At 69.5% G+C, this 57,499-nt stretch carries 49 protein-coding genes, 3 tRNA genes, 1 pseudogene and 1 riboswitch (1 of these 54 running past the window's edge); of the genes and pseudogenes, 27 read left to right on the top strand and 26 right to left on the bottom strand.

From position 1 onward, the window contains the following. Positions 1-6 precede the first annotated feature (6 nt). The 3 genes from HH310_RS18805 to HH310_RS18815 form a co-directional block, all read right to left on the bottom strand. On the bottom strand, positions 7-996 hold the full coding sequence (locus HH310_RS18805; RefSeq protein ID WP_169176878.1) for an ABC transporter permease: 990 nt from the start codon (positions 994-996) through the stop codon (positions 7-9). A gap of 71 nt (positions 997-1,067) precedes the next feature. Further along, a complete protein-coding gene (locus tag HH310_RS18810) occupies positions 1,068-2,828 on the bottom strand; it encodes an ABC transporter substrate-binding protein (RefSeq protein ID WP_312034194.1) in 1,761 nt (586 codons plus the stop codon). Between the two features lie 73 nt (positions 2,829-2,901). After that, on the bottom strand, positions 2,902-3,951 hold the full coding sequence (locus HH310_RS18815; RefSeq protein ID WP_169176880.1) for an ABC transporter permease: 1,050 nt from the start codon (positions 3,949-3,951) through the stop codon (positions 2,902-2,904). 638 nt (positions 3,952-4,589) lie between these two features. On the opposite strand from HH310_RS18815, the gene dinB reads away from it, so the two are divergent. Continuing rightward, the gene (gene dinB / locus HH310_RS18820) at positions 4,590-5,783 is read left to right on the top strand and encodes a DNA polymerase IV (protein ID WP_169176881.1); all 1,194 of its coding nucleotides are present in this window, start codon (positions 4,590-4,592) and stop codon (positions 5,781-5,783) included. On the opposite strand, the gene cobN is transcribed toward dinB, so the two are convergent. Then, on the bottom strand, positions 5,780-9,571 hold the full coding sequence (gene cobN / locus HH310_RS18825; RefSeq protein WP_169176882.1) for a cobaltochelatase subunit CobN: 3,792 nt from the start codon (positions 9,569-9,571) through the stop codon (positions 5,780-5,782). The two genes, dinB and cobN, sit on opposite strands and share 4 nt — an antisense overlap. 54 nt (positions 9,572-9,625) lie before the next feature. Then, a riboswitch (cobalamin riboswitch) is annotated at positions 9,626-9,699 on the bottom strand. Between the two features lie 128 nt (positions 9,700-9,827). On the opposite strand from cobN, the gene HH310_RS18830 reads away from it, so the two are divergent. The 4 genes from HH310_RS18830 to HH310_RS18845 all read left to right on the top strand — a co-directional run bounded on the left by HH310_RS18830 (position 9,828) and on the right by HH310_RS18845 (position 14,966). Further along, positions 9,828-11,093, top strand: a complete 1,266-nt coding sequence (locus tag HH310_RS18830; RefSeq protein WP_312034195.1) for a precorrin-3B synthase — start codon at positions 9,828-9,830, stop codon at positions 11,091-11,093. Next, entirely contained in the window at positions 11,090-11,710 is a 621-nt protein-coding gene (locus HH310_RS18835; protein WP_169176884.1) for a precorrin-8X methylmutase, read from the top strand. Before HH310_RS18830 ends, HH310_RS18835 begins: the two co-directional genes overlap by 4 nt. A gap of 7 nt (positions 11,711-11,717) precedes the next feature. Next, positions 11,718-13,232, top strand: a complete 1,515-nt coding sequence (locus HH310_RS18840) for a precorrin-2 C(20)-methyltransferase (protein ID WP_169176885.1) — start codon at positions 11,718-11,720, stop codon at positions 13,230-13,232. Between the two features lie 96 nt (positions 13,233-13,328). Further along, on the top strand, positions 13,329-14,966 hold the full coding sequence (locus HH310_RS18845; RefSeq protein ID WP_312034196.1) for a glycosyl hydrolase: 1,638 nt from the start codon (positions 13,329-13,331) through the stop codon (positions 14,964-14,966). On the opposite strand, the gene HH310_RS18850 is transcribed toward HH310_RS18845, so the two are convergent. From HH310_RS18850 to HH310_RS18880, 7 genes are all read right to left on the bottom strand, one after another. Beyond that, entirely contained in the window at positions 14,953-16,278 is a 1,326-nt protein-coding gene (locus HH310_RS18850; protein WP_169176886.1) for a glycosyltransferase family 4 protein, read from the bottom strand. The two genes, HH310_RS18845 and HH310_RS18850, sit on opposite strands and share 14 nt — an antisense overlap. Beyond that, positions 16,275-17,495, bottom strand: coding sequence for a sugar transporter (locus HH310_RS18855; RefSeq protein ID WP_312034198.1), 1,221 nt, complete (start codon positions 17,493-17,495; stop codon positions 16,275-16,277). Before HH310_RS18855 ends, HH310_RS18850 begins: the two co-directional genes overlap by 4 nt. Further along, positions 17,489-18,241: a hypothetical protein gene (locus HH310_RS18860; RefSeq protein WP_169176887.1), complete on the bottom strand. Its 753-nt coding sequence runs from the start codon at positions 18,239-18,241 to the stop codon at positions 17,489-17,491. Before HH310_RS18860 ends, HH310_RS18855 begins: the two co-directional genes overlap by 7 nt. Next, the gene (locus tag HH310_RS18865) at positions 18,238-20,100 is read right to left on the bottom strand and encodes a hypothetical protein (RefSeq protein ID WP_169176888.1); all 1,863 of its coding nucleotides are present in this window, start codon (positions 20,098-20,100) and stop codon (positions 18,238-18,240) included. The genes HH310_RS18860 and HH310_RS18865 overlap by 4 nt, the downstream gene beginning before the upstream one ends. Continuing rightward, on the bottom strand, positions 20,097-21,182 hold the full coding sequence (locus HH310_RS45395; protein WP_169176889.1) for a glycosyltransferase family 4 protein: 1,086 nt from the start codon (positions 21,180-21,182) through the stop codon (positions 20,097-20,099). Before HH310_RS45395 ends, HH310_RS18865 begins: the two co-directional genes overlap by 4 nt. Next, entirely contained in the window at positions 21,179-21,970 is a 792-nt protein-coding gene (locus HH310_RS18875; protein ID WP_169176890.1) for a glycosyltransferase family 2 protein, read from the bottom strand. The genes HH310_RS45395 and HH310_RS18875 overlap by 4 nt, the downstream gene beginning before the upstream one ends. Before the next feature lie 62 nt (positions 21,971-22,032). Beyond that, positions 22,033-22,809: an L-type lectin-domain containing protein gene (locus tag HH310_RS18880; RefSeq protein ID WP_169176891.1), complete on the bottom strand. Its 777-nt coding sequence runs from the start codon at positions 22,807-22,809 to the stop codon at positions 22,033-22,035. A gap of 169 nt (positions 22,810-22,978) precedes the next feature. Here HH310_RS18880 and HH310_RS18885 point away from each other — a divergent pair, with 169 nt between their 5' ends. From HH310_RS18885 to HH310_RS18900, 4 genes and pseudogenes are all read left to right on the top strand, one after another. After that, positions 22,979-23,755: a glycerophosphodiester phosphodiesterase gene (locus HH310_RS18885; protein WP_396027529.1), complete on the top strand. Its 777-nt coding sequence runs from the start codon at positions 22,979-22,981 to the stop codon at positions 23,753-23,755. A 519-nt stretch (positions 23,756-24,274) separates the two neighbouring features. Beyond that, positions 24,275-24,844: pseudogene (locus HH310_RS45815) on the top strand (hypothetical protein); the annotation flags it as partial. 891 nt (positions 24,845-25,735) lie between these two features. Then, positions 25,736-26,581, top strand: coding sequence for a siderophore-interacting protein (locus HH310_RS18895; protein ID WP_169176894.1), 846 nt, complete (start codon positions 25,736-25,738; stop codon positions 26,579-26,581). Positions 26,582-26,610: 29 nt separating this feature from the next. Next, positions 26,611-27,798, top strand: a complete 1,188-nt coding sequence (locus HH310_RS18900; protein ID WP_312034205.1) for an MFS transporter — start codon at positions 26,611-26,613, stop codon at positions 27,796-27,798. Here HH310_RS18900 and HH310_RS18905 read toward each other — a convergent pair. Then, on the bottom strand, positions 27,795-28,823 hold the full coding sequence (locus HH310_RS18905; RefSeq protein ID WP_169176895.1) for an alpha/beta fold hydrolase: 1,029 nt from the start codon (positions 28,821-28,823) through the stop codon (positions 27,795-27,797). The two genes, HH310_RS18900 and HH310_RS18905, sit on opposite strands and share 4 nt — an antisense overlap. Positions 28,824-28,892: 69 nt before the next feature. Here HH310_RS18905 and HH310_RS18910 point away from each other — a divergent pair, with 69 nt between their 5' ends. Continuing rightward, positions 28,893-29,876 carry a class I SAM-dependent methyltransferase gene (locus HH310_RS18910; RefSeq protein ID WP_248294140.1) on the top strand — a complete coding sequence of 328 codons (984 nt, stop codon included), beginning with the start codon at positions 28,893-28,895 and terminating at the stop codon, positions 29,874-29,876. A gap of 82 nt (positions 29,877-29,958) precedes the next feature. Beyond that, positions 29,959-30,777, top strand: coding sequence for a polysaccharide lyase family 7 protein (locus tag HH310_RS18915; protein WP_169176896.1), 819 nt, complete (start codon positions 29,959-29,961; stop codon positions 30,775-30,777). On the opposite strand, the gene HH310_RS18920 is transcribed toward HH310_RS18915, so the two are convergent. The 3 genes from HH310_RS18920 to HH310_RS18930 all read right to left on the bottom strand — a co-directional run bounded on the left by HH310_RS18920 (position 30,764) and on the right by HH310_RS18930 (position 33,542). Next, the gene (locus tag HH310_RS18920) at positions 30,764-31,585 is read right to left on the bottom strand and encodes an LLM class flavin-dependent oxidoreductase (RefSeq protein WP_169176897.1); all 822 of its coding nucleotides are present in this window, start codon (positions 31,583-31,585) and stop codon (positions 30,764-30,766) included. The two genes, HH310_RS18915 and HH310_RS18920, sit on opposite strands and share 14 nt — an antisense overlap. Positions 31,586-31,668: 83 nt before the next feature. Further along, positions 31,669-33,141, bottom strand: coding sequence for a multicopper oxidase family protein (locus tag HH310_RS18925; protein ID WP_169176898.1), 1,473 nt, complete (start codon positions 33,139-33,141; stop codon positions 31,669-31,671). Further along, a complete protein-coding gene (locus HH310_RS18930; RefSeq protein WP_169176899.1) occupies positions 33,138-33,542 on the bottom strand; it encodes a hypothetical protein in 405 nt (134 codons plus the stop codon). Before HH310_RS18930 ends, HH310_RS18925 begins: the two co-directional genes overlap by 4 nt. Positions 33,543-33,700: 158 nt before the next feature. Between HH310_RS18930 and HH310_RS18935 the strand changes: the two genes are divergently transcribed. From HH310_RS18935 to HH310_RS18950, 4 genes are all read left to right on the top strand, one after another. Beyond that, positions 33,701-34,822: a sensor histidine kinase gene (locus HH310_RS18935; protein WP_169176900.1), complete on the top strand. Its 1,122-nt coding sequence runs from the start codon at positions 33,701-33,703 to the stop codon at positions 34,820-34,822. Continuing rightward, positions 34,819-35,478, top strand: a complete 660-nt coding sequence (locus HH310_RS18940) for a response regulator transcription factor (RefSeq protein ID WP_169176901.1) — start codon at positions 34,819-34,821, stop codon at positions 35,476-35,478. Before HH310_RS18935 ends, HH310_RS18940 begins: the two co-directional genes overlap by 4 nt. Positions 35,479-35,725: 247 nt before the next feature. After that, positions 35,726-36,232 (top strand): CAP domain-containing protein, encoded by a 507-nt coding sequence (locus HH310_RS18945; RefSeq protein WP_169176902.1) that lies wholly within the window; start codon positions 35,726-35,728, stop codon positions 36,230-36,232. A gap of 225 nt (positions 36,233-36,457) precedes the next feature. Continuing rightward, positions 36,458-37,087: a response regulator transcription factor gene (locus tag HH310_RS18950; RefSeq protein WP_211192326.1), complete on the top strand. Its 630-nt coding sequence runs from the start codon at positions 36,458-36,460 to the stop codon at positions 37,085-37,087. A 73-nt stretch (positions 37,088-37,160) separates the two neighbouring features. Here the strand turns inward: HH310_RS18950 and eis are convergent, their stop codons facing one another. After that, a complete protein-coding gene (gene eis, locus HH310_RS18955) occupies positions 37,161-38,342 on the bottom strand; it encodes an enhanced intracellular survival protein Eis (RefSeq protein ID WP_169176903.1) in 1,182 nt (393 codons plus the stop codon). Positions 38,343-38,516: 174 nt separating this feature from the next. Here eis and HH310_RS18960 point away from each other — a divergent pair. The 3 genes from HH310_RS18960 (at position 38,517) to HH310_RS18970 (ending at position 38,790) form a co-directional block, all read left to right on the top strand. After that, positions 38,517-38,589 (top strand) — tRNA-Gly (locus tag HH310_RS18960). A gap of 39 nt (positions 38,590-38,628) precedes the next feature. Next, positions 38,629-38,699 (top strand) — tRNA-Cys (locus HH310_RS18965). Positions 38,700-38,718: 19 nt separating this feature from the next. After that, positions 38,719-38,790: transfer RNA gene (locus HH310_RS18970), tRNA-Val, on the top strand. A gap of 285 nt (positions 38,791-39,075) precedes the next feature. Here HH310_RS18970 and HH310_RS18975 read toward each other — a convergent pair. Next, positions 39,076-40,629, bottom strand: a complete 1,554-nt coding sequence (locus HH310_RS18975) for a helicase HerA-like domain-containing protein (protein ID WP_169176904.1) — start codon at positions 40,627-40,629, stop codon at positions 39,076-39,078. 108 nt (positions 40,630-40,737) lie between these two features. On the opposite strand from HH310_RS18975, the gene HH310_RS18980 reads away from it, so the two are divergent. The 4 genes from HH310_RS18980 to HH310_RS18995 all read left to right on the top strand — a co-directional run bounded on the left by HH310_RS18980 (position 40,738) and on the right by HH310_RS18995 (position 43,614). After that, a complete protein-coding gene (locus HH310_RS18980) occupies positions 40,738-40,911 on the top strand; it encodes a DUF1059 domain-containing protein (protein ID WP_169176905.1) in 174 nt (57 codons plus the stop codon). Positions 40,912-40,916: 5 nt separating this feature from the next. Continuing rightward, positions 40,917-42,029, top strand: a complete 1,113-nt coding sequence (locus tag HH310_RS18985; RefSeq protein WP_211192327.1) for an EAL domain-containing protein — start codon at positions 40,917-40,919, stop codon at positions 42,027-42,029. Between the two features lie 99 nt (positions 42,030-42,128). Beyond that, positions 42,129-42,404 carry a YggT family protein gene (locus HH310_RS18990; protein ID WP_169176906.1) on the top strand — a complete coding sequence of 92 codons (276 nt, stop codon included), beginning with the start codon at positions 42,129-42,131 and terminating at the stop codon, positions 42,402-42,404. A gap of 658 nt (positions 42,405-43,062) precedes the next feature. Further along, the gene (locus tag HH310_RS18995) at positions 43,063-43,614 is read left to right on the top strand and encodes a GNAT family N-acetyltransferase (RefSeq protein ID WP_169176907.1); all 552 of its coding nucleotides are present in this window, start codon (positions 43,063-43,065) and stop codon (positions 43,612-43,614) included. 14 nt (positions 43,615-43,628) lie between these two features. On the opposite strand, the gene HH310_RS19000 is transcribed toward HH310_RS18995, so the two are convergent. The 3 genes from HH310_RS19000 to HH310_RS19010 all read right to left on the bottom strand — a co-directional run bounded on the left by HH310_RS19000 (position 43,629) and on the right by HH310_RS19010 (position 46,492). Next, positions 43,629-44,243: a GNAT family N-acetyltransferase gene (locus tag HH310_RS19000; protein ID WP_169176908.1), complete on the bottom strand. Its 615-nt coding sequence runs from the start codon at positions 44,241-44,243 to the stop codon at positions 43,629-43,631. 15 nt (positions 44,244-44,258) lie between these two features. Next, the gene (locus HH310_RS19005; protein WP_248294141.1) at positions 44,259-45,791 is read right to left on the bottom strand and encodes an APC family permease; all 1,533 of its coding nucleotides are present in this window, start codon (positions 45,789-45,791) and stop codon (positions 44,259-44,261) included. A 62-nt stretch (positions 45,792-45,853) separates the two neighbouring features. Continuing rightward, positions 45,854-46,492 carry a GPP34 family phosphoprotein gene (locus HH310_RS19010; protein ID WP_312034207.1) on the bottom strand — a complete coding sequence of 213 codons (639 nt, stop codon included), beginning with the start codon at positions 46,490-46,492 and terminating at the stop codon, positions 45,854-45,856. A gap of 150 nt (positions 46,493-46,642) precedes the next feature. Here HH310_RS19010 and HH310_RS19015 point away from each other — a divergent pair, with 150 nt between their 5' ends. Further along, the gene (locus HH310_RS19015; RefSeq protein WP_211192328.1) at positions 46,643-47,536 is read left to right on the top strand and encodes a helix-turn-helix transcriptional regulator; all 894 of its coding nucleotides are present in this window, start codon (positions 46,643-46,645) and stop codon (positions 47,534-47,536) included. 40 nt (positions 47,537-47,576) lie between these two features. After that, complete coding sequence (locus HH310_RS19020) at positions 47,577-47,789, top strand: DUF397 domain-containing protein (protein ID WP_169176983.1); 213 nt, start codon at positions 47,577-47,579, stop codon at positions 47,787-47,789. Between the two features lie 169 nt (positions 47,790-47,958). On the opposite strand, the gene HH310_RS19025 is transcribed toward HH310_RS19020, so the two are convergent. The 3 genes from HH310_RS19025 to HH310_RS19035 are packed head-to-tail and all read right to left on the bottom strand — an operon-like array spanning position 47,959 to position 51,850. Next, positions 47,959-49,488 carry a hypothetical protein gene (locus tag HH310_RS19025; RefSeq protein WP_169176910.1) on the bottom strand — a complete coding sequence of 510 codons (1,530 nt, stop codon included), beginning with the start codon at positions 49,486-49,488 and terminating at the stop codon, positions 47,959-47,961. A gap of 2 nt (positions 49,489-49,490) precedes the next feature. Then, on the bottom strand, positions 49,491-50,135 hold the full coding sequence (locus HH310_RS19030) for a PilW family protein (RefSeq protein WP_169176911.1): 645 nt from the start codon (positions 50,133-50,135) through the stop codon (positions 49,491-49,493). Next, positions 50,135-51,850: a putative Ig domain-containing protein gene (locus HH310_RS19035; protein ID WP_169176912.1), complete on the bottom strand. Its 1,716-nt coding sequence runs from the start codon at positions 51,848-51,850 to the stop codon at positions 50,135-50,137. Before HH310_RS19035 ends, HH310_RS19030 begins: the two co-directional genes overlap by 1 nt. Positions 51,851-51,997: 147 nt before the next feature. On the opposite strand from HH310_RS19035, the gene HH310_RS19040 reads away from it, so the two are divergent. Further along, positions 51,998-52,522: a GNAT family N-acetyltransferase gene (locus HH310_RS19040; RefSeq protein ID WP_169176913.1), complete on the top strand. Its 525-nt coding sequence runs from the start codon at positions 51,998-52,000 to the stop codon at positions 52,520-52,522. Here the strand turns inward: HH310_RS19040 and murQ are convergent. Both murQ and HH310_RS19050 read right to left on the bottom strand, forming a co-directional pair. Further along, positions 52,475-53,452 (bottom strand): N-acetylmuramic acid 6-phosphate etherase, encoded by a 978-nt coding sequence (gene murQ, locus HH310_RS19045; protein WP_169176914.1) that lies wholly within the window; start codon positions 53,450-53,452, stop codon positions 52,475-52,477. The genes HH310_RS19040 and murQ overlap by 48 nt on opposite strands. Next, on the bottom strand, positions 53,449-54,378 hold the full coding sequence (locus tag HH310_RS19050) for a MurR/RpiR family transcriptional regulator (protein WP_169176915.1): 930 nt from the start codon (positions 54,376-54,378) through the stop codon (positions 53,449-53,451). Before HH310_RS19050 ends, murQ begins: the two co-directional genes overlap by 4 nt. Positions 54,379-54,457: 79 nt before the next feature. Here HH310_RS19050 and HH310_RS19055 point away from each other — a divergent pair, with 79 nt between their 5' ends. Next, the gene (locus HH310_RS19055; protein WP_211192329.1) at positions 54,458-55,438 is read left to right on the top strand and encodes an N-acetylglucosamine kinase; all 981 of its coding nucleotides are present in this window, start codon (positions 54,458-54,460) and stop codon (positions 55,436-55,438) included. Here the strand turns inward: HH310_RS19055 and HH310_RS19060 are convergent. Beyond that, the gene (locus HH310_RS19060; protein ID WP_312034208.1) at positions 55,417-56,673 is read right to left on the bottom strand and encodes a DUF1343 domain-containing protein; all 1,257 of its coding nucleotides are present in this window, start codon (positions 56,671-56,673) and stop codon (positions 55,417-55,419) included. The genes HH310_RS19055 and HH310_RS19060 overlap by 22 nt on opposite strands. A gap of 292 nt (positions 56,674-56,965) precedes the next feature. Here HH310_RS19060 and HH310_RS19065 point away from each other — a divergent pair, with 292 nt between their 5' ends. After that, positions 56,966-57,499, top strand: partial view of a serine hydrolase gene (locus tag HH310_RS19065; protein ID WP_169176916.1) — the start only. 1,101 nt of this gene lie beyond the right edge of the window; only the first 534 of its 1,635 coding nucleotides appear in the window; it begins with the start codon at positions 56,966-56,968; its stop codon lies beyond the right edge, outside the window.

The raw sequence follows: 57,499 nt of genomic DNA on the forward strand, positions 1-57,499 counted from the left end.
GTTACCTCAGCCGAGCCGGACGCGCGGGTCGATGACCGCGTACAGCAGGTCCACGATGATGTTCATGGCCACGATGAAGGTGGCGGCAAGCAGGACCGTGGCGAGCACGATGGGCAGGTTCAGGTCCTCGACAGCCTGGACGGAGGCCTTCCCCAGGCCCTGCAGACCGAAGATCGTCTCGGTGATGACCGTGCCGCCGAGCGCCGCGCCGATGTCCAGGCCGGCGATCGTGACGATCGGGGTGATCGCCGCGCGCAGCGCGTGCCGGGTGTAGACCTTGGTCTTCGGCAGGCCCTTGGCGCGGGCGGTGCGCACGAAGTCCTCGGAGAGGGTCTCCAGCATCTGCGCCCGGGATAGTCGCGCGTAGAGCGCGGAGTTGAGGAACCCCAGGGTGATCCACGGCAGAATGAGGCCATAGGCCCACTGTCCCGGATTCTGGGTGAACGGGGTATAGGACGGCGCGGTCAGCCAGCCGGTGCTGTAGACGAATATCAGCAGCAGGACAAGGCCGAAGAAATACACCTGGAGCGACGCGCCGACCAGCGAGGTACCGATGGCCAGGCGGTCGAAGATCGTGCCTTTCTTCAGCGCGGATGCCATGCCCAGCGACACCCCGATGAGCAGCCAGAGGATGGCCGAGCCGATCACGATGCTCACGGTCACCGGCAGCGTGCGCTTGATGATGTCCAGGACCGGCTCGTCGGTGCGGAACGAATACCCGAGGCAGGGCGCCGGGCACTCGCGGGCGAAGTCACCCTCGCCGATGGTGCGGCCGGCGAAGATGCCCTTGACGAACGTCCCGTACTGGTCGATGAGCGGCTGGTCGAGGCCCAGCCGGTGTTCGACCTGGGCGATCTGCGTGGGGTTGCAGTTCTTGCCGCACATGACCGTCGCCGGGCTGGAGGGCACGGCGAAGAACAGCACGAACGTGATGATGCTGATGGCGAACAGCGTGGTCACCGCGAGCAGCAGCCGCCGGATGACGAACCTGAGCATGGCGTGGCACCTATTTCTTACCGGGGGCGTGGGCGGCCTGATGGCCGCCCACGCCCGGCGGTGTGGAGAAGTTACGGCTTGACGTAGACGTTGATCAGGCCCGGCCAGCCGAACGCGCTGCTGTCGAACGCGTTACCAACCTTGGATCCGACGAGCGTGTAGGCACCGTCGTAGTAGGCCGGAACCACCGGCGCGAAGTCCGTCATGATCTTCTTGTCCAGCGCGGCCCACGCGGCGGCCCGGTCGGACGCGCTGGGCAGCGTGCCGATCCGATCGATCTCCGTGTTGACCGACTGCTCGTTGAAGTACGACAGGTTCTGGTTACCGGTCGGGGTGATCTGGCGGCCGTCGAACAGCGGCGGGATGACCGTGCCCGGGTCCGGCCAGTCCGAGCCCCAGCCACCGAGGTAGATGTCGTACGGGTTGTCCTTGCGGCCGACCTCGGTGTAGTAGTTCGTCGGGTCGATCGACTTCGTGGTCACCTGGAAGCCGGCAGCCTCGAGGCTCTTACGAGCGGCCTCGGCCTGCGCGGCGCGCGGCGGGGTGTTGGCGTAGGCGAGCACCAGCGCCGGCGGCGGGGTGCTGCCGAGCAGTTCTTTGACCTTGGCCGCGTCACCGGTCGCCGGGGCGTTGAAGGCGTCGTACTTCTGGTAGCCCGCGACGGTCGGCGAGAGCAGCGTGGTGGCCGGCGTACCGGCCGGGGTGCCACCGATCGCCTTGAGGACGGCGTCCTTGTCGATCGCGTAGTTCAGCGCCTTGCGGACGTTGAGGTCCTTGATGCGCTGCGTGTTGATGTAGTAGTACCAGACGTACTGCGTCGGGCCCTCGAGAACACGTGCCTTGACGTCCGGGGTGGTCGTCTTGGCAAGCTGCGCCGGCTGCACGTCCTGCCAGCCGAGGAAGCTCTGGTCGGCCGGAGCGTCGGCGATCAGCCGCTCGTTCACGGCGTCGGCCTGCAGCGTGAAGTTGAACGTGAACGTGTCCGGCAGCGCGGTGCGCAGCGGGTCGGTGTTCGCGTCCCAGTTGGTGTTGCGCTCCAGGACCAGGCTGTTACCGAGCTGGTAGGACTTGATCTTGTACGGGCCGGACGAGAACGGCCGGCGGTCGTAGTCGGTCTTCTTGTCCTGAGCGGCCGGCACCGGCGCGGTCGTCGTCAGCGTCGCCGCGTAGGGCATGTCGCAGTGCGGCTTGGCGAAGGTGAACACGATGGTCTGGTCGTCCGGCGTGGTGACACCGGGCGGCAGAGCCGCGCCGCCGTTGTAGGGGCCTTTGTAGTCGGCGTTGTAGTCGGCGCCCTTGTCGGTCAGCCACTGCTGGATGTAGTGCGGGCCCTCGGACAGGTCCGGGGAGAACGAGCGGGCGACGCCGTACGCCACGTCCTTGGAGGTGACCGGCGTGCCGTCCTCGTACTTGATGCCAGGGCGAAGCTTGAACTGCCAGACCTTGCAGTCCTTGTTGACGTCGGTGCCCGGGTCCGTCGCCAGGTCACCGATGACCTTGAGGTTGCCCTTGCCGTCCTCGCGATAACCGGTCAGCGTGCGCACGAGAAGCTGGTCGGCCATCTGCGCCACGTTGACGTAGGCACGCGCCGGGTCCAGGTGCTCGAAGCCGTCCGGGAGGAAGACGCCGAGGTTGCCACCCTTCTGTCCACCATCGACGGCCGGGGCAGGCGCCTTGTTGTCGGCGGCGTCGTACGAGATCGCGCCGGCCTGGACGTTGACCGCCTTGTCGCCGCCACTGCTGTCGCTGTCATCTGTCGTCTTGCTGCAGCCGGAGGCCACCAGCGCGACGGTCAGAACACCGACGCCCAGAGCTCCTATCTTCAACCGCACGGTTGTTCCTTTCCTGTTCCCTCTAGGGATGTGGTCGATCCCTGGCCTCTTGTGAAGGAAAGCTTGTCGATGCCTACCGCGACGACTTCGGGTCGAGGGCATCGCGTAACGAGTCGCCGAACAGGTTGAAGGCGAGCACGAGAAGGAAGATCGTCACGCCGGGAATGAACGTGTACATCGGATCGGCCGAGAGGTACTGGATGCTGTTGAAGATCATCCGGCCCAGGTCCGGGGTCGGCTCCGTGACGCCGATGTTGACGAAGGCGAGCGCCGCCTCGGCGGTGATGAACGCCGGCACGTTGAGCGACACGGTGACGAGCACCGGCGCCCAGATGTTCGGCAGCAGCTGGCGGAGCAGGATGTGCCCGGTGCCGGCGCCGGACGCGCGGGCCGCCTCGACGAACTCGCGCTCCCGCAGCGAGATCACCTGGCCGCGGACGAGGCGCGCGGTGTTGGTCCAGTTGAAGATCGCGAACGTCGCGATGATCATGCCGACCCGGAAGCTGGCCGGGATGTTGTCACGGGCGTTGAAGAACCTGTTCTCCACCACCGGGATCGCCGCCAGCGCGAAGATCAGGAAGGGGAAGGCCAGGGTCAGGTCGATGATCCAGCTGATCATGCTGTCCAGCCAGCCGCGGGCGTATCCACCCACGACGCCGACGAGCACGCCGATGGTGGTGGAGATCAGTGCGGCCGCGAACGCGATGAGCAGCGAGGTGCGCAGCCCGTAGACGAGCTGCATGAGGATGTCCCGGCCGAGGCCGGGCTCGAGGCCCAGCGGGTGGGCGCCGCTGATGCCGCCGAGATAACCGATCGGCAGAGCCGCGAAGTCGGTCAGTTGGCTGGTGAACTGGTCGGTCGGGCTGGTCCCGGTGATCTTCTCGATCAGCGGCGCGCACAGGGCGACGATCGCGGTGATGATCAGGACGATCGCGCTGAACCTCGCGGTGCGGTCCCGCTTGAGGCGGAGCCAGGCGAGTTGACCAGGCGAACGGCCCACGATCGCCTTCGCCTCGACCGGGCTGCCGGGCTGCTCGGCGCTGGGGTCCACTTGAAGAACCGCAGCGGCCGTCTCCTCATTGCCCGGGCTGCGCGGGCCGGGCTCGGCCGTCGTGTTGCTCATGGTGCGGTGTCTCCTTGTGGGCGACTGGTGGTGGCCGGTGCGGGGTTTCCCGGGCGCCTCATGGGCGGGACTTTCCGCGTTCGGCCGCCCCCATGGGACGGCGCACCCCTCAGGCTGTTCGGCCTGAGAGGCAATTTGGTTGCTGGGACAGCAAAGTAGTCCGGAACTCGTCTGTAGGAAATGATTTGACGCATCGAATGAATAACGGCCCGGGAAACACTGGCATGTCCGGTGTCACACCAAGGGTCGTCTAAACCGGTTTTAAATCACCCTAATCGGGCTAGTCATGGGGCGTTTTGCCCGAAATCCTGGTTCAGAGGGCAATCGTACTGTTGCGCAGAGTCATCCAAGTCCTAGGCTCAGACTGTTTCAAGCCTGTTTCATGACGGTACGTACACCGCGCGCGAGGATCGATGAATCGTCAGCCCAGGGGTGCGCCGTCGCTCAGGATCGTCGGCGCAAGGCGGTGACCAGGGCGAATATCGACGGACGGAAGCGGTTCCGAACCGAAGATCTTGCTCCGTGACAAGAAACGCACGGTAATGCATTCGCCACAGCGAATGGCGATGTTATTAGCTTGACGGTATGACGCTTAGGCGCCCGTCTTTGCGTACCGCCTCGGGGCAGCCTTCGAACACATGTTCTATATTCGATGGGTGGCCATCCTCCACGCCGACCTGGACGCCTTCTACGCGTCCGTCGAGCAGCGCGACGATCCGGGCTTGCGCGGCCGCCCGGTCCTGGTCGGCATGGGCGTGGTGCTCGCGGCGAGTTACGAGGCCAAGGCCCTAGGCGTCCGTACGCCCATGGGAGTCAGCCAGGCGCGCGCCCTGTGCCGGGACGCGGTCGTCGTGCCGCCGCGCATGTCGGCGTACTCGGCGGCCAGCAAGGCGGTGTTCGAGATCTTCCGGGAGACGACGCCGATCGTCGAGGGCATCTCGATCGACGAGGCGTTCCTCGACGTGACCGGCCTCCGCAAGATCAGCGGGACGCCCCGGGAGATCGCCGGACGGTTGCGCCTCTCGGTCCGCGACCGCGTCGGGTTGCCGATCACCGTGGGTATAGCCGACACGAAGTTCCTCGCCAAGGTCGCGAGCGCGGTCGGCAAGCCGGACGGGCTCCTCGAGGTGCCGCCCGGCCAGGAGCTGGCGTTCCTGCATCCGCTGCCGGTCGAGCGGTTGTGGGGCGTCGGCCCGGTCACCTCGGGCAAGCTCCGCGACCGGCGGATCCACACGGTCGGTGACGTCGCACGGATCGGCGAGGCGGCCCTGGTGTCCATCCTCGGCGGGCACGCGGGCCGGCATCTGCACGCGCTCGCGCACAATCGCGACCCGCGCCGGGTCCGCACCAACCATCGCCGTGGATCGATGGGTGCGCAGTCCGCGCTCGGGCGCCGGCAACGGCCGTTCACCGAGATCGAGGCGACGCTCGCGGCCCTGGTCGACCGGGTGACCAAGCGGATGCGCGGCGCCCATCGCTCCGGCCGGACGGTCACGCTGCGTCTGCGTTTCGACGACTTCGGTCGCGCCACGCGGTCACGCAGCCTGCTGAAGGCGACAAATCAGACTCGCACCATTTTGGACACCGCGCGGCTTTTGCTCGCCGAGAACCGGCCGCTGATCGAGACCCGCGGCCTGACCCTCGTCGGCGTCGCGGTCAGCAACCTCGACGGCGAGGGCAACGTGCAGCCGTCCCTGTTCGACGAGATGGCCGGCGACCGCCTGGACGACGCGATGGACGCGGTGCGGGACCGGTTCGGCTCCGCTCTGCTGACCCGCGCCGCGTCGCTGGGCCGCGAGCTCGGCCCGTCCGTGCCGATCCTCCCGGACTAATCCCCATCCTCCAGGTCGCCCTCGGTCTGGAGGTAGATCTCGCGCAGCGCGTCCAGCGTCGCCGGGTCGGGTGACTCCCACAGCTTGCGGTCGGCGGCCTCCAGCAGGCGCTCGGTGATGCCGTGCAACGCCCACGGGTTCGACTCGGTCATGAACTTCTGGTTTTCCGGGTCCATCACGTACGACGCCGCGAGCTGCTCGTACATCCAGTCGGTGACCACACCGGCCGTCGCGTCGAAGCCAAACAAGTAGTCGACCGTGGCGGCCAGCTCGAACGCGCCCTTGTAGCCGTGCCGCTGCATCGCGGCGATCCAGCGTGGATTCACCACGCGCGCCCGGAAGATCCGGGCGGTCTCCTCGGTCAGGCTGCGGGTCCGTGCGGCGTCCGGGTTGGTGGAGTCGCCCACGTACGCCGCCGGAGCCTTCCCGGTCAACGCCCGCACCGTGGCGATCATGCCGCCGTGATACTGGAAGTAGTCGTCCGAGTCGGCGATGTCGTGCTCTCGCGTGTCGATGTTCTTCGCGGCGACGTCGATCCGGCGGTACGCGTTCTCCATGTCCGGCCGCGCCGGCACGCCGTCCAGCCCGCGACCGTAGGCGAAGCCGCCCCACACCGCGTACACCTCGGCCAGGTCGGCGTCGTCGCGCCAGTTGCGGCTGTCGATCAGCGGGAGGATGCCGGCGCCGTACGCCCCCGGCCGCGAACCGAAGATGCGGGTGGTGGCCCGCCGCCAGTCGCCGTGCTCGGCCTGGTCTTTCAGCGCGTGCGCCCGGACGTAGTTGTCTGGCTCGTCCAGCTCGGCGATCATCCCGAAGGCGTCGTCGAGCATCGCGACCACGTGCGGGAAGGCATCGCGGAAGAACCCGGAGATCCGCACCGTGACATCCACCCGGGGCCGGCCCAGTTCCGCCCGGTCGATGATCTCCAGGCCGCTGACGCGCCGGGAGGCCTGATCCCAGACCGGGCGGACGCCGATCAGCGCGAGGATCTCGGCGATGTCGTCGCCGGCCGTGCGCATCGCGCTGGTCCCCCAGGCGGAGAGGCCCACCGAGCGGGGCCAGTCGCCGTAGTCGGCGCGGTACCGCTCCAGCAGCGACTCGGCCATGGCCTGGCCCGTCTCCCAGGCGAGCGCGCTCGGGATCGCCTTGGGGTCGACCGAGTAGAAGTTGCGCCCGGTCGGCAGCACGTTGATGAGCCCGCGCAGCGGCGACCCGCTGGGCCCGGCCGGCACGTAGCCGCCGTCCAGCGCGTGCAGCACGTTCCCGATCTCGTCGGTGGTCCGGGCGAGCCGCGGCACGACCTCGCGGGCGGCGAACTCGAGGACCTCGCGCACCTTGTCCCAGGCGGGCCCGTCCCCGGCGCCGGCCGGAGCGGCCGTTGCGTCCTCCGGCGTCGTCCCTCGAGCGGCCGCCGTCGTCCCCACCCCGGTGAGCAGCGCCTTCTCCGCGTCGGCGATCAGCGCGGCCAGCGCCGGAGGCAGGGCCGCCTCGGCTTTCTCGGTGCGCCGCGCCTTGTTGGCCCCGGCGTGCAGGGCGGCCCACACGGTGCCCGCCGTGGCCCGCACCTCGCCCACCGCCTCGACGGCATCGCCGGTCAGGACCCGGATGATCGCCTCGGTGGCGTCCAGCGGCCAGGCCAGCTCCTCCATCGACGTCACCAAGGCGCGGGCCTGCTGCTCGACGCGGTCGGTCTCGGTGGTCGAAGCGCCGTCCGTGAGCCCCAGCGCCTCACGCAGCCCCGGCAGCGCCGCCACCTGCCCCGCCCACATCTGGCGGGCGCGCAGCATCGACAGCACCAGGTTGACCCGCGCCTCCCCGGTCGGCGCGGCGCCCAGCACGTGCAGCCCGTCGCGGATCTGCGCGTCCTTCACCTCGCACAGCCAGCCGTCGACGTGCAGCACGAACTCGTCGAACTCCTCGTCGCCGGGCCGGTTCGCCAGGCCCAGGTCGTGATCCATCCGGGCGGCCTGGATCAGCGTCCAGATCTGCGCCCGGATCGCCGGCAGCTTCGCCGGGTCGAGCGTCGCGATCGCCGCGTGCTCGTCCAGCAGCTGCTCCAGCCGCGCGATGTCCCCGTACGACTCGGCCCGCGCCATCGGCGGGATCAGGTGATCGACCAGCGTGGCGTGTGCCCGCCGCTTCGCCTGGGTGCCCTCGCCCGGGTCGTTGACCAGGAACGGGTAGATCAGCGGCAGGTCGCCGAGCGCCGCGTCCGGCCCGTCCGAGGCCGACATGCCCACGTTCTTGCCGGGCAGCCATTCCAGGTTGCCGTGCTTGCCGACGTGCACCACCGCGTGCGCGCCGAACTCGTCGGCCACCCAGCGGTAGGCGGCCAGGTAGTGATGGCTGGGGGGCAGGTCGGGGTCGTGGTAGATGGCCACCGGGTTGGCCCCGAAACCGCGCGGCGGCTGCACCATGACCACCACGTTCTCGTCGCGTAGCGCGGCCAGCACGATGTCGTCGCCGTCCACGTACAGCTCGCCGGGCGGCGGACCCCAGTGGCGTTGCACGCTCTCGCGCATGTCGTCCGGCAGGGTCGCGAACCACCGCGCGTACGCACTGCCGGAGATCCGCACCTTGTTGCCGGACAGCTGGTCCTCGGTGAGCCAGTCCGGATCCTGCCCGCCGGCCGCGATCAGCGCGTGGATCAGCCCGTCGCCGTCGTACGAACCGAACTCGCCGATCCGGTAGCCGCGCTCGGCCATCGCCGCGAGCAGCGCGACCGTCGAGGCCGGGGTGTCCAGGCCGACCGCGTTGCCGATCCGGGAATGCTTGGTCGGGTACGCCGAGAGCATCAGCACGATGCGGCGCTCCGCCGGCGGGACGTGCCGCAGCCGGGCATGCGCGACCGCGATCCCGGCGACCCGGCCCGCGCGCTCCTCGTCCGCGACATACACCGAGAGACCGTCCGGATCGATCTCCTTGAACGAGAACGGCACCGTGATGATCCGCCCGTCGAACTCCGGGATCGCCACCTGCGTCGCCGCGTCCAACGGGGACAGTCCGTCGTCGCTGGCCTGCCACTGCGCCCGGCTCCCGGTCAGGCACAGCGCCTGCAGGATCGGCACGTCCAGCCCGGCGAGCACGCCGACATCCCAGGCCTCGTCGTCGCCACCGGCGGTGACGGCGGCCGGCTTCGTACCCCCGGCCGCCAGGACCGTCACGATCAGGACGTCGGCCTTGCGCAACTCGGCCAACAGCTCCTCGGGCGCCGTACGCAGGGAGGCCGTGAACAGGGGCAACGCGCGGGCGCCCCGCTGCTCGATGGCCTGGCACAGCGTCTCGACGAACGCCGTGTTGCCGGCCATGTGGTGTGCCCGGTAATAGAGGATCGCGACGGTCGGCCCGTCACTCCGCGCGCTCTCCCGCGGCAGCGGCCCCCACAGCGGCGCGGCGGCCGGCGGCGCGAACCCGTGACCGGTCAGCAGCACGGTGTCGGACAGGAAGTCGTGCGCCGCGGCCAGGTTTTCCGGCCCGCCGTGCGCCAGGTAGGCGTGCGCCTCGGCGGCCACGCCGGCCGGCACACTCGACAGCTTCATGAGATCGGCGTCCGGCTGCTGCTCGCCGCCGAGCACGACCACCGGGACCGGCCCGGCGAGCAGCGCGTCGAGCCCCTCTTCCCAGGCGCGGCGCCCGCCCAGGATGCGCACCACGACGAGCTCCACCGCGTCGAGCAGGCCGGGAAGATCGTCGACGGACGTCCGCGCCGGGTTGGCAAGCCGCCAGGCGGAGCCACTCGCCCGCGCGCTGAGCAGATCGGTGTCGGAGGTCGACAGCAGCAGAAACACGTAATGCTCCCCTCGAGGTCCGCGCCCCAAGTTCGAAGGTGATGTCGGCAACCGGAGTCTCTGGCTCCCTGCCCAGTTCAGGGCGGGTGACAGTGGCGGGACCGCGCCGGAATCACACCGGCTTCCTCCGTAGTGTCGCCGCTCGTGGCCCCAAGCCTCCCGGGCCGCGCTACGCCGAGTCAAGCCGGGGTCGGGTGTGTGACGATGCCGACCCGAGGATGCGTTCATGTCAGGGGCCGAACGTAGTATCCGGGCCGTGACTCACCCCGTCCGTGTCCGCCGGTCCGACGTCGATGCGTGCCCCGGCGCGCTCCGTCTGCACGCCGCCGCGGACGGTCCGCTGGCCCGCGTGCGGGTTCCCGGCGGCATGCTGACCGGCGCCCAGATCGCGGCGCTCGCGGATGTCGCGCGGGCGTACGGCGACGGCTGGCTGGAGCTCACCTCGCGGGCGAATGTCCAGCTCAGAGCCGTCAACCGGGGAACGCCGGCGGCACTGGCGGCACAGTTGTGGAGCGCCGGCCTGCTGCCGTCGGAGGCTCACGAGACGGTTCGTAACATTGCCGCTCCGCCGTTGGCCGGTTCGCTGATCCGATCGTTGGTTCGTGCTTTGGACGAGGGCCTGTGCGGCGAACCGGCGTTGGCCGCTCTACCGGGCCGCTTCCTCTTTGCGATCCACCGGGTTGCTGTCGATGCCGACGTGGCGGTGGCGCCCACCGATGCCGTTACACCGACCGCCGACGTCGCTTCCGCCCCCGACGCCGCTCTCACCCCCGATGTCACGAAAAATCCGCTCTTCGCGGTCTTTCTCGGCAATGTGGACAGCGGCCTACGCGTCCCCGCGGACCAGGTCGTGCCGGCGATGCTGGCCGCCGCACACGCCTTCCTGACCGAGCGCGCCGCGGACAACGCAGCGGAACGCCCGGCCTGGCGCCTGCGCGAACTGCCGGACGGCCCGGCCCGAGTCGCCCGCCGCACGGCCGAGGCGCTCGGGTTGCGCCGCACGGCTTCGAGCGCCGTCCGACCCCCCTCTTCCGCCGAGCGCACGCCGATCGGCGTCGTCGAGCAGGGCGACGGCTTGTTCGCGGTGGGCGCGCTGGTGCCGCTCGGCCGCCTCGGCGGTCCGGCCGTGGACCTTCTCGCCGGCGCGGACCACGTCGTCGTCACCACCGCGCGCGGGATCGTCGTGCGCGACCTCAGCGCCGCGGCCGCGCAGCGATGGCAGCGCGACCTGGCCGCGGTCGGGCTCGAGGTGGATCAGGAGTCGCGCTGGACCGGCGTGACCGCCTGCGCCGGGCGGCCGGGATGCGCGAAGGCGCTCGCCGACGTCCGCGCCGACGCCGAGGCGACCACCTCGCACGTCGACGGCCTCCCGGTGCACTGGGTGGGCTGCGCGCGCGGGTGCGGCAGCCCGTCCGGCGCGCACGTCCGCGTCGAGGCCACCGCCGACGGCTATCTGGTCGGCGACATCGCCACGTCCATGGTGGAACTAGGGGAAGTTGTAGCGGGGGCTAGGAGACGGTGATGGAGTACGAGCGGGACGGTGCGGAGATCTATCGGCAGTCGTTCGCCACGATCCGGGCGGAGGCCGATCTCGCCGGGTTCCCGGAGGACGTGGCACGCGTGGTGGTGCGCATGATCCACGCCTGCGGGATGGTCGATCTCCCCGGCGATGTGGCCCACAGCGCCCAGGTCGCGACCGCCGCCCGCAAGGCTCTGCGGGACGGGGCTCCGATCCTGTGCGACGCGATGATGGTGGCCTCGGGCATCACGCGCAAACGCCTCCCGGCCGACAACGAAGTGATCTGCACGCTGCGCGACCCGAGTGTGCCGGCTCTGGCCGACACGCTGGGGACGACGCGTAGTGCCGCCGCGCTGGAGCTGTGGCGGGATCGGCTGGCGGGCAGCGTGGTGGCGATCGGCAACGCGCCCACCGCGCTCTTCCGGCTGCTCGAAATGATCGAGGGCGGCGCCGCCCGGCCGGCCGCCGTACTGGGCATTCCGGTGGGGTTCGTCGGGGCCGCGGAGAGCAAGGAGGCGCTCGCCGCGTCCGATCTGGAGTATCTGATCGTGCGCGGGCGCCGCGGCGGCAGCGCCATCACGGCCGCCGCGGTGAACGCGCTGGCCTCGGAAGCGGAGTAACAAGGCGATGAGCGGACGGCTGTACGGAGTGGGCGTCGGACCGGGCGACCCGGAACTGGTCACGGTGAAGGCGGCGCGCCTGATCGCGGAGGCCGATGTGATCGCGTACCACGCGGCCCGGCACGGGCGCAGCAACGCGCGCGCGATCGCCGAGCCCTATCTCCGCGAGGGCCAGATCGAGGAAGCCCTGATCTACCCGGTCACCACCGAGGGGACCGACCATCCGGGCGGCTATCAGGGGGCGATCGACGAGTTCTACGCCGAGGCGGCCGCGCGCCTCGCGACCCACCTCGACGCCGGGCGGACCGTCGTCGTGCTGGCCGAGGGCGACCCGTTCTTCTACGGGTCCTACATGCACATGCACAAGCGCTTGTCCGACCGGTACGAGACGGCGGTCGTCCCCGGCGTGACGAGCGTGAGCGCCGCCTCGGCCGTCCTGGGCCGGCCACTGATGGAACGCGACGAGACCCTGACCGTGCTGCCCGGCACGCTCCCGCCCGCCGAACTGGCCGCCCGGCTCGCCGCGACCGAGTCGGCCGCGGTGATGAAGCTGGGCCGCACCTTCGAGGGTGTCCGGGAGGCGTTCGCCAAGATCGGCCGGCTGGACGACGCCTTCTACGTGGAGCGCGCCACCACCGACCGCGAGCGGACGGCACCGCTGAAGGACGTCGACGCCGATTCGGTGCCGTATTTCTCGCTGGCACTGCTACCCAGCCCGGCCGCCACGGCCTTTGTCCAGAAAAATCCGGATGAAGCCGGCGACGGGAGCGTGACCATCATCGGGCTCGGGCCGGGGGATCCGATCTGGCTGACCGCCGAGGCCCGGCTCGCCGTCGCCGACGCCGACGACCTGATCGGCTACGGGCCGTACGTCGAGCGGGTGGCCGCCCGGCCCGATCAGCGGCGCCACCCCTCGGACAACCGGGTCGAGGCCGAGCGGGCCGCGTTCGCCCTCGACCTGGCCAAGCGCGGGCGCCGCGTGGTCGTGGTGTCGTCCGGTGACCCCGGGGTCTTCGCGATGGCCGCCGCCGTGCTGGAGGTGGCCGACGACCCCGCCTGGAAGGACGTGCCGATCCGGGTGGTGCCGGGGCTGACCGCCGCGCAGGCCGTCGCGAGCCGGGCCGGCGCCCCGCTGGGCCACGACTTCTGTGTGCTGTCGCTGTCCGACCGGCTCAAGCCCTGGTCGGTGATCGCCGACCGGCTCGCCGGCGCGGCCGCCGCCGACCTGGTGATCGCGATCTACAACCCGGCGTCGAAGAGCCGCAAGGAGCAGCTCGTCCGGGCCCGGGAGCTGCTGCTGCAGCACCGCGACGCGGCGACGCCGGTGGTGATCGGCCGGGATGTGGGCGGCCCCGAGGAGTCGGTCCGGATCACCACGCTCGGCGAGCTGGACCCGGCCACGGTCGACATGCGGTGCCTGCTGATCATCGGGTCGTCGCAGACCCGGACGATCCAGCGCGGCGACGGTTCGGCGCAGGTTTTCACGCCTCGGCACTACCCCAACCGTCCGGAAACCGATTAGCACTGCCGATGCAATCAGCAAGTTCCGACACCACGGCATCCAACCAACCGAAAGAAGGGGCGCCACCGAATAACCTGACCGAAGGGCCTGCCGACCGTGAATACCCCCCGCCGCCGCGTCGCCGTACTCGCCACGTCGATGCTCCTCGGGCTCGTGCTTCCGGCCGACCCGGTCCACGCCAAGGCCACCCCGACGACCAAGGCGACGACCGCCGCCAAGGCCACCACCCCGCCGAAGGCCACCCCGGCGAAGGCCGCGACCCCCACCAAGGCGCCCACCAAGGCCCCGACGACCGTCAAGGCCGCGGCCACCGTCACCAAGACCACCGCGCCGACCGGCAAGACCACGACGCTGGCGGAGACCACGCCGACGCTGGCCGGCCGCCTGGCCGTGGTGAAGATCGCCAAGTCGATCAACTACTACCCGGCGGGCGCCGGCTGGTCGAAGATGTGGAGCTCGTGGGACGCCGCCAAGGTCGACGCCGACCTGGCCAAGGCCGCCGCGCTGGGCGCCACCAACGTGCGGGCGATCATCTTCCCGAACACGTTCGGCTTCCCCACCCCGCAGGCCGAGTACACGAGCCGGCTGGCGAGCTTCGTCTCCATGGCCGGGGCGCGTGGGATGACCGTGCGGTTCACGCTCTTCGACTGGTGGGACGGCTACTCCGAGGTCACCAACAGCGTCAACTGGGCCACCACCCTGCTCACCCCGTACCGCAATGACAGCCGGGTCATCTCGGTCGAGTTGCAGAACGAGTTCAACCCGAGCGACACCGCGGCGGTCGCCTGGGCCAAGAAGATCGTTCCGGCCGTCCGCAGCGCGTTCCCGACCATGCCGCTGACCTTCTCGGTCGACGGCACCACCGGGATCCCGGGCATGTCGAAGATCAAGAGCGTGCTCGGCTCGACCCCGGTGGACTTCTACGACTACCACTTCTACGGCAACTCGGAGCGCGCCCTCGCCATGGTCAAGCAGGCGCAGGCGGCTGTCGCCCCGGCGCCCGTGGTGATCGGCGAGGTGGGCCTGAACACGCTGCAGAACACCGAGGGTGAGCAGGCCGCCTTCCTGGCCCGGGTGTTCCAGGCGGCCACGCAGGCCGGCGTGCTGTCGGTGTCGCCGTGGACGCTGACCGACTTCGCCCAGGGCGCCATTCCGGACTCGCAGGTCGCGAAGCTGCCGGCCCAGTACAGCTACGGCCTCTACCGCACCGACGGCTCCGCGAAGCCGGCCGCCGCCGTGGTCAAGGCCGCCTGGATGGCCGCCGCGATGCCGGCCGACCTGCTGGACAACGGTTTCGAGGCGGCCGCCGGACAGACCGCGTGGCGCCCGTTCCTGCCGGAGCTCGGCCTGGGTGTCAAGACGCAGGCGCAGGCGCGCAGCGGCAAGTGGTCGCTCAGCTTCACCAACACCGGCAAGAACGCCTCCGGTGTGCCGTCCTGGCGGGTCGCCCCGATCACCCCGGTGCAGCCGAACCAGAAGTGGCACGCCGAGGTGTACGCCCGCGGCAACGCCGCCTCCGGCACCAACCAGATCGCGCTGAGCTGGTTCGACGCGAACGACAAGTGGCTGGGCGGCGCGTCCTCGGCGTCCCTGCCGGCGGGCACCACCAACTGGACGAAGCTGGCCGTGGACGGCACCGCCCCGGCGGGTGCGGCGAGCATGCAGGTGCACCTCAAGTCGGGCGAGAACGACGGCACGATCTGGTTCGACGACGTGCTGGTCACCGCGGCCTGAGAACCGAGCGGTACACCTCTTCGATCTGCGGAACGACGCGCGACGCCGTGTAGTCCAGCCCCCGCTGGTACCCGGCGTCGCGCAGTCGTGCGGCCAGCTCGGAGTCGGCGAGCAACCGGCGGATCGCCGACGCGAGCGCGACCGGGTCACCGGGCGGCACGTGCAACCCGCTCTCCCCGTCCCGGATCATGTCGGCCAGTCCGCCGGTCCGGGACGCGATCACCGGCGTACGGGCCAGCAGCGCCTCCACGGCGACCTGGCCCATCGCCTCGTTGAGCGACGGCACCAGCCCGATCGCCGCGCCCCGCCACGCGGCCATCACCTGCGCGTGCGGCACGTCGTGGCGGACCACCACGCCGGGCGGGATCGGCGGTGTGTCCACCCGGGGCGTGCCGATGCAGACCAACGGCGGCGGTGGCGAGGTGGCCCGCCATCCGTTGACCAGCCGGCGGTAGGCACCGAACAGCACATGGACCCCCTTGTGGGGTCCGAGCGCGCCGACGAACAGCAGGTATGGCCGATCCGGGAGCCACGACGGCCGGGCTGTGGACAACGCCAATTGATCCAGCCCGTCCGGTACCATGCTGGATACCACTCGGATCGGCAGGCCCCCCGGCAGACGGGCACCGCGCAAGGCCTGCGCGACCGACGGAGAGATGGCCGTCAGCGCGTCGATCCCACGATGCCGGTGCGCGCGCAACGCGCTGGTCAATACGAGGGCGCGCGGCCGTCCATATTGGTCGGACGCACACGACACGCATCGCGCGAGGCGAGCCCCGCCGCACATGCCGCCCTCCCGGGCGTATGTCTTTTTGACGCACGTGAGCCCGAAGTCGTGAGCGGTGTGCACGTGCGGCAGTCCGGCCGCGCCGAAGCGCAGCGGCAAATAGCTGTACATCAGCCAGTCGTGGCTGTGTACCACGTCGAACGGAGAGGAGCGCAACACCCGGCGGATGTCCGCGGTCGTCAGCGGATCGGGCGCGGTGGGGTGGAAAGGCTTGGCGCGGTCCTGGTTCATGCCGGGAAGGAGGCTGGTGGCCACGCTGCGGACGCGAACGACGCGCACACCGGACCGGGTCTCCGAGGCCGGCACGCCCGACGAGGCCGGCACGCCCGACGAGGCCGGCACGCCCGACGAGGCCGGCACGCCCGACGAGGCCGGCACGCCCGACGAGAGCGGCGAGGCCGGCGCGAGCGTCAGCACGGTGACCTCGTGGCCGCGCCGGACCAGTTCCTCGCTGCTGGTCGCGACGCTGCGCTCCAGGCCGCCGATCACCGGGGCGTAGAGGTTGGCCAGGTGCAGGATTCTCACGAGTGTCCCTTCCGGACGGCTAGCACGGCCACCGCGAGCGCGCCGACACCTTGGCCGGTCAGCCACGCGACGCCGACGCCCTCGATGCCGCTGCCGGGCAGCCACAGCCAGGTCAGCGTCAGGCAGACGGCGGCGATCAGCAGGTTGAGCCGCAGGCACCGGCGGAAGCGGCCGATCGATCGCCAATGCGCCACGGCGAGGTTGGTGATCGCGTCCGGGATCGCGGCCAGCACCAGGATCTGCAGCAAGATCTGGCCGCCGGTCGCGTAGGACGGGCTGAACAGCGCGAGAATCCGGCCGCCGCCGGCGAACAGCACGAACGCGGGCACGGCGATGACGACGAGCACGACCAGGGCGGCGCGGCGCAGCGTGGCGCCGGAGTCGTTGCTGCGTTCGGCATACAGCGCCGAGGCCACCGCGGGCGACACCATGAACAGCACCGACGCGGTCATCCAGGCGACGTAGAAGTGCGCGTTCAGATCGGTGCCCAGCCGGGCGGTCACCAGCACCGGCAGCAACGCGGCCGGGCCCGCCTGGGCCAGGTTGATCAGGTGATGGCCGGTGAGCGCCCGGCCGACGGCCGGCACCTCCGCGGCCAGGCGGTCCACGCGCGGGCGGACCGAGACGACCGTGTACGCCGTGACGACGATCGACGGCAGCACCCAGGCGAGCAGCACGGCCCCCCACGAGCGCATCCCCGCCCCGGTCAGCATGAGCAGCACGACGAGCTTGCCGACGGCCAGCGCGACGTTGCGCCAGAACATCCCGTGGCTGGCCCGCCGCGCGACAAAGACGTAGTCGAGCAGCGTCGACGCGGTCAGCGTGACCGCGGTGGCCACCAGCGCGACCGCACCCGGCGAGCTCGCCAGGAAATGGAACCCGGCCGCGAGCGACGGCAGCAATGCCACGGCGGCGACCGCGGCCACCGTCGTCGCGACGCACCCCAGCGTCAGGCCGGCGCCGACGATTCGCGACCAGGCGGGCGGCGGGCTGCCCGGCAGCCGCTGGATGAACATGTGCCCGATGCCCAGATTGGACACCATGCTGACGACCGTGCCGGCGGAGATCAGCGCGGTGGCCGTGCCGACCGCCGGCTGCGCGAGCTGGCGGGCCGCGAGCAGCCAGAACAGGTAGCCGAGTGCGCTGGTGCCGACCGTGCTGGCCATGATGAGTGCGCTGTTGCGGGCCAGCGAGTCCCGCTTGACGAGGGTCAGCACCGGGCCGGACCCCGGCCGTAGAAGACGGTGCTGGCCGGGCCCACGCTGATCTCGATGCGGTGCAGGCAGCCGTCCGGCGGGGCGGGCACGAAGACGTCGACCGACCGGGTGGTGTCCGCCTCGACGCGCAGCCGCCGGGCGTTGACCGTCCGGTCCCCCACGCGCACCCGCAGCGCGGCCGTCTCGGCGGGTTCCCCGGCACTGCTGAGCCGGATCGGCACGTAGACACCCCGCGCCGGCACCCGCACCGGCCGGTCGAGCGTGGCGGCCCAGCCGTTGAGGGCCAGGCTCGTGTACCCCTGCCGCGGCGGGTGCGGCATCCAGGCGTACAGGGAAACCGCCGCCACCGAGACGCCCAGCGCGAGACACGCCGGGATCGCGACCGTGACCAGGGTGCCCGCGGCCCGGGGATCGGCCGGGACGCGCCCGGCGCGCAGCAGCGCCACCACGGCGAGCGTGGTCGCGAGGATGGTCAGCGCGGCGGCCAGCGGACGGCTCGCGATCGGCACCCGCATCAGGTGCAGCGCGATCGCCACCAGCGGCAGGCTGACCAGCCCGGCCACCGCGGCCACGCCGAACCGTGGCAGCGGCGCGATCATCTCGTTGACCAGCGCCCGTAACCAGAGTTCGCCGATCGCGAAAACCCCGGCCAGGCAGGCGAAGCGCACCGCGCGGGGCACGTCGCCGCCGATCGCCGGCGCGAGCATCGTCAGGTAGACGGCGGCGAGCAGGCGTGGCGTGGTCATTTCGCCGCCAACCCCAGCGAGGAGAAGTCGAAACGGTAGATGGCGATGTCGCCGCTGTCGTAGATCTTGATGGTCCACGGGGTTCCGTCGAACTTGGTGAGCTGGGCCAGCGTGAACGCGGGCCGACCGTCATGCCGGATGGGTTCGTTGGTCTCGAAGTAGATCTGGATCTCCGGGACCTCGCGGGCCATCCGGCGGTCCACCACCAGATAGCCGAAATCCCAGGAGCGGAGCTGCCCGAGCAGGGCCGGCGGGACGGGCCGGCCGGGCTGGGCGAGATACACGTCGTAGGTGGGGAAGGTGACCGAGCCGGTGGCGGGGTTCTGCCCGCCGTACGAGCCGAAGATCAGTCCCGAGTAGCGGTCGGCGAGGATGCGCAGGCCACGGCCCTGGGTGGCGCGCAGCCAGGACGCGGCGGCGAGCACCTCGGGGGTGGCCGCGCGGGTGTCCGAGCCGAAGACCGGTGGCCCGGGAAAACGGTAGGACGGGTTCATGCCGGCCGCGGTGTTGCCGACCATCATCACCGCGCACAGCCCGAGCAACGCGGCCTTGGCGACGGGGTGCTTCAACAGGGACACGATCACCGGGGCTACCACCAGGGCGATCCCGAGGTAGCTGAACGCCCACGAGCGGCGCGCTCCCTCGGCGCCGGACGGGGTGAGGATCAGCAGCGCGGCCGGGAAGTAGGCGGCACCGAGGATCAGCATCGCGATGGCGACCGGATCGGTGGTGGCCCGGCGGCGCAGACCGATCGCGGCGACCAGCATCGCGACCCCGGCGACGGCCGGCGCGACGAACGCGGCGGCCCGCTCCCACCAGGGCGCGATCGATTGGCTGAACAGCGTCCGGCCTCCGGAGCCGCCGTCGCCCGCCATCCCGGCGATCTGGTCGATGGCCCGGCCCAGGTACGGATCGAGGTAACCCGTGGTGCGCGGGGCCACCCAGCAGAGCCATGCCGTGACCAGGGCCGCGGCCGCTCCGCTCGCGGACCACGCGATCCACGCCGCGGCGGCCGGCACCCGGTGGCGTACCGCCTGGATCGTGGTGACCACGCAGATGATGGCCATGGTGGCGATCAGGCCGAGGGCCGTCAGATGATGGGTCGCGATGCAGGCGGCGGCCAACACCAGCGTCACCACCGACCAGCCGACGTGGCGGCGCATCGCCCGTTGCAACGCGACGAGCGTCCACACGTAGAGCGCGATGGCCAGCGACTCGTAGCCGAACTGGGTGTCGAAGAACAGGAACGAGCTGTTCAGGCTGTAGATGATCGCGGCGACCGCGGCGATCCGCGGGTCCGCCCAGAGCGCCTCGGCGAGCGCCAGCACCCCGAGCACGACCAGCACGTGCGCGACGATCAGCACGAGCAGGGCGGCGTGCCAGACGGTCAGCCCGGTGAGCGTGGCGATCGAGGCCACCATCGAGTGCAGGCCGGGGAAGTCGCCGATCACCCGCACGATCGGGTTCGGCTCGAACAGCCTGCCGTCGAGGAGGATCTCCCGGCTCTGCCGCCAGTGCGCGAACTCGTCGTGATAGAGCGGGCCGGACGGGTTGCGCAGCAGTTTCGGCAGGTACGTGAACCCGCCGTAACCCACCAGCACGGCGAGCCGCAGCCGCGGGCTGGACGCGCGCCGGACCGCCAACCAGACCGCGGGCAGCGTGAAGATCAGCAGGCCGGCCCAGAACAGGCCGAACGGGGAACCGCGCTGCCACTCGGCGGCCCGGTTCGCCGCCACCAGCAACGCCGCGCCGGCCGTCGCGGCGACGGTGAGCGTTCCGGCACACCACCAGCCGGCGCGGTCCGGGCGAGCCGGCGGCGGCGCGGCGGTCCGGGCCGGCTGCGCCGAAGTCAGGGTCAAGCCGGCACCCGCGGGAGCACGGCCGCGTAGACCTCTCGGGTGGCGAGCACGACGTCGCTCCAGGTCGGCAGCGCGTGCCGGCCGGTCGCGGCGCGTGCGGTGCCGGCCGCGGTACGCAACGCGTCGGCCAGGGCCACCTCGTCGTCGGGGTTGACCAGCCAGAGCGGTACGCCGCAGCCGGCCAGCACGGCCAGTTCGCGGTGGGCCGGGATGAACGAGGCGACGGTCGGGATGCCCGCGGTGAGCGCGTCCGCCACGGCCATGCCGAACGCCTCGTGCGCGGAGGCGGACACCACCGCCGTCGCGACCGCCATCCGGGCGGCGAAGTCGTCGTCGCCGAGGCGGCCGTGGAACACGACGCGATCGCCGTCCAGGCCGAGCCGGAAGGCGAGCTGCTGTAGCTCCACCCGGGCCGGTCCGGAGCCGACCACGTCGAGGCGGTACTCGTCGTCGAGGTGCAGCATCGCCCGGATCACCCGGTCGACCCGCTTGTACCGCTCGAGCCGGCCGACGCACAGGATGCTGCGTCCCGGCTCGGGCGGAACGACCAGGTCGCGCGCGGGGTCGGTGCCGTTGGGGATGACCACCATCCGGCCTTCCGCCTCCGGGAAGTGGCGGGTGAGCAGGTCACGCTCGGCCCGGGTCACGCAGATGATCCGGCTGGACCGGGCCACGATCCGGCGGCCGAGCGGCCGGTAGACGGGGTGCAGCGCGGCTCGCAGCAGGCTGTGCCCGGTGCCGTGGTAGTGCGGGGTGAAGACCAGCGGGGTGTGGTTGGTGAGGGCGGCGGGCAGCGCGGCGAGGGCGTGGTAGCTGTGCGCGTGCAGCAGGGCGTAGCGACCGGCGTGCCGGCTCAGCCATCGCCACAGGTCGAGCGAGAACCGGTAGTTGGCCGCGGAGACGGTGAGCGGGAACCGGCGGACCAGCACGCCGTCGATGCGCTCGACGACAGTGCGCGACGCCTGGGTCATCACCTCGATGTCGTCGCCCTCGGCGGCCAGCGCGGCACACAGCCGCCGGACGTGCGTCTCGACGCCGCCGACGTCCGGGTGGTACGCGTTCGTGACGACGCCGATCTTCACCGGGCGCGCTCCGGGGCGGCGGCGTGCCGGCGGCGCCGGATCTCGCGGCCGATGGTGCGCAGCACCCGCAGGCCGTCGGTGAACGCGTTGAGGTTGCTCTCGCCGTGGATCCGGCATTGTTCGTAGCTGGGCACCTCGACGATGCGCAGCCCGGCCTTGGCGGCGCGGAGGTTCAGCAGCGTCTCGATCTCGAAGCCGTCGCCCCACAGCTTCCGGTCCGCCGGTGTGGTGCTGTCCAGCGCGAAGACGTCCAGGTGCTTGGCCCAGAAGGCGTTGTAGCCGTAGCAGAGGTCGCTGTAACGCGTCCCGAAAAGGACGTTGACCAGCAGTCCGAGCAGGCGGTTGCCGAGCCGTCGCAGGCGGGTGATGTCGGCACTGCCGCCGGCGCCGTGAAACCGCGAGCCCTTGGCGAAATCCGCGCCGGCGCGCAGGGCTGCGATGAAGCTGGGGATCTCCTTCGGATCGGTCGAACCGTCCGCGTCGATCATCACGATGATGTCGCCGGTGGCGGCCGCGAATCCGCAGGCCAGCGCGTTGCCCTTGCCCCGGCGGTTCTGCGCGACGACCCGGATGCCGGGCATCAGGCGGCGGGCGACGCCGGCCGTGTCGTCGGTGGACCCGCCGTCGACCAGGATGACCTCGTCGACCTCGGGCAGCGCCGCCATCACGTGCGGCAGGTTCCGCGCCTCGTTGAGCGCGGGAATGATCACACTGACCAGCGGCTCGCTCGCGTGCACGACGGCGGGCGGACGCTGTTCGGTTGGGCGTACGAACGGCACCGTGGACATGGCGTCTCCCTGGCGGTGAGGCCGGCGCCCCTGGGTCCGGGGGCGCCGGCGGGTGGAGTTGCTCAGACGCCGGATCCGTCGAGGGTCCAGGAGTAGATGTCCTGCTTCGACAGCGCGGTGCCGGTCGCGGCCGTGAAGCCGACCCAGGCCGCGTCGCCGACCGCGTCGGTGAGATCGACGGTGTGCTCGAGCAGCAGCTGCTCGGTGTCGCCGCGGTGCAGCGACTTGACGTACACCTTCAAGTTGTGGCTGGCGGCGTCGTAGGTGACCTTCGCGGTGAACGGCTTGCCGTACAGCGGGATCGGCGCCTCGGAGACGGCGGTGTGCACGTCCGGGTCGCCGTTCATCACCACGGCGAGGTGGTTGCTGCTCGGGTCCGGGGTGTTCTGGAAGGTGTCGAACTCGACCGCGACGCTCGGCTTGATGAAGCGGTAGCCGATGCCGCCGCCCCAGCCGCCGAGCGCGCGGGCACCCTGCGTCTGCACCACGAACGCGATGCCGTCCGCACCCGGCTTGCCGTGGTGCAGGTACGCCTTGAACTCGGTCTCGAACGACTCGCGAAGATCGACCTTCTGGTTCGACCAGGCCGATCCGGACTGCCGGTAGCCGCCCGCGGTGAGCCGCAGGATGCGCTGGTGCACGCGGCCGGACGACGTGATGATGTCGGCGGTGCCGTTGCGCTCCAGCGACTTGGACGCACCTGCGAAGTTGTGGTAATCGATCAGTGGTTCGTCGTCGGCGGCGAACGCGCCGGCGGGCACCGTGGCGGCTGCGATCGACAACGCGAAGGCGGCGATCAGCCCACCGCGGGCGACCCGCGAGGAACGTGAGGAAAACACAGTTCTGCGCTCCAATTCGGATGATTTGCCCCAGTTGGACGACGCTTAACGTAGGGCAGCGCGCAGAGCCGCGTGAGCGAGTCTCGACTATTTACCTCAAATGCTCACGGGGATTCGAATCTCCGGGGATCGAACAGCGCGATCGGGTGACGGCGCCGCCCTGCGTACGATCTTCACCGTGCCTACGCATCCGTTTCTGGACGCGCCGCAGCCGCTGGCCTTCGCGCACCGCGGCGGCGCGGCGACCGGCGACGAGAACACCGCTGCCGCTTTCGAGCGCGCGGTGAAGCTCGGCTACCGCTACGTGGAGACGGACGTGCACGCGACGGCCGACGGCGTGCCGGTGGTCTTCCACGACGAGACGTTGCTGCGCCTGACCGGTGTGGCGGGCCGCATCGGCTCGTTGACCTGGGCGGACCTGAGCACGCTGCGGGTCGGCGGGGCGGCCGCGATCCCCCGCCTGGACGAGACCCTGGACGCCTGGCCGGAGATCCGCTTCAACATCGACGTGAAGGCCGCGGCTGCGGCCGCCCCGACGGTCGCCGCGGTGCGCAGCACGTCGGCCGTGCCGCGGGTGCTGCTGGCCTCGTTCAGCGACGCCCGCCTGGACGCGGTCCGCGCGCTGGCCGGCCCCGACGTGGCCACCTCGATGGGCATGCGATCGGTGGCCGCGTTGCGGCTGACGTCGTGGGCGCGATTACCGCTACGGCTGCACCCGTCCGTGGTGGCCGTTCAGATCCCGGTCGACTACGGCCGCATCCGTCTGGTGAACCGTTCGCTGCTGCGCAAGGCGCACGCGATGGGGCTCGCGGTGCACGTCTGGACGATCGACGAGCCGGCCGAGATCAACCGCCTGCTCGACCTGGGCGTGGACGGCATCATGACCGACCGCATCGACGTCCTTCGCGACGTGTACCTCCAGCGCGGTCTCTGGCCGGCCACCTGACGAAACGCGCCGAGAAATGTGCCCAAGCAATTTCTCAGCGTGTTTTGAGGGTCGCCGGCAGGTTCATGATTTACATTTCTACGGCAATCGGAAGTCGCTCGCGCCGGTGACGGTACGCTAGCGCCCGAGCGCGCTACGCTACCATTGGCGTACGTGAAGGTTTGCAGGTCAGAGGAAGTTTTTGAGATCTTGGTGAACCGGGGACATCGGCCGAACGGAGGATGTCCGGGGTTCGGCGGCGATTACATATTTTTTCCTTAAGCCAGGGTCAAGAAAGCATCAATTCTCCAACTTGAATTGCAATTTCTAAGGGTGCCTCTTACCGTCTGGGGGCCGGTTGGAATCGCGGCCGGTCGGATTGCGGAAGAAGAGGTATCGCGCATGCGTAGGTCGGCTTACCGCCGTGCTGCCGCGCCGAGAAGCGGGAGTCGCCGGCTCCTCGCGGTCGGCGCCGTGATCACGGCATTGGGAGCCGTCGTGGCCTTCACGACGATCTCCAACGCTGCCGAGAACGACCAGCCCGAAGGAAGCGGCGCGGGCAAGGTCGTCAATGGGCAGGTCATCCTGACGGACACCTGCGTCGACAGCCAGCTTCCCCCGCACGACGGGTTCCAGGTCGGCAACCGCTGTGTCTCCACCGAGTTCGGTGAGGTCGGCGTCGCGGCGAACAACCCGACGCTGCTGATCACCGACGCGCCCGAGAACGTCGCGGTGAACACGCCGTTCACGCTGAAGGTCAGCACCCGCAACCTGATCCGGGACCGGTTCCTCGCGGCCGGCAAGGGCGGGTACTACGTGGAGAGCTCGGTCCTGAAGGACGGCATCGTCCGCGGTCACTTCCACACCGCGTGCCGGATGCTCGGCTCGACGGACGAGGCGCCCGACCCGGCGCCGGTGCCCGCGTTCTTCGTGGCCACCGAGGACAGCAAGGGCAGCGCGACGCCGGACGAGGTGTCGATCGCGGTGCCGGGCCTGCCGACCGCGGGCATCGCGCAGTGCGCGTCGTGGGCCGGTGACGGGTCGCACCGTATTCCGATGATGGAGCGCGCCAACCAGACGCCTGCCCTGGACGCGGTCCGGATCACCGTCGGCGACGCCGACAACGGCGGCGGTAACGGGGACAACGGCGACGGCGACACCGGTAACGGTGGCACCGGCAACGGTGACAACGGTGGCCAGACCGGCGAAAACGGCAACGGGAACACCGGCGGCAACAACGGTGGCGGCAACACGGGTGGTAACACCGGCGGCAACACCGGCAACGGGAACACCGGCGCCACCAAGCCTCCGACCACGGCCCCGCCGCAGGGCGGTGGCAACGCCACCACGAAGCCGCCGCAGGGTGGCACCGCCACCCAGCCCACGACGAAGGACGACTTCACCCCGGACCCGACCACCAAGCCGACCAAGACCACCAAGCCGGCCAGTCCGAAGCCGCAGAACTCGACCCGAGCGGCCACGACCGGCAACGACAACAACAGCAACGACAATGACAACGCCGCGACCAGCGACAACAGCGGCAACGACGAGGAAAGCACCACCGAGCCCACCAAGAAGGCGCAGCCCAGCAAGAGCAGCGAGGCCGCCGACATCACCTACTCGAACGAGGACGGCCAGTTCAACTCCGGCAACAAGGCCCCGGTCAACGAGCAGGTCGACGCGGTTCAGGCCGCGCACGGCAAGAAGGACAGCGGCGCCCTCGCCCTGACCGGCCAGAACACGCTCGCCTTCGCCGGCGGCGCGGTGGTCCTGGTCCTGGGCGGCCTGCTGCTGATGGTCTTCACCAAGCGCCGCCGCCCCGGCGGCGCCTCGTGGGAGTAATCAGCCGGTACTGATCAAGGAGACGGCCCGCGGAAACGCGGGCCGTCTTTTTCTGCGACAAGGCCCACAGATCGACTACCCGCAAGGTGAGGATAGCCTTGCCAAAAGCAACACGGCAGAAACAAGAGCCAAGGCGGGTACGAGGGAAGTAGGTCAAGCATGCCGAACAGGCCGGCTCGCCCCATCACCGAAGCGGTCGTGACCAGGGTGGAAGCACTCACCCCGCACATGGTCCGAGTGGTGATCACGGGCGACGCGCTGCGCCGTATCGAGTGCGGCGCCTACACCGACCACTACATCAAGGCGCTCTTCGCACCCCGCCCGGACCAGAGCTACCCGGAGCCGTTCGACCTGGGCCGGATCCGGGAGACGCTGCCGCCGGAGCAGTGGCCGGTCGTACGCACGTACACGGTCCGCCGCTGGCTCCCGGAGGTCCCCGAGATGTGGCTGGACTTCGTGGTGCACGGCGACGAGGGCGTGGCCGGCCCCTGGGCGGCGAACGCGCGGCCCGGCGACCGCTTCCGCTTCATGGGCCCGGGCGGCAACTACGCCCCCGAGCCGGCCTCGGACTGGCACCTGCTGGCCGGTGACGAGGCGGCTCTCCCGGCCATCGCCACGGCGCTCGAACGGATGCCCGCGGGGGCGCCCGTCAAGGCGTACATCGAGGTGGCGGGACCGGACGAGGAGCAAAAGCTGGACTGCCCGCCGGACGCCGAGATCACCTGGCTGCATCGCGGCGACCGCCCGGTCGGCGCCGCGTTGATCGACGCGGTGCGCGGCATGGCCTTCCCCGGCGGCCGCATGCAGGCGTTCGTGCACGGCGAGGCGAATTTCGTGAAGAACCTGCGCGGCTTCCTGCGCAACGACCTGGCCATCCCGCGCGACCAGTTGTCGATCTCCGGCTACTGGCGTCGCGGCTTGAACGAGGACGGCTGGCAGTCGTCCAAGCGCGAGTGGAACGAGCAGATCGAGAAGGAGCAGGAAGCCGCCCCGGCTCGGCGCTGACGCTCGCGTTCGTCAATGATGTGTAAGTGGTGACAACCGAGCAGGAGCTGACCTCCTCGACGCGCGGCCGCATGATGGTGCTGGTCGCGCTCTTGCTGGCGGCGGTGAACCTGCGGCTCGCGGTGACGAGCATCGGTCCGGTGCTGACCGAGATCCGCGAGGGTCTCGGGATGAGCTCGACGGTCGCCGGGATCCTCACCTCGGTGCCGGCGATCTGCTTCGCGTCGTTCGGCCTGATCTCGCCCCGGCTCGCGCGCAGCTTCGGCGCCCCTCGCGTCATCCTGGCCGGGCTGGCGACGCTGACCATCGGGCTGGCCGTCCGCCCGTACGTCCCCGGAACCGCCCTCTTCCTGCTGCTCAGCGTGGTCGCGCTGGCCGGGATCGCGGTGGTCAACGTGCTGCTCCCGATGGTGGTCAAGGAGCATTTCCCGACCCAGGTCGGCACCGTGACCGGCTTCTACACGGTGGCTCTGAACGTGGGCGCGACCGTCGCCGCCGCCACCACCGTCCCGCTGACCGCGTCGTTCGGCGACGACTGGCGATTAGGTCTGGCCTGCTGGGCGCTGGTGGCGGTGCTGGCGATCCCGGCCTGGCTGCCGCTCTCCCGCCCCGCGCACACCCCCAACCCCGAGGTCAACGGCGCCGATTTCGTACGCATGAGCCGGCACCCGGTCGCATGGGCGCTCGCCATCTATTTCGGGATGCAGTCGACCTCCGCGTACGTGATCATCGGCTGGCTCCCGCAGATCTACCGGGACGCCGGCATCTCGGCCGAACAGGCCGGTCTGTTGTTCGCGACCACCTCGTTCCTGGGCGTGCCGCTCGGTCTCGGCCTGTCCTGGCTGGCCGGCCGGATGCGCAGTCAGAGCATGATCGCGCTGATCCTCGGCCTGTTCGGCATCGCCGGCTACGGCGGCCTGTGGTGGGATCCGGCCGCCGCGCCGTGGCTCTGGGCGATCCTGCTGGGCGTCGTCAACACCGCGTTCCCGCTGGTCCTCACCATGATCGGCCTGCGCGGCAGCAACCCGGCCCGGGTGGTGCGGCTGTCCGCGTTCGCGCAGGGCGTGGGCTACCTGGTCGCGATCCCCGGCCCGATCCTGATCGGCGCGTTGCACGACGGCACGGACGGCTGGCGAGCACCGCTGGGGCTCATGGTCCTGCTGATGCTGCCGCAGATCGCGGCCGGCATGGCGGCCGGCCGCGACCGCCAGGTCTAAACCAGTTTCAGCAGCTCGTCGGCCACCACGGCCGGGCGTTCCACGTGCGGCGAGTGGCCACAACCGGCTAAAACCAGTTCCCGGTACGCGCCGTACCGCTCGAGGACCGCGCGCGTCTGACCGATCATCGGTTGCGGCGGGCACACGTCGGCGCCCGGCCATCCCGGCACCGCACCGAGCTGCCCCAGGTAGGCCATGTCGAACAGGGACGTGTCCGAAACGATGACGTCCCGGTCGCCGCGCACCCACACGATCGGCGGCTTACCCGGCACCTTCAGCAGGTCCTCGGCCAGGCGGAAGTGGTTGGGCGCCATGGCGTTCGCGACGCCACGGTCGCCGGGCGCCACCCCCGGCCAGTTGTCGCTGGGTTTGCTGTCGCCCGGATAGTTGTCGTCGCCGACCGCCGTGGACAGCATCGTGTCGAGCAGCGCCTGCTCGTCGTCGCCCAAGGTGGCGGGGTCGGCGACGTACGCGGTGCGCAGCACGTTGAGCGGGCTGACCGGCTCGTCCGTCCCGCGATCCCGCTCCCGGATCCGCCGCACGAAGTCCGGGTTGACCGTGCCCCCGCCCGTCCCCGCGAAATCCGGCGCGGTCGGGGTGCCGTCCAACCCTTTGGTGCCACCGAAGCCGTACGGGCTGAGCGGCGCCTCCAGAAGCAGTCCCGAGACCCGGGCCGGGTGGTCGACGAGCAGCTGCATGGCCACGCCACAGCCCATCGAGTGCGCCGCCACCGTCACCGCCCCGCCGCCCGGGAACAGCGCCCGGTCATCAAGCAGCGCCGCCACGTCGTCGGCGAAGTCCCGCAGCCCGCGGGTCGCGTCCACCGGAGCGGCCTCACTGTTTCCGTACCCCCGCAGGTCGGGCGCGACGATCCGGAGATCCGGCGGCAGGTGCCGGACGAGCGGCTCCCAGAACGCCGCCGACGAGCAGTTGCCGTGTATGAGCAGCACGGCCCGGCCATCGCCGGGCCCACCAACAAGGACGTTCAGCCGGATGCCGCGCACGGCGACGGTGACCTCTTCCATCGACGAAGCTTCCCACGATCACCCACCGGGGAGGCTGCCGAACATCGACATATCTGCAACGCTGACCGAATGACCGACCAGGGCGAGACCCCGCCACCCGCCACCCCGCGCGAGCGGAACCGCGACGTGTGGGCGGACGGCGCGGCCTACGAGGCCTTCGTCGGCCGCTGGAGCAGGCAGGTGGCGGCCCGGTTCGTGCGTTGGTTGGACGTCCCCGACGGCCGCCGCTGGCTGGACGCCGGCTGCGGCACAGGCGCCCTGACCGCCGCCATCCCCCACGCCGGCGTGGTAGTCGGCCTGGACCCGTCGTTGCGCTTCCTGCGCGCGCGGCCACCCGCGCCCAGCACCGCGCCCACCGCGCCAGCTTCGCGGGCCGCGGCCGACGCCACGCCAGGACCGCAGGTCGCAGCTGACACCGTGCCAGTTCCATCGGTCACGGACGACCCCGCGCCAGCTGCACCGGTCACGGACGGCCCCGCGCCAGCTCCACCGGCCACGGACGACCCCGCAGCGCGAGTTAACCGCGTCGCCGGGGATGCCGCCGCGCTCCCGTTTGCGGACCGGGTGTTCGACGCCGTTGTCAGCGGCCTTGCCCTGAACTTCGTCCCGCGGCCCGAGGCGGCGGTTGCCGAGTTCGCCCGGGTGGCCCGCCCCGGCGCGGTCGTCGCGGCGTACGTCTGGGATTACGCGGAGGGCATGCAGATGATCCGCCACTTCTGGGACGTGGCGGCCGACCTCGATCCGGCAGCCGAGGCCCTCGACGAAGGCCGCCGCTTCCCGATCTGCCACGCGCCCGCACTGGCCGAAGCGTGGATGGCCGCCGGACTCCGTCGCGTGACGACCACAAAGATCGAGATCCCCACCGTGTTCCGAAGCTTCGACGACTTCTGGCACCCGTTCCTGGGCGGCCAGGGCCCGGCACCCGCCTACTTGGCGGCCCAGCCCCCGGACCGCCGCGAGGCGATCCGCCAGGCACTCGCCACCCGGCTGGGCCCGAACGTCATCGCGCTGACGGCCGGCGCCTGGGCCGTACGGGGATTTAAAGATATTTAAGTTATTTGATACGACGATCATGGATCCCTACACGTTACTGTAAACCTCCTTGCCAATTTCCCCGATGGCTCGAGGTCTATCGATGAAGAGGAAGACACTGCTCGCGGCGACGCTCACCGCCGCGGCCGCCGGAGCACTCGGCGTCGCAGGCGTCCCCAGCGCCGGCGCCACAACCATCCCCAACGCCCCCAACACCAATGCAGCCGCCGCGCTCGACCCGTCCCTTCCCCCAGGCGGCAACTTCAACCTGTCGATCTGGCAGCTCCAACTCCCCACCGGCTCGCCGGGCAGGCCGGACACGATTCAGCCCGCCCAGCTCAAAGGCGCGAACGGCTATAGCAATCCCGCCTACTTCTGGACCGACAAGACCGACGGCTCGATGACGTTCTGGGCGCCCGAGAAGGGCGTCACGACCCCGAACTCCAACTACGCCCGCTCCGAACTACGCGAGATGAACACGAACGGCTCGACCGCCGACTGGACTTTCGCCGGCAACCACACGATGAGCGCAGAACTGCGCATCCCCCAGGTCACCAAGAACGTCTGCGTCGGCCAGGTGCACCTCGGCTCCGGCGGATCGTCCACCAAGCCGCTGCTCGAGCTCTACTACCGCCCGAACGGCGACATCTACCTCGGCACGGAGAACTCGCCGGACGGCGGGCAGACCCTGCACCTGGTGGGCAACGAGCCGCTGGGTACACATTGGACGTACGTCATCAACGTCACGGGCAACAAGATCAACCTGACGGTGAACGGGAGCAAGACGACCTATACGATCCCGTCCTCGTTCAACCCGTACCGGCAGTACTTCAAGGCCGGCTCGTACAACCAGTCGTCCTCGGACAGCACCAGCAACGGCGCGAAGGTGAAGTTCTACAGCCTGGTCGTCACGCACTCCTGAGCAGCTTGATCACGGGGGCGAACTCCTCCATGAACATGGCGTTCATGCCGATGTAGGACACGGCGTATTTCTCCCGGCGATGGCGGAGCAGGTCGGCGATCTGCTCCGCCGAGCCGGTCAGGAACACCAGACTGCCGGACTCTGCCATCGCTGCCGGGTCGCCGCCCCCGGTGAGCCGGGACAGCCACGGCGGCAGCTCGGACGGGCTGGGCGCGATGCCGGCGATGTTCGTCTTGAGCTCGAGCTCGTCGAATCGGTCACCCGCGAACTCACGCAGGTCCGACACCGTACGCGCGAGCTCCTCCTCGGTCGCGGCCGGCGGCAGGCCCAGCGCGATCGTGTCGGCCAGCCGTGCCGCCAGGCGCAGCATCCGGGGCTTGCTCGCCGCGACCAGCACCCGCGGCGGATGTTCATTGGCCCGCACCAGCTCGATCAGCCGCTCGACCAGCGCCAGCCGCTCGGCGGGACTGCCGAACGCACTGCCCAGCGCTTCCGCGTCACGCTCGGCACCGGGACGGCCACCGCCGATGCCGAGCTCGAAACGCCCGTCGCTGAGCTGCTGCAGACTCTCCGTCTCGTACGCCACGAGGCCGGGCGGGCGGTTGGGGGCGCTCAGCACGTACGTCCCGACGCGCAGTCGCGTGGTCACGGCCGCCGCCGCGGCAAGTGCGGGGAACGGCGCGTAGGTATTCAGCGTGTCAGGGGTCAGCAACGTGTCATAGCCCAGCTCCTCGGCCCGGCGGGCGGTGGCGGTCCACTCGGCGCCCGAGGACGCCCTTCCTGCGACGACTGCGAATCGGAATGTCATGCGGGACATGGTGGCGCGGGGCGGACCGCGGCCGCATCGGAGCAGGGGCGCATCTTTTTGTACGACCACGGTCGTACGGGAAATCATGCCGTGACGAAGTCGGCCATCATCGCCATGTCCTCGTGTTCGAGGTTGTGGCAGTGCAGCAGGTAGGAGCCGGCGTAGTCGGTGAACCTCGTCGCCACGGCGATCGCCTCGGACGGGCGTACGTCCACTGTGTCCTTCCATCCGGCGTCGTAAGCGCCCGGCCCGCCGGTGTTGCGCGACAGGACTTGGAACGGGTCGAGATGCACGTGAACCGGGTGATGGAAGTCGGTGATGAACCGCCAGATCTCCACCTCACCCAGCCGGGGCCGGGCCAGCGCCCGCCCGGGCCGATACGACTGATCGTTGATCGTCCAGTTCCCGTCGCGCGACTGGCTGAACAGAAACGTCCGGGTTCGCGCCGCACGTCCCGGATCAAGCCGCGGCACTCCATCACTCAGCCGCGCCGGAACAACCGATTCGTCCTTCATGGCGCCGCCAAGAACATCGAACCGCATGACATCCCCGGCACCACCGTCACCCAACGTGTTGACCAGCCGCACCCGTGTCCCCGGTCGATACCGCCCGAAGTCGACCACCACGTCGAACCGTTCCGCGGGCGCCACTTCCAGCACATCGTGCGCCACCGGCCGCTCCAGCAGCCCGCCGTCGCTGCCGATCTGCACCAGAGCTCCACCCCCGGACGGTTGCGGATCGAGCCGCAGCCGATACCGCCGGGCGTTCGACGCGTTGAGCAGCCGCAACCGATACCGCACCGGATCCACGCGCAGCACCGGCCACGGCGCGCCGTTGACCAGGATGACGTCACCCAGCACCCCGTTCATGAAGCCGTCGTGCATGTCCGGATACGCCATCGAGCCATCCTCGCCGAACGATCGATCGGTGATCATCAACGGGATGTCGCGATCACCCGTGGGCAGTGGCAACGCCTCTTCCTCGTCGTCACGCACCAGATGAAAGCCTGCCAAACCCCGCCAGACATTCCCTCCCGTACGCCCCATCGAGTGGTCGTGGTACCAGAGCGTCGCGGCCCGCTGGTTCATCGGATACTCGTAGTCGCGCGCGTGATCCATCCCCGGCATCCGCGGCATCACCATGTCCATCGGGTACCCGTCGCTGGCCGCCGGCGTGTGCCCGCCGTGCAGGTGTACGACCACGGGGTAGGGCAGCTCGTTGCGATGTCGTACGACCGTCCTCCGACCGGAGTGCGAGACGATCGTCGGACCGGGGAAGCTCCCGCCGTACGTCCAGGCCGCCGTCCGCAGCCCGGGAAGGATCTCGAGCAGGGCCGGCCGCTGAGTGATCTCGTAGTGGTCGGTGGAGGCGTCGACGCGTACCGGGGAAAGCACCGGAGGAATCGGCAGCGGCGTGCGAAAACGCGGGGGTGCGGGGGCCGTGCTGCGCAGCAGCCGCCCAGGTTGTGCCGGAGCGAGCAGCCGGGCACCGAGCGGAATGCCCGCGCCCAGCGCGACCGCCGCCCCACCCACCCGCAGGATGCTGCGGCGCTTCATACCGGCACCTCTTCCTTGCGCGCCTCGACCTGCGGGGTCTTCTCCTTACGCCAGACCTCGGAAGCCATCTGCAGGATGCCGATCACCATCAGCACGCCGATCGGCACGTGCAGGATGAGCAGGCGAAACTCGCCGAGCACCGCCGTCGCCGCGATCGCGAGCGGCACCATGAACCCGTGCGTCAGCACCGATCGGGGTGCACCGGCGCGATAGAGGAACACCGCGGCGACGCCTTGCACGAGAGCGACCACGATCATCGTCATTCCGTTGATCATGTGCATCCGGAGCAGGTCGTAGTGCCCGCTGAGGAAGCCGCCGGCCAGGACCGGCTGGAGGAGGACTTGGACCGCGAGCACCGCCGTGGTGCCGCGGGTGAGCAACCGGGGCCAGGATCTGGACATGCCCGTCACCTTCGCGCTCCGGCCGGGGCACGGGCATCCGGCCAGGGATGACTCTTGGATCCGAGCCCTCCGAAGTATCGCTACAACCCTGGTCGTACGCCGCCACTACGACCAGGAGGCGATGACGGAAGAGGCGTCCGTCGATTACCGTTCCCGGCATGGCTCCTCCGGCGTGGCGTGACCCGTTGGCGGCCGCCGTGCTCGCCATCGTCGTGGTGGCCGGCGCCGCGACCGCGCCCCCTGGTGAGCGCGCGATGGACTTCGCCGGGTACGCGATCCTGATCATCAGTTCCGCCGCCACCGCGGTCGTCACCCGCTGGCCGATCCCGGTGCTGATCCTCACGAGCGCCGGCATGCTCGCCTACGCGGCGCCCGGCTACCCGGGCATCGGCCCGCTGCTCCCGCAGCTCTTCGCGATCTACACGGTGGTCCGGGCCGGCCATCGCCTCATCGCGGGCGCGGCGATCGCGGTGACCGTCGTGGGCGGCCTCGGCACGCAGGTGTTCTCGCCGGAGACGACGCAACGATGGACCCTGCTGATCGGCTGGTTGCTCGCCGCGGTCGTGGCCGGCGAGCTGGTCCGCAAAAACCAGGCCTACCTGGAGCAGGTCGAGCGTCGAGCAGACGAAGCCGAGCGTACGCGGGAGGAGACTGCCCGCCGCCGGGCCGACGAGGAACGCCTGCGCATCGCGCGCGAGCTGCACGACTCGCTGACCCACAGCATCTCGATCATCAAAGTGCAGGCGGGCGTGGCGATCCACCTGACCCGCAAGCGCGACGAGCCGGTGCCGGAAGCGCTGCTCGCGATCCAGGAGGCCAGCGGCGACGCGATGCGCGAGCTGCGGGCGACGCTGGAGCTGCTGCGCGACGACGACATCGGCAGCGGGCTCGCCCTGGTGGAGCGCCTCGTGGACGGCGCGCGGCGGGCCGGTCTGCCGGTGCGGATGGACGTCGACGGCGAGCCGCGCGCGCTGCCCGCCCCGGTCGACCGCACCGCGTACCGGATCATCCAGGAGGCCCTCACCAACATCACCCGGCACGCGGGGCCCGAGGTCAGCGCGTCGGTCACGCTCTCCTACGACCAGGACCAATTGACCGTACGCGTCGAGGACGACGGTCACGGGCCCCAGGAGCACGGCACCGCCCCCGGGGTCGGGCTGACCGGCATGCGGGAGCGCGTCACCGCCTTGGGCGGCACCCTCCACACCGGACCGGGCGACGAGGGCGGCTTCCGTGTGCACGCCCGGCTGCCACTCGCCCTGCACGTGGAGCCGGCATGATCCGGGTGCTGCTCGCCGACGACCAGGCCCTGATCCGGGCCGGGTTCCGGGCGCTGTTGCGCGCCGAGGACGACATCGAGGTGGTCGCCGAGGGCGCGAACGGTAGCGAAGCGGTTGCCCTCGCCTTCGAGCACAATCCCGACGTCGCGCTCATCGACATTCAGATGCCGGTGCTGGACGGCATCGAGGCGACCCGCCGCATCGCCTCCGACCCGCAGTTGTCAGCGGTGCGGGTGGTGATGCTGACGAACTACGGGCTGGATGAGTACGTCTACGCGGCGCTGCGGGCCGGGGCGAGCGGCTTCCTGGTCAAGGACACCGAACCCGCCGACCTGATCCACGGCGTACGGGTGGCGGCCCGCGGCGACGCCCTGCTCTCCCCCGCGATCACGCAGCGCTTGATCGGTGAGTTCGTCAGCCGCCCGCCGCGCGGCTCGCTGGGCACCGCCCTGGAACTGCTGACCAACCGGGAGCGCGAGGTGGTGGCGCTGGCCGCGCGCGGGCTGTCGAACGACGAGATCGCCGCCGACATGGTGATCAGCCCGGCCACGGCCAAGACCCACGTGAGCCGCGCGATGACGAAGCTGGGCGCGCGCGACCGGGCCCAGCTGGTCGTCTTCGCCTACGAGTCGGGCCTGATCGAGCCCCGCCGGTAGCCAATCGGTTGCCGCCCGGGCCGTGCGGTGCCTCCCGGCCTGCGGGCGCCCGGTTTTGCGCCGGACTGATCGGGCTCGGAGCCGGGCCGATTGGTTTCCGGATCGGTCGTGGCGGTATCCGGTCGGTTTCCAAGTGGCCCCCGGCGGTAGCCGGTCGGGTCCGGTGCGGTGCGAAGCGGTTCACGGGCTCAGCGGGGACGCGGGGCGCCCCGATCGGTATCCCGTACCCAACACCGAAGGAGACCACGTGAACCGCTTCGTCCGTAAGGCCGTCCTCGCCGCCGCCATCGTCGCCGCGCCTCTGTTCGCCGCCACCCCGGCGCTCGCGGCCACCAGTGGGACGCCGAAGAAGACCGCTGCGGTCGACACGGCAGCGTATGAGGTCGAGGTCGTCAAGCTGACCAACGCCGAGCGTGCCAAGAAGGGCTGCCCGGCCCTGCGCATCGACGACCGCCTGGTGAAGGCCGCCCGCGCGCACAGCGCCGACATGATCCAGGCCAACTTCTTCAGCCACACCGGCTCGAACGGCAGCAACTTCGTCGCTCGTGAGGTCGCCGCCGGTTACCCGAAGAACGGTGCGTCCGCCGAGAACATCGCCTGGGGCTACCGCACGCCGCAGGAGGTCGTCACCGGCTGGATGAACAGCTCGGGCCACCGCGCCAACATCCTGAACTGCTCCAGCATCGCCGTCGGCGTGGGCGTGGTCATGAAGGGCAGCGCGCCCTACTGGACCCAGGACTTCGGTCGAATCTGATTTCTCGCACAGGGGCGGTCACGGCAATCGAGCCGGGCCGCCCCTGTCGGCTTTCCGCGCGACGGACGGCGTCCCACTCGTGCGACTGACGAACCAGACCCACACGGGATGTCCTACCCCAGGGACAAACGCCAGGGACTTTCCTGGGTCGCTTTCTCCGGCCCCGGACCATCGTGGAGCAGCGATGTCTCCGGACACTCCACGATCGCCGAGGAGCCAGAACAGTTGGTCAAAGCCGTCGACACGGTCGCGGTCGTCTCGTCCAGTGTCATCATCCGAGCCGGCCTGTCGCGCACCCTCAGCACGGTGCCGGACCTGGACGTGAGCCAAGAGGCACCCGACCTGGCGTCCCTCGACCCGAGCCGGCCGCCCACCGTGCTCGTCCTCGACCTGGACGACCGGGAGCGCGGCCGCATCGCCGAGGGCTTCTGGTCGCGCCTGCCACCCCTGGCCAGCACGGTGGTGCTCTGCCCACCGAACAATCCGGTCAATCTGCCCGCCGCCCTGCGCTACGGGGTCCGGGCACTGCTGACCCGCGAATCCGCCACGACGGAGCTGCTGATCGCGGTGGAGGCCGCCCGCCACGGCGGCGTACACATCTCGACCAGCCTGCTGACCGACGTGTTCCCGGAGAGCCGCGTCACCCCGCACCTGGCGACCCGCGAGGTCGAGGCCCTGCGTTGGCTGGTGCAGGGCCTGACGCACGGCCAGATAGGCCGCCGGATGGGCCTTTCCGAGGCAACGGTCAACACCTACGTCAAACGCATCCGGGCAAAGCTGGGCGTAGGCAACAAGGCCGACCTGACCCGCCGCGCGATAGAACTCGGCTACATCCCACCCCACCCTCGTCAGTGACCGAGCCCCGCCCGGTCCCGTTTGGATAATCGCGCCGCCCTCACCTCGCTCCCGGCCCCGGCTCGTCCACCACTCAGAAGTCGGCGAAGATGTACGGCATCTGGCGTGGGAACAACGTCGTCAGTGGCTGGACCCCCTCGTTTGTCAGCTCGCCCAAGCCCCGCGTGACGACCTCGACCGGGTCGAGCACGCCGTAGAGGAGCGCGCTGAACCCGGCCGCTGTCAGCGTTGCCTGCGGGGTCGCGCTCCCCTTGGCGACCGAGAGCCGGCCGTCGTCGCCGGACAAATGCCACGTGCCGCCGATGAACTCGTCGTCGGGGATGTGGATCGTGACCGCTCCGCTGCCCACGGGCGTACCGCTGAGGGCTGTCATGTTCAAAGCCCGCACCATCGGGCTGCCGTTTCGCGGGAACGAGACGCGGCCCTCGGTCGTCACCTCGAAATCGGTGCCCCACAGCTCGGGGACCTCGTCGGAGCTCAGCAGCATCACGACGCGGCCGACCTGGTCGACGTGGCGGGCGAGGTATTGCAGGATCAGCGCCCGGCCCATCGGACCCGAATAGAGCAGATCGGACGCGACGAGGTCACCACCGTATTGATCGATGCGGTAGCGCAAGGCGCCCACCACCTCGCCGCCGGACCGCGCGATCGCCACCCACCTCTTGTCGTCGCGGAACTCGGCGGTGCGCGTCTCGTCGTACACCGCGAAGCCATGCCTCTCGGTGAGCAGGCGGCGGGTCAATTTGTCCCACTCGTCGAAAGCGTCACGCATCGGCAGGCGCTCGACCTCGCCGGGCAGGTCGGCGCGCACCAGATGCGCCAGCCCCTCGGGCTTGAACGTGGCGATGCGGTGTCGCGGGATGCCCACATATCCGAAGCGGGCGTAGAAGCTCGAACGGAACGGATAGAGAGCGGTGACCGCACAGCCCTCCTCGCGCATCTGCCTCAGCAGCCGCTCGAGCAACCCGCGCACCAGGCCCTGGCGCCGGGCCGACGGATGTGAGGACACCGACGCGACGCCCGCCATGTCGTGGACCATGCCCCGCACGTTCTGCTGCATCCGCAGCGCGGCGACGCCGGCCAGCGCGCGACCCTCCTCCTCGGCGATCAAGTTGACCGTCGTCTCGAAGAAGCGCATGCGCCCGGCATAGGTCGCTTCGTCTTCGTCGGGCCACGGTGACGGCATGAAGGCATACGACTGAAGAGGGAACATGGTCGCCGTGCGCTCGGCGGCGGTGATCTGCCGGAACTCCATGCGTTCATCCAACACTGTGGGGCCGGAGCGGCGCTGAAATGTTTTCCGGGCTGTGGATAACTCGGAAACTGCCTGGTCGCGCTCGGGACGCGACGCGCCGGGGGACCCCGGTTTGGCAAGGCGACGAGCAACCCGCTAATGTTTCTTCCGTCGCCAGGGAAGCCGGGCGGCAACGCGGACGTAGCGCAGCTGGTAGCGCATCACCTTGCCAAGGTGAGGGTCGCGGGTTCGAATCCCGTCGTCCGCTCGGAGAGGGGCCTTCACAGGTTACGTGCGGGGCCAACTCGGTGGAGTGGCCGAGAGGCGAGGCAACGGCCTGCAAAGCCGTGTACACGGGTTCAAATCCCGTCTCCACCTCGCAAGACAAGTGGACTTTGGGCGATTGGCGCAGCGGGAGCGCGCTTCCTTGACACGGAAGAGGTCACTGGTTCGATCCCAGTATCGCCCACGAGCTTAGGACGCCCCTGTCCGCGGAGAGCGCGGACCGGGGCGCTCGTCATTTCTGCTCCGGGGCCGAGCCCCGGAAACCCCACGTTGCGGTGGTAACGGTTGGGGGAACGTCTCGCCTTGCGGCTCGCCGGGGCTTGTGGACGCGGAAAGGCTCCTCAAGCGCGCGATGCGATGGTTGCGGTTGGCGGGACAACTACGGCTGCCAGGGACACCCACGGTTGCCGGGGGCACCTACGGTTGTCGCTAAGTGGCTTCTATCCGACATTTCCGGCGGGGTTCCGGGCTAACGGCGGCGGCGGGCTGTGCCGAAGATTGAGCGGACTATCTCTCGGCCTGCGGCTGTGGCGGCGGTTCGTAACGTGTTGCGGACTGTGGGGCTGGCCAAGGCCTTCTCCAAGAAAGACTTTTCCGGCGCCGGCGCCGGCGCCGGCGCGGGCTTGGGGGGTGGTGCGGGCCGGGGTGCTGGGGGCGCTGCTGCGGGTGGGGGGACCGCCACCTTGCGGAGCAGGATCTCGTAGGCCGACTCGCGGTCTATGCGCGGGCCGTACTTGGGTGTCAACGGGGACGCCGCCACGATGCCGTCCACCAAGGCCGCGTCGGCCTGGGCCATCAGGGATCTCGGGGGCGGCAGGCGGGTCCAGGCGACCGGCGTCGGTGCGCCGCGCTCGGAGAGCACCGTGATGATGGCCTCGCCGGTGCCGAGCTGGGTCAGGACCTCCTCCAGGTCGTACGGCGATTTGGGGAAGGTCGACACCGTGGCCTTCAGCGCCTTCGCGTCCTCCGGCGTATAGGCGCGCAGCGCGTGCTGCACCCGGTTGCCCAGCTGGGCGAGCACGTCGGCGGGCACGTCCTTCGGGGTCTGGGTGACGAAGAAGATGCCGACGCCCTTGGAGCGGATCAGCCGTACGGTCTGGGTGACCGCCTGCAGGAACTCCTTCGACGCGTCGCGGAACAGCAGGTGCGCCTCGTCGAAGAAGAAGACCAGCTTGGGCTTGTCCACGTCGCCGACCTCGGGCAAATCCTGGAACAGGTCGGCCAGGAACCACATGAGGAACGTCGCGAACAGCTCCGGCCGGCTCTGCAGACTGGGCAGCTCGAGAATGCTGACCACCCCGGCGCCCGATGACGTCGTACGCAGAAAGTCCCTGGTGTCGAACTCGGTCTCGCCGAAGAAATCCTCGGCACCCTGGTCGGCGAACGCGATCAATTCTCGCAGAATCACGCCGGCCGTGGCCTTGGACAATCCGCCCAGCGAAGCCAGCTCGCCGGCACCGTCCGGGGACGTGAGGTGCTGGATCACCGCACGCAGGTCGGCGAGGTCGAGCAGCGGCAAAGCGTTCTTGTCGGCGAAATGAAAGACCAGGCCCAGAGACGATTCCTGTACGTCGTTGAGGCCCAGCACCTTCGACAGCAGGGTCGGGCCGAACGATGTGATCGTGGCGCGCACCGGCACACCCGTCCCATGGCCCCCGAGCGCGAAGAACTCGACCGGGAACGCGGCCGGCTGCCACTGTTCGCCGATCTCGGTCGCCCGGGCGGTGATCTTGTCGTTGGGGACGCCGGGGGCGGCCATGCCGGACAGGTCGCCCTTGATGTCGGCGAGGAACACCGGCACCCCGGCCGCGGACAGCTGTTCGGCTAGGCCCTGCAGCGTCTTCGTCTTGCCGGTGCCGGTCGCCCCGGCCACCAGGCCGTGCCGGGTGACCATGGGTAGCGGGATCCGGACCCGCGCGGTGGGGTCGCAGGTCGGCCCGGTCACCAGGGCACCCAGCTCGAGCACCGGTCCGGTGAACGCATACCCGGTGCGGACGGTCGCTGCTAGATCACTATCCGTCATGAATTGCACGCTATCCCATTGCCGAGCCCGCCGAATGCCTCAAGGTTCCGGACGCCGCGCCGATCAAGACGCACGACAGCATCTGATCAGAAGGGTTTGGTAGACGCGATGAAGTTCTTCTCCTGCGGTGACGTCGTTCCCGGCTGCGACGCCCACTGGGCCCGCGACTCCGAGGATGACATCCTGGCCGCGGTCGCCGAGCACGCCGCCGAGTCACACCACATGCACTCCGTGCCGGCCGACGTGGTCGACGCGGTGCGGGCCGCCATCGTCAGCCGCTGAGCGCGATGACGACCGAGGTCACCGACGGGCTCGACTGGCCGGCTCTGCTCGAGTCGGCCATCGACGGGGCCGGGGTGAGTGCCGTCTACCAGCCGATCGTCGACCTCGCCCGGGGCGTGGTGGTCGGCTACGAGGCGCTCACCCGTTTCGAGGGTTACCCGGTCTCGAATCCCGAGCTGTGGTTCGGCGCCGCGGGCCGGCACGGGCGCGGCGCCGACCTGCAGGCCACGGCCCTGCGGAAGGCTCTCGCCGAACGCGGTGGCCTGCCGCGCAACTGTTTCCTCACCGTCAACGTGGGCCCCGAGGTGCTCGATCACCCGGCCATCCGCAAGGTCTGGGCCGACGAGGGTGACCTGCGCGGACTCGTCGTGGAGCTGACCGAGCACTTCGCCGTCGACGACTACACCGCGCTGGAGCCCGACCTGAACCGGCTCCGGGCGGCGGGTGCGCTGATCGCCGTCGACGACGCCGGATCCGGCTACGCGGGACTCACCCACCTGCTCACCTTGCGCCCGTCCATGATCAAGCTGGATCGGGCGCTGGTGCAGGACGTCGACCAGGACGAGGCGAAACGCGCCCTCGTCGAGATGGTCGGCACCTTCGCCGGCCGCATCGACGCCTGGCTGCTGGCCGAGGGCATCGAACGCGCCGGCGAACTGGAGGCGCTGGCCGCGCTGCAGGTTCCGCTGGCCCAGGGCTATCACCTCAGCAGGCCGGCCGGACCGTGGGCGCCCATCACCGACGAGGCCGGGCACCTGCTCACCATGCAGTCGGTGAACCGCGACCGGAGCGGCCTGCGCCCCCTGCTCGAGCGCTCGGCCACGGTCACCGACGTCGGCGACGCGTACGCGGCCTTCGCCGATCCGACGGTCGACCTGGTGGTGCTCTGCGACGACTACCAGCGCCCGATCGCGGCGATCGACGACCGCACGTCGCCCATCCCCCTCGTCATCCCGGACATGAAGGTCAACGTGGGTACGCGACCGGCCGACGCCGCCGCGCGCGCCGTGACCCGCCCGGACTGGACACGGCCGCTGCTGTGCACCGACGACAACGGCCGATACGTCGGGGTTGTCCGCATGCCCCGCCTCATCCAGGCCATCAGCAGCGGAATTTAAGCTCACGGTGACCAGCCAGAGCACAGCGGGCACTCAGCGTTGTTACAGCCAAGCGACGCACAGTTAAAGCCTTATCCCGTCCGGTAACTGGAGGTCCCCATGGGTCCGCTGCTCGCGCTGGTGAGTTTCGGGCTGTTGCTGTTCCAGCTCCTGCTCGTCGTTCGCGCGATCTTGAGTTGGAGCGTGGCTCTCGTCGGGCCTTCGTCGTCCGGTTCGTTCCGGGCCCGGCTCACCGCCGGCGTCACCGCGATCACCGAGCCGGTCATCCGACCCGTCCGACGGGTCATTCCCCCACTGCGCCTGGGCGGCACCTCGATCGACCTGGCCTACATCGTCGTGTTCTTCGTGATCGTCCTGCTGCGCAACATCATCTGACGACGATCAACGCGAAGCGGGCGCCGTCAAGCGGTGGGCGCCGCCGTCAAGCGGTGGGCGCCGCCGTCAAGCGGTTCCGGCGCCGGCCGCATGCTGGAAGGCGCGCTCCCAAGCGACACCAACGGCCGGTGTCAGCTATCGCCTGGGGCGCGCCTCCTTGGGTGTCCAGCGACCGGGGCAGCGGCCACGGACAACACACAATGCGGCTTGATCGGAAAGTCGGGGCACCTCCTTGATCGCATGAGACTGTCGGCCGAATCGACCGATTTCGACCGGGTGGAACGGCCGCCAACGCGGCGGGCCGACCGGCCGGAAAGGCCAATCCGGCGATCACGAAGGCCGAGCGAAGGCCGGTTTGTGCAGAAACTGCGAAACTCCGAACGGCCTACGTGATCCGGCTTGTTGCCTTCGCTGGGGACCGAAGGCAGGGTAGATCGGCGTTGATTTGCCTCGATACCGTGCAACTTGCAAACCCAACGCCGCAACTTGCACGCTTCACGTGCACGCGAGACCCCGCCGATCCGATTTGGCACATCCAATCGGCGGACACGCATTGTCATCGCACGGTCACCCTTCGTACTCTGTTGGTCACCATCATCGATCAACATGAGTGCGATGAAGCGGGCCGACCTGGCGGCGGCCTGCGGGGGAGCCGAGCATGCTAATCAAAGTCATCGATCAGATCACCGACGAAGAGCTGCACGAAGCCGTGTGGAAGCTCTATCAGGACGCTTTTGAGGACCTGAACACGATGGCCGTGCAACGGCATCTCATGTACCGCGACGAGCTCGACGAAGTGCTGCGCGACTCTCGCGTGCACAAGTACCTCGCCTTGGATGACGACGGCACCTTGTGCGGGATCGCCACGTACACCAACGAACTCGAGGCGGTTCCTCTGATCTCTCCGCCCTACTTCGAGCGCCACTGGCCCGAGCACTACGCGTCCAAGAGGATCTGGTATATCGGCTTCGTGGCCGTCGATCCGCAGGCCCAGGGACGAGAGGTGTTCTCCCTGCTCGTCGAGCAGATGTACCTGGTGGCCTCCGCCCAGAACGGGGTGGTCGGCCTGGACATCTGCACCTACAACGATGACGTCCGCCGCATGTCTCGCATATTCCGGCTCATGGTCAGCCGGCTTTCGGATACCATGCGGTTCAACCGAGTCGACCAGCAGTCCTACTGGCTGTACGAGTTCCCCGCAGCCGCGTAGAGATCTGACCGACGTCAGCCCATAGGCGGCCTCCACATCGTCCAGAGCGTGGGCCCGTCGGGTAGCTCGATCACGGACCGGACCTGGTATCCGTGTCGTTGGTAAAGGTCACGGTTACGTGGGTGGTTGGCCTCCAGGTAAGCCGGCAGGCCGGCCGCGTCCAGCCGGGCATGATGGCGGTCGAGTAACGCACTGCCCACACCATGGCCCTGGTCGGCCGGATGAACGGCCAAGAACGCCAGGTAATGATGGGGCTCCATGGGGTGGTGCGCCTCGATCGCCGCGTCCAGCTGACAGGCGCGGTCGTACGCCTCGCCGGCTACTTCCTTGAGCCGCCCCTCGTAATCCGCGGGCGCCGGAATCGGTGAGGTCAACGGGAACCAGAGCCCGACCCCGGTGAGCCGGCCCGTTTCGGCATCGGCTGTCGCATAGACCTCCCCGCATTGAACGGCGTATTCCACGAAGATCTCGAAATACCGGGGAGTGTCCCGCAGGCGTACGACGTCATCGGGGTGCAGCCATCGGGCGACCGGACCGTCCCACATCGCCTCGGCGACGAGATTGGTGATCTCGGCATTGTCGAACGGGGTGACATTGCGAATCACCAGGTCCTGAATGGCGTACGTCATCGACTCTTCCTCCCCTCAGTACGGATAGCTCCGCGCGCCCACGGGATCGGCGTGCAAGGACTTGAGAATCTGGTTCTCCAGCAGGTTGCTCACACGGCCCTCGGCGCCGCGCCCAATCGCCGCGTACACCTCCGGACGGGCCGCGCGCATGACGAGTGCCCAGACGAATCCCACGCCCGCCACGGCGAGATACAGGACCGGGATGAGCCATTGGAACGCGGAGCTCCCGCTGACCTGCAGCAGTTCCCCGAAGCCGATGACGGTCGCCGCGAGCACGACGGTGAGCAGCAGGAATGCCAGGAACGGCGCGATGTACGCCTTCCACACGCTCTCTCTTCGGCGATTACGCACGAAGAACGCGATCACCGCGGCCGACGCCGCCCACATCAGGATGAGGACGCCCAGGCCGCCGATCGTGGTCAGCCACGCGAACACGTACACGAGGGGTTCCGCGCCCGCGACGGCGTATGCGCTGAGTACGGCGGCGGCCAACACGCTCTGTGTCACCGAGCCGAGCAACGGCGCTCCGGTACGGGGATGCGCCCGTCCCCACGCGGCCGGCAGCACACCTTCGCGTCCCAGCGCGAACTGGTATCGCGCCACCGCCGCGTGGAAGGCGAGCAGGGCGGCGAACACGCTGGTCAGGAACAGTACGTAGCCGAGGTCGACCAGCACCCGCGGCAGGTGCGGCGAGACCAGCGCGAAGACCAGGTCGGTGCGATGCTCGGCGGCGACCGACGCGATCCGGTCCGGGCCGGTGCTCACCGACATGGCCCACGCCGACAGACCACACAGGACACCGGCGAGCAGGACGGCGATGTGCGTGGCCCGCGCGATGGTCCGCTTCGGGTCCTTCGCCTCCTCGGAGAGAACCACGGTGGCCTCGAACCCGACGAACCCGGCGATCGCGAGCACCAATAGTGACCCGACGACGGGGGTGACCAGCGGCGCCGGCGAGAAGGTCGAGAACGACACGTGGCCGTCCGCGGGGTTGGCCACCATCACCAGGTCGTAGATGAGCACGATGCTGATCTCGGCGACCAGCAGTACGGCGAGCACCTTGCCGCTCAGGTCCACCCACAGCAGGCCCAGGACGGTCACCAGGGCCCAGGCGACGAGGGCGCAGGCATACCAGGGCACCTTGAAGCCCAGGTTGGCGAGAATGCCGCTGGCGGCGCTGCCGAACAGCCCGAACAGTCCGATCTGCATCAGCGAGTACGCGGGGAGGGCCACGAACGCCGCGCCCACTCCGACCACCCGGCCGAGACCCTGACTGATGTACGAATAGAAGGCCCCCGAGTTCACGATATGTCGGCTCATCGCGACGAAACCGACTGTGAACAGCGACAGGATCCCGGCGACCACGATGTACGTGATCGGGACTGCCGTGCTTCCGATGATCGCGTAAATCACGGAAATCGATCCGATGATCACCGTCAGCGGAGCCGCACCCGCAACGCCGAAGAACACGACGGACGGCACGCCCAGCCTGTTCTTGGCGAGCGACCGATCCACCAGATCCGGCTCAGCGGGTCCCATTTGCGCCATCAACATCCTCCCGGCCCAATGATCAGAGTTATTTGACCGGAGGTGATGGCGCCCGTTGGCGCTCACCGCCGGCCGACGGTAAGGACCGAGCCAACCGAGGCCTCGGTGTATTCGATGAGTTCACGCAGGTCGCTCGGGAGCGACCCGACCGCGCTCGGCAGCGATTGGAACGCGTGCCGATGCATCTCGAAGTCGTAGAGCACGTGCCGGGTCAGCCCGGTGGCGGCCACCAGGCCGATCAGCACGCGATCGCTGATGCTCATGCCGATGCCGCGGACCAGCAGATTCGCCAGCCGGGCGGGGGCCCACGCGGCGGCGTTGCGCTGCTCCGGACTGTTCGGCATATATAAGGTCTCCGTACTGAGCATGCGGCGGCGGGTCACCGGCTCGACCGCGCCGAGCCGGCTCAGCCGCTCACCCACCCGCGCCGCCGCGTCCTGGGAGAGAAAGGCCAGCCACGTGCGCACGTCGCGGTGCCGCGGCTGGGCGACGAGAAGGTCCAAGATGTCGTGTGCGAGCGCGTCCGTCGGCGGATGCCTGTCCAGGAGGAGAAGGTCGCCGTCGGCGATGCCGATCCGGCCCTCCAGGATGAGTTCGCCCAGCAACGCGGCGGCCAGCCCTAAGCCGGTCGCGCGCGGGTGCAGACGAGACCGGCCGGTGCGGTCCTCGTGTGCGATCAGGAAGTACTGGTCAGCCAACACGCCGCCACGCCCCTTAGACCCGTGAGGATCACTCTCTGTACGTAGAGCCCTTACTCTTGATGTCGGCAGCATCATGTACCCGACAGCAAGGTCAATACAAGAAGTACTAGACTTCTTGTTCAGGCTTTCTGTCCTGCTTGGATCATGAGGATGGCCGGTCGTAATATCGGTTTCCTCAGGACAGAGGGGATCCAGGTGTCCATTGATGAGGGCCCCACGCTGCGACGCCGCCGCCTGGGCGCCGAGCTGAAACGGTGCCGCGAGTCAGCTGGATTGACTCAAGAAAATGTGTCACGGCATTTCGAGTGGCACGCGGCGAAGGTGACGCGGATCGAGACCGCACGCGTCGCGGTGACACCTCGCGACGTCAAAGACCTTCTGACCCTGTACGGCGTGGACGATCAGGCGTACCGCGAGGCCCTCGTCGAGCTGGCCCGCCTGTCCAAGGAACGCACCTGGTGGACCGACTTCCGAGACATCATGCGCCCCGGCAACTTCGTGGGGCTCGAGGCGAGCGCGGCCGCGATGCGCACGTGGGAGCCGATCATCGTGCCCGGCCTGCTGCAGACCAAGGCGTACATGCGCGCTCTGATCGAGGCCGGTCGCTCCACCGATCCACCGCGCGATGTGGACCGGCGGATCAACCTGCGGCTCACCCGGCAGGCCAGGCTCACCGGTTCGAGGCCCCTCGAACTGGTGGCTCTCGTCGACGAATCGGTGGTCCGGCGCACCGTCGGCGGTCGTGAAGTGATGGCCGGCCAACTACGACATCTAATCGAGATCGCTCAATTACCCAATGTGACGCTGCAGATTTTGCCGTTCAGTGCCGGTGAGCATACGTTCATGGGCGGATCAGCTGCGCTTTTGGAGTTCCGCGAGACCACCCATTTGGATGTTGTCTATCTTGAAGGTCTTGCGGGAGACTTCTACGAAGAGCAACCTTCGGAGGTTGCCCGTTACCGAGAAGAGTTCGAGCGATTGAGCGGCATGGCCCTCGATCGTCGCGTGACGATCAAGATGATCGAGAGTCTGCTCAGCGCTTAGGTCTCCCGAGACAGCCGCATATTGAAGGGGGGTGCTTGGGTTGCTCACGCACCATCTCGACGGTGCGGTCTGGAAGAAGGCCAGCCGCAGCAACGGGAATGGCGGTAACAACTGTGTCGAGGTCGCCTTCCTCGACACAGGGGTCGCCGTCCGGGACAGCAAAGACCGGTCGGGCCCTACTCTCACGTTCACGAAAGCGGAGTGGACCGCCTTCGTGGATTCCGCCAAGGACGGCGAATTCGATATCAGCTAGCGGTTTGGTGAGTGCAGAGCCTACCGACAGGCACGCAACGATGGGAAGTGTTTACGCAAAGTCAACTTGCCACCGTCGGGTGACTGGCCGGTGCCGCAGCGCTTCGCTGGACGAGGCGCTGCGGCATAGGTGAATACGCAACCGCGGAACGATTTAGCAGCTCCGCAGCTCAATTCTCCACGATGTTGGTAAGCGGCGTCGGCAGCTTGAGGTTGGCCGGCGCGTTCCACTTCTGCAGCTCCGAACTGCTGCACACGTCCACTTTCACCTTGCTCGTACCGTCCGAGTGAGTGTCTTTCGGAGTGGCGTTGAGGTCGGTCGGCGACAGGCAATAACCGTTCCCGTCCACGACGCGATAGCTCGTCGCGTACGAGCCGGTGTTGTGGTAAATCGTCCACTGCAGCTCCTTGGCGCTCGTGTCGCTGCCCTCGGGGCACGACACCACCGTCGTGTACGCGTTGGACGCCGTGCTCAGCGGTGATTTGAGGCAGTAACGGCTGTTGGACTTCTTGATGGTGATGATGTCGGTGGACGAGACGGCCGGATCCACCGGCGGCGTGTGCTGCCACATCTGGTTCCAGTCGATGCCCTTGTCCGGGGCCTGCTTGCAGAACCAGGCGATCATGTAGGTGGAGCTCACGCTCTGGTTGGTGACGTCCAGGCACCGGCTGAACTGGGCGTAGTTGACCAGTTGATTGGTGTCGTCGCCGGCCATCCCGGCGCCCACGCTCGGGTCCGAGCGCCAGATGACGTTCGTGCCGTCACCGCTGCAGGCCTTGTTGCTGACGACGACGTAGCTTTTCGAGGTGTTCGGCGACTGCATCGTCATGCAGTAGCTCTCGGTCGTCTGCTTCTTGATGTCGGTCGACCGGAATCGGCTGCTGCCGTCGAGAGCCCACTGGAACTGGTATTGGCACGACGACCCGCATTGCGACGAGTCGATCGCGCTCGGATCGGGGCACGGCTGGAACGTGACGTAGAGGGGGGTGCTGCCGCCCCGATCCGTTCCCTGGCTCAGGCACAGACCGTTCGCGTAGGCCGTCGTCTCCGAGTTGATCAGCTTCAGGAACAGCTCCGGCGTGTAGCCGAACTGCTGGGCCTGACCGCCGCTGCACGCCAGCATCCACACCTTGGTACCCGCCACCAGCGGTTTCGACGAGGTCGAATCCAGACACAGCTTGCCGATCGAGGAGCTGTCGATCCGGATGGCGCCGCCGGGAATGTTGGTGTTGTTGGTGCTGAAGACGTACGTCGCGCTCAGCGTCCGGGCGCCCGAGTCGTTCGCGCCCTTCGACACCAGCTCCGCGGTCGACGGCACCTTGGTCAGCGGACAGTTCAGCTTGTTGTGGTCCGCGTCGTAGTACGTGATCGTGACGTCCCAGACGCTCGAGTCCGGGTTGCTGGCCGGGCCGGTATTCCCCTTGATCACACAGGGCGGCAGGTTCTCCAGCAGACCCGCGGCGCCCTTCTTCGGGTCGTACTCGGCGGCCGCCCGGACCCGGGCCATCAGCACGTCGAGGCCGACCTGGGCGGAGTTGAGCTGCACATTGCGGTCGACCGCGCCCTCGGTCGTGTTGATCTGGCGGACCACGGCCGGCATCAGCATCGCCGACATGCTCAGCGCCAGGGTCACCACGAGCAGCGCCAGCGGCAGCGAGCCTCGTTCGTCCTTGAGGTTCATGTGGTTGAGCCCTCTCACGGTTAGCAGCTGCTGCTCGTCGGGGAGACACCGGACATGTTCTGAGCCGTGAAGACCACGTCCAGCGGCAGGACCACCTTGCCGACGGACGCGTTGAACTGGACCCGGACCTGGAAGTAGTCGGGTGAGAAGTCCTTGCCCAGGCCGGACGCGCCGGTGGTGATCGAGCCGTAGACCGTGCTGTCCGGCGGGATCAGCGTGAACGGCGCCGTCGTACCGCCGATCAGGCGCAGATTGCCGGCGAACGGCGACAACGCCGGCTTGGTCCCGGTGGGGTTCCACTTGCGCCAGCTCAGCACGCGGGTGCCGGAGTCGTAGGAGAGCTCACGGCAGGTCTCCCCCGCGGCCGTGGCGGGCGGCACCGCGTACACCATGCTGTAGGCCGTGCCGGTCGCCGACGCCGAGGAGACCGGCGACGCGACGTAGTTGGCGTACCGCAGATCCTTGTCCAGGCGCCGGAAGCTGTTGTTCACCTGATCCCGGGCGAACGAGGTGTTCACCGTGCGGGTCACCGTCGAGTAGATCTCGGTGACCGCCGCCATGGTCGCCACCATCAGCACGGACAGCACCGCGGTGGCGACCATGATGTCGACCAGCGAGTAACCGGAGTCGTCGCCGGACATCAGGCGCCGGCGCAGCCCCCGCATCACTGGATCGTCCAGATGAAGTTGTAGTTGCTGGTGGACGGCGGGACCAGGGTCGTTGCGACCATGGTGACGTTGTACTGGCCGGTCTTGTTCGGCGTCCCGGAGATGGTCCGGGTGAGCGCGTTGAAGGACATGCCGGTCGGTACTCCGGTGGCCGTCATCGTGCTGGTGAGGCCCAGCAGGGCGGCGTTGGTGTTGAAGGTCATCGACGCCGGCGAGTTCACCGTGGAGGTCGGGTCGGCCGTGGTGAGCGCCGGCGTGGTGAAGACCAGCGACGTCGTGGTCCCCACGGTGAGCACGAAGGTCTTGGTGAGCGTGCCGCCGATACCGTCGGCGACCTTGATCGCCGGAACGTACCGGCCGGGAATCGTCGGCACCCCGGTGATGGCCCCGGTGGTCGCGTTGATGCTCACGCCCAGCGGCAGGCCGGTCGCCGAGTAGGTGAACTTCGCGTCGCCGCCGGACGCGGTCGCCGTCGTGTTGACCGCCGAACCGAGCGTGACCTGCTGGTTGGCCGGCGCCACCAGTTGCAGGGCCGGGTAGAAGCTCTGCAGGAACGTGGCGGTCAGCGGGAAATCGTTGACGCTGCCGGGGTGATCGGTGCAATTCACCGACATGGTGAACGTCGTGCCGGGGCCGCTGTAGGTGCCCGTGATGAGGAAGCTCCGCGGGTCGGCGGTCGTGGCGAGCGACAGGCCGGTGGCCTGGCCGCTGAGCGTGCATTTGAGGTTGCCGGTGCCACCGGTCACCACGACCGGGATGTTCAGCGCGTCCCCCCAGTGGCTCTTGACGTCGGGCAGCGTCAGGGCAGGCTGCGCGACGACGGTGAAGTTCAGGTTCTTGGTGGTGCTGCGACCCACCGGTGTCGTGGCGTCCGTGATCGTTCCCTTGGTCGCGGTGTTACCGAGCTTGGTCGGCGTTCCGGTGATCAGACCGGCCTGGTTCACGCTGAGGCCCTGCGGCATCACCGGCAGCAGGCTCCACGTGTTCGGCAGCGTTCCGCCGTACACGGGTATCGGGAAGCTCGTCGTCATGCCCATGAAGAAATAGACCGGGTCGAGGTTCTGCCGGTTGATCACCGGGAACGGCCGGTTCACGTCGAACGTCGGGTCGGCGCCGTTCGAGATCAGCGTCGACGCGACGTAGGTGCACGCGTTCTGCCGGCAGAGCCGGTCCGCCCAGGTGACGAGCACGACGGCGCGATAGAACGAGAGGTACTTGGAGGCGTCCTCGGTGCTCGCCTTGGTGGCCGCGGGCAGGCAGCTGGACTTCTCGCCGGCGGCGCCACCGATGTAGGTCTCGCACTCCCCGACGAAAACCCGGCGGGTGTATACGGTCTTGTCGACGGTGACCGGCTGCGGATCGGTCGTGATCTCCTCGTCGTTTGTCGCGTAGTGCGGGTCGTAGGCGGGCGTGACCTGGGCGAGGTAGGACGCGAGCTCGGGAATCGCCGGCGCCGCGGCGAACTGGGCCGCCGCCTCCGCCTGGCTGCGGCCACTGACCAGGGCCGAGGGCTTCAGCGCGCGCACCTGTTCCAGGGTGCTGTTGGCGAGCTGCGCCGCGACCTGGTCGCCGCGCTGGAGAGCGACGAAGGCAAAGCTCTTGACCAGGTACGGGGAAACCGACGCCATGACGACGATGACGAGGGTGAGCGCGACGAGGACCTCGATGAGACTGAAGCCGTCGTCCGTGTCGGCAACCAGGTTCTTCCGCATGTCACTCTTTCGCGATTCGCAGCTCTTACTTCTGCGATCGGCCGCGAAGAGCGGTTCTTTAGTGATCATGTGAGGCGGTTCACGTCGCGGAACGGGGCGGACAATGACCCGTGTTACTCAGGAGGATCCGGTTCACCAGGGGGACGAATGAAGGTCGCGTTTGCCACCGGCGCCGATGACATCGAGGAGATCACCGACCTCATCAACCGCGTGTACGCCGACGGTGAGGCCGGCCTGTGGCTTCCGGGCGCCGAGCGCACCACGATCGACGAGGTGACCTCGATCATCCGGGGCGGGGAGCTCGTTATCGCGCGGGACGACGACGGCCGGATCGCCGGGGCGGTCCGGGCCGTGCGGCTGACCGACGAGGCCGGCGATTTCGGCGAGTTCGGGATGCTCGTCGCCGATCCCGGGCGGCGCAACACCGGCATCGGGCGTGACCTGGTGGCCTTCGCCGAGCAATGGGCACGCGACCAGGGCCTGACCCGGATGCAGCTGGAACTGCTCGTGCCGCGGGAGTGGCAGCATCCGGTCAAGGAGTTCCTGCGCGCCTGGTACACGCGCCTGGGCTACCGCCTGGTGCGCACCGGACGGCTCGAGGAGGGCTACCCGCACCTGCAGCCGCTACTCGCCACCCCCTGCGACTTCCTCATCTACCACAAGGACCTCTAGGCGGCTCAGCGCCCGGTGCGCGTGGCCGTGCGCCTCGGTGAGCGCCTGCCGCGCCCGGGCGGCGGACGTCCCGGCCAGCAGCATCACCACCGCGAGCTTCGCGTCGCCGCCCGCCTCGGCCAGGGCGGCCCGGCTGGTCGTCACGTCGGCGCCGGTCGCCTCGGCGAGGATCCGTAACTGGCGGGACCGCAGCTTGTCGTTGCTCGCCTGCATGTCGGTCATGAGGTTGGAGTAGGTGCGGCCCAGGCGCACCATCGTCGCCGTGGAGAAGGCGTTCAGCACCAGCTTCTGCGCGGTCCCCGCCTTCATCCGGGTGGAGCCGGTGATCACCTCGGGGCCGGTGTCCGGCGCCACGTGCACATCCGCGAGCGGGGCCAGCGGCGAGGCCGGATTCGCCGAGATCAGCACGGTGCCGGCGCCGGCCCGCCGAGCCATCGTGAGGGCGGCACGGACATAGGGCGTACGGCCGCTGGCGGTCAGGCCGACGACCAGATCGCCCGCGGCAACCTGCCCGGCCAGCGCCGTGCCCGCGTCCTCGTCGTCCTCGGCGTCCTCCGACGGGTTGGTCAGCGCGTGCGTGCCGCCGGCCAGGTGCGCGACCACGCGGCCGGCCTCGATGCCGAAGGTGGGGATCAGCTCGGCCGCGTCCAGCACCGCGATCCGGCCGGACGTGCCGGCGCCGACGTAGTGGACGCGATGGCCGCCAGACAGGGCTTGCACCGCCAGGTCGACGGCGGCGGCGAGAGCCGGAAGCACCACGGCGACCGCGGCCGGGACGCTGCGGTCCTCCGCGTTGATGAGCCGCAGCAGCTCCATTGTGGGCATTCGGTCGATGGAGACGCTGAGCGGGTTGCGGTCCTCGGTGCGCGAGGGGGGCAGGCGGACCGATGAACCCGCGAACGCCGCCGGGCCGTTCACTCGCTTGTTCATGCACGCCGCCTGTCGCCGCCCACGCGACGGCCGCCCACCGCCGCGTACGTGATCTCCAAGTTCTTGCGGGTCTCCGCGTACGTTCGCTGGGCGACCCCGACGAAGACGCAGTCGATGACGGTGAGCTGCGCGAGCCGGCTCGCCATCGCGCCGGACCGGAATGTCGTCTCGCGCGCGGCGGTGGTGAGCACGAAATCGGCGACCTTCGTAATCGGGGACTTCGGGAAGTTGGTCAGCGCCACCGTGCGCGCCCCACGCCGGCCCGCCTCGGCGAACGCCTCGATAGTGTCCAATGTGGTGCCCGTGTGCGAGATGCCGAACGCCACATCGCCTTCGCCGAGCAGCGCCGCACTGGTGAGCGCCATGTGCAGGTCGCTCCAGGCGTACGCGATCCGGCCGATCCGATGCAGCTTCTGCTGGAAGTCGCCGGCCACGAACGCGCTGGCGCCCACGCCGTAGATGTCCACCCGCCGAGCGCCGGCCACCAGGCCGACCACCTGTTCCAGCACGGCGATGTCGATCTGCGCCGCGGTGTCCTCGACCGCGCGGGCGTCGGCGAAGGCGATCTTCTTGACCACCTGGGCCAGGTCGTCGGTCTCGCCGATGTCGCCGCCGACGTTCGCCTCCGAAGCGGTCGCCTCGTGCGCCCGCCCGGCCTCGGCGGCCAGGGTCAGGCGTAGCTCGGAGTAACCGCCGAAGCCCATCGCCCGGCAGAACCGGATCACCGTGGTCTCCGAGGACTTCGCGCGCTCGGCCAGGTCGCTGATGGTGAGGCGGGCGGCGGTCGCGGCCTCGTCGATGATGACCCGCGCGACGCGCTGCTCGGCGGGCGCCAGCGACGGCAGGAGCCCGCGGGCTCGCACCGTGGTGGACGAGCCGCGGTCCGGGGCGGGAGAAGGCGGCGCAGGGCGCCTCCGGCCAGTCATGGAGGAAATTTTCCTTCGCTGCTTCAAGAGGGGTCAATCATTTCTACCGGTAGCGAACGCTACCCGTTACGGTCACCCGATGATGAGCCGAACGTTGGTGGTGGGGGTCGACGCCGGTGCCACCACGACGCGTTGCGTGGTCGCGACGGTGGACGGCACGATCGTGGGCCGGGGCGCCGCGGGCGGGGCGAACCACAACAGCAGCGGCGGCGACATCGCAGAACGCCTCAAGGCGGCGATGAGCCAAGCTCTGTCCGATATCGACAGACGCGCGGTCGCGGGTGGGATTCTGGGTGCGGCGGGCTCGTCCGGGGCCGGTCGGGCCATTTTCGGTACGGCGTCCGCCGTGGCGTGGCGGGACCTCGATCTGAGCGGCGACGCCGTGCCGGTGACCGATCTCGAGGTCGCGTTCGCGGCCGGTACCGCCGGGACCGACGGCGTCCTGCTGCTGTCCGGCACCGGTGCGCTGGCCGCCCGGTTCGCCGCCGGGGAGCTGGCGAGGCGCTGCGACGGATACGGCTGGCTGCTCGGCGACGAGGGCTCGGCGGTGTGGATCGGGGTGCGGGCCCTGCGGGCGGTGCTGGCCGCCCTGGACGGCCGCGGCGCACCGACCGTGCTCGTCGACGCGGCCAAAGAATTGTTCGCGATCGGGCCCGGCAGCGCTGAGGAGACCGCGCAGGCCCTGCTGACCGCGGCGTTCGCATGCCCACCGGCCGCGTTGGGCAGCTTCGCGCCGCGGGTGGACGTCGCCGCCGAGCAGGGTGACCCGGTCGCCCGCCGGATCACCACCGCGGCCGCCGCGAAGTTGCTGCACACCCTCGACACCGTCGAACCGGACCCCGGGCAACCGGTGGTGCTGGCCGGATCCGTGCTGCTCTCCCCCGGCCCGGTCGCCCGCGCGGTGCACGCCGGCCTGACGCGGCGAGACATCGGCACCGTGCGGACGGCACGCGACGGCGCGGCCGGTGCGGCGGCGCTCGCCCTCGCGCGGCTCACCGGCGCCGCGGTCCGGCCGGACGTGCACGCCCGCCTGACAGGTCACGAGAGGCCACGCGGGTAGAGGAGATAGCGCTGCCGCCGCGCGTCGAAGGCGGCCAGTTCGGCGCGCCACGAGCCCACCACGTCGGCGGCCGGCGCCCCGGCGTCGATCATCGTGCGCAGGCGTGCCGAGCCGCTCAGCAGGTCGATCCAGAACGGACGCGCACCGCCGTCGTCCCGCCAGGCGAACGCCGGCACCTTGCGGGCCTCGACCAGCATCGTCACGGCCGTACGGATCGGGTCGAAGGTGGCCTGGTCGGTGACCTTGACCTCGATCCCGGCGCAGGCCTGGCCGGCGAACTTGCCGAACGTCGGGGTGAAGTACGCCTCGCGGAACGCCACCCCGCTCAGGCCGGCCGCGGCCACCCGATCGCACCAGTGGTAGTCGAAGCCGGGGCCGCCGATCAGCTCGAACGGGCGGGTCGTCCCGCGCCCCTCGGACAGTGTCGCCACGCCCTCGAACATGCCCGTCCCCGGGTAGACCAAGGCGGTGTCCGGCGTCGGCATGTTCGGGCTCGGCAGCACCCACGGCAGGTCCATGTCGCCGGCCCGCAGCCGGCCGATCCAGCCCTGGCAGGCGATGACCTCCAGGGACACCGGGCGACCGGTCTCGGTGGGCACCATCTCGCCGTTGTAGAACCGGGCCAGTTCCCCCACCGTCATGCCGTGCTGCTGCACGATCTCCTTGCGGCCCACACCCGAGGTGAAGCCGGCCGTCATCATCGGCCCGTACGCCGTACCCCCGACCGGGTTCGGGCGATCCAGCACGACGTAGCGCAGTCCCAGCCGGGCCGCTGCCGCCATCGAGTCGTACAGGGTCCAGATGTAGGTGTAGAAGCGCGCGCCGACGTCCTGGATGTCGAACACGACCGTGCGCACCCCGGCCGCGGCGAACATGGACGCCCAGGTGGCCTGGGTGGCGCCGTACGCGTCGTACACCGTGAGCCCGGTGCGCGCGTCGGTGCCGGTGCCCTCGCTGCCGCCGGCCTGCGCCGACCCGCGGAAACCGTGCTCGGGGCCGAACACCCCGCCGATGCGCACCCCGTCGGCGTGCATGCGGTCGACCAGATGACGGTAGTCGCGGCCGACCGCCGTCGGGTTGGCGATCACCCCGATCCGGACGCCGCGCACGGCATCCCATCCGGACGCGGCGAGACGGTCCATCCCGGTGCGCACCGGGATGCGCGGCATCACGCCGGGTCTGGCCGGGATTAGGCCGATGGCGGCGGGCGCGGCGAGCAGGGCGCGCCGCTTCACCGGGCACCCCGCTTCACCGGGCGGAGCCGCCCGCGCGGGCCCGCGCCCCCGAAGCGAACCCGCGCGACCGACGTCATGGAAACCCCCGTGCGCAGAGCCGGAGCGGTCGTGCCGGCACGCTGGCCCCCCGAACGGTCAGCGAGCCGCAGCCACATGGTGCCTGAAATTACGCGGGTCACCGTTCGATGGCAATAACCTTCACCCCTCTTGAAAGTTATGAAGGAAACATCCATCCTACGGGTCGGGGCATTGAGGAGCGTTGATGATGTTGGGGAGGGTGACGTCACTGATCATGACAGCGAGCCTCCTCGTCAACGCGCCCGAAATCACGCCTGACCAGCTCGTTTTCCGGCACGACGTGCTGCGCGCGGGCACCGCCGCGCAGGCCGGGCTGCTCGCCGCGCCGGTGGCCGCCATGCGCGCGATCGCGGAGTCCTATCTGGTGCCGACCGCCGATCATCCGGACCATCCGGCGTACGCGGGAGCCACCGTCCTCGCCGCGCGCAACGGGGTCGTCGTGCAGCGTTTCGCGGTCGGCGACGCGGTCCGGTACGCCGCCGCGGATGCCGAACTGCCGCCGGAGCAACGCATCCCGGCCCGGGTCGACACGATCTACGACCTGGCCTCGATCTCGAAGCTGTTCACCACGATCGTGGTACTCCAACAGGTGGAAAAGGGCCGGCTGGACCTGGACGCCCCGGTCGCGGAGCACGTCCCGGAGTTCGGCAAGCCGCGGATCACCGTGCGGCACCTGCTCACCCACACCTCGGGGCTGCCCGCGTTCCTGCCGTTCTGGAGCTCCTATCCCACGCCGGAGACCCGGCTC

Source organism: Actinoplanes sp. TBRC 11911 (genome assembly GCF_012933445.1).
Lineage (GTDB): Bacteria > Actinomycetota > Actinomycetes > Mycobacteriales > Micromonosporaceae > Actinoplanes.

What these genes read in the sequence shown, in the direction of transcription:
- HH310_RS19000 (WP_169176908.1), bottom strand. Translation starts at nt 44,243, where the DNA reads ATGACGTACGCCATTCAGGACCTGGTGATTCGCAATGTCACCCCGTTC.
- HH310_RS19005 (WP_248294141.1), bottom strand. Translation starts at nt 45,791, where the DNA reads ATGGCGCAAATGGGACCCGCTGAGCCGGATCTGGTGGATCGGTCGCTC.
- HH310_RS18935 (WP_169176900.1), top strand. Translation starts at nt 33,701, where the DNA reads ATGGCTCCTCCGGCGTGGCGTGACCCGTTGGCGGCCGCCGTGCTCGCC.
- HH310_RS18995 (WP_169176907.1), top strand. Translation starts at nt 43,063, where the DNA reads ATGCTAATCAAAGTCATCGATCAGATCACCGACGAAGAGCTGCACGAA.
- HH310_RS18840 (WP_169176885.1), top strand. Translation starts at nt 11,718, where the DNA reads ATGAGCGGACGGCTGTACGGAGTGGGCGTCGGACCGGGCGACCCGGAA.
- HH310_RS18930 (WP_169176899.1), bottom strand. Translation starts at nt 33,542, where the DNA reads ATGTCCAGATCCTGGCCCCGGTTGCTCACCCGCGGCACCACGGCGGTG.
- HH310_RS19035 (WP_169176912.1), bottom strand. Translation starts at nt 51,850, where the DNA reads ATGCGGAAGAACCTGGTTGCCGACACGGACGACGGCTTCAGTCTCATC.
- murQ (WP_169176914.1), bottom strand. Translation starts at nt 53,452, where the DNA reads ATGAACAAGCGAGTGAACGGCCCGGCGGCGTTCGCGGGTTCATCGGTC.
- HH310_RS18805 (WP_169176878.1), bottom strand. Translation starts at nt 996, where the DNA reads ATGCTCAGGTTCGTCATCCGGCGGCTGCTGCTCGCGGTGACCACGCTG.
- HH310_RS18990 (WP_169176906.1), top strand. Translation starts at nt 42,129, where the DNA reads ATGGGTCCGCTGCTCGCGCTGGTGAGTTTCGGGCTGTTGCTGTTCCAG.
- HH310_RS18920 (WP_169176897.1), bottom strand. Translation starts at nt 31,585, where the DNA reads ATGACATTCCGATTCGCAGTCGTCGCAGGAAGGGCGTCCTCGGGCGCC.
- HH310_RS18905 (WP_169176895.1), bottom strand. Translation starts at nt 28,823, where the DNA reads ATGGAAGAGGTCACCGTCGCCGTGCGCGGCATCCGGCTGAACGTCCTT.
- HH310_RS18980 (WP_169176905.1), top strand. Translation starts at nt 40,738, where the DNA reads ATGAAGTTCTTCTCCTGCGGTGACGTCGTTCCCGGCTGCGACGCCCAC.
- HH310_RS18895 (WP_169176894.1), top strand. Translation starts at nt 25,736, where the DNA reads ATGCCGAACAGGCCGGCTCGCCCCATCACCGAAGCGGTCGTGACCAGG.
- HH310_RS18940 (WP_169176901.1), top strand. Translation starts at nt 34,819, where the DNA reads ATGATCCGGGTGCTGCTCGCCGACGACCAGGCCCTGATCCGGGCCGGG.
- HH310_RS19030 (WP_169176911.1), bottom strand. Translation starts at nt 50,135, where the DNA reads ATGCGGGGGCTGCGCCGGCGCCTGATGTCCGGCGACGACTCCGGTTAC.
- HH310_RS18860 (WP_169176887.1), bottom strand. Translation starts at nt 18,241, where the DNA reads ATGACCACGCCACGCCTGCTCGCCGCCGTCTACCTGACGATGCTCGCG.
- eis (WP_169176903.1), bottom strand. Translation starts at nt 38,342, where the DNA reads ATGGAGTTCCGGCAGATCACCGCCGCCGAGCGCACGGCGACCATGTTC.
- HH310_RS18875 (WP_169176890.1), bottom strand. Translation starts at nt 21,970, where the DNA reads ATGTCCACGGTGCCGTTCGTACGCCCAACCGAACAGCGTCCGCCCGCC.
- HH310_RS19055 (WP_211192329.1), top strand. Translation starts at nt 54,458, where the DNA reads ATGATGAGCCGAACGTTGGTGGTGGGGGTCGACGCCGGTGCCACCACG.
- HH310_RS18975 (WP_169176904.1), bottom strand. Translation starts at nt 40,629, where the DNA reads ATGACGGATAGTGATCTAGCAGCGACCGTCCGCACCGGGTATGCGTTC.
- HH310_RS19015 (WP_211192328.1), top strand. Translation starts at nt 46,643, where the DNA reads ATGGCCGGTCGTAATATCGGTTTCCTCAGGACAGAGGGGATCCAGGTG.
- dinB (WP_169176881.1), top strand. Translation starts at nt 4,590, where the DNA reads ATGTTCTATATTCGATGGGTGGCCATCCTCCACGCCGACCTGGACGCC.
- HH310_RS18815 (WP_169176880.1), bottom strand. Translation starts at nt 3,951, where the DNA reads ATGAGCAACACGACGGCCGAGCCCGGCCCGCGCAGCCCGGGCAATGAG.
- HH310_RS19050 (WP_169176915.1), bottom strand. Translation starts at nt 54,378, where the DNA reads ATGACTGGCCGGAGGCGCCCTGCGCCGCCTTCTCCCGCCCCGGACCGC.
- HH310_RS18925 (WP_169176898.1), bottom strand. Translation starts at nt 33,141, where the DNA reads ATGAAGCGCCGCAGCATCCTGCGGGTGGGTGGGGCGGCGGTCGCGCTG.
- HH310_RS18915 (WP_169176896.1), top strand. Translation starts at nt 29,959, where the DNA reads ATGAAGAGGAAGACACTGCTCGCGGCGACGCTCACCGCCGCGGCCGCC.
- HH310_RS18985 (WP_211192327.1), top strand. Translation starts at nt 40,917, where the DNA reads ATGACGACCGAGGTCACCGACGGGCTCGACTGGCCGGCTCTGCTCGAG.
- HH310_RS18910 (WP_248294140.1), top strand. Translation starts at nt 28,893, where the DNA reads ATGACCGACCAGGGCGAGACCCCGCCACCCGCCACCCCGCGCGAGCGG.
- HH310_RS19040 (WP_169176913.1), top strand. Translation starts at nt 51,998, where the DNA reads ATGAAGGTCGCGTTTGCCACCGGCGCCGATGACATCGAGGAGATCACC.